This is a genomic window from Dyella sp. EPa41 (genome assembly GCF_016586165.1).
Lineage (GTDB): Bacteria > Pseudomonadota > Gammaproteobacteria > Xanthomonadales > Rhodanobacteraceae > Dyella.
In genome coordinates, this window is the sequence record NZ_BCPR01000040.1 from 1 (window position 1) to 41,632 (window position 41,632).

Here is a 41,632-nt window from a genome sequence, read left to right on the forward strand (position 1 = left end):
CGCCCAAGGGGCACAGGGGAAACTATGGATAGTGGTGTGCGCGGAATGCGTTTCCGCCAGATGTCTGTGTTGGTGTGCGCGGCGCTGGGATTGAGCGCCTGCGGTGGCGGAGGCAACGGCAACGTCAAGCCGGCCGGGCCCTATGCGCCGCCCAGCCCGGGTTACACCCCGCCGGGTCCGGGCTATACGCCGCCTTCGAGCCCGGGTGGCAATCCGGGCACTCCCTCGACGCCCACGACGCCACCGCCGACGGACCAGCCGCCACTCGATGCACAACTGTCGCTGACCCATGCCGATGCGGCGCATGGTGCTGGCTTCAACGGCGCGGGCGTCACCATCGGCGTGGTCGACAGCGGCATCATGCGCAACCATCCTGCGTTGGCCGGACGTGTCACGCAGGAGCTGATCTACATCGACTCGACCATCAACAACACGTCGATCGACGACGTGATCGGCCACGGCACATGGGTTTCGCAGATCGCCGCGGGCAAGACCTACGGGGACTTTCCCGGCGGCCTGGCGCCCGCGGCGAATCTCGTCTCGGCGCGCATCATTTCCGACAAGGCGCCCAGCGACAACGGTTCGACGCCGCCCTCCAAGGTCACCGCCGACGACGCCTATCCCTTCCGGTTCGTCAACGGCGACCTGATCAAGGCCGGCGTGAAGGTGATGAACAACTCCTGGGGCGGCATCACCTGGGATGCCACGGACACGGCGACAACGAAGGGTTTCCACGACGCGTACGACACCTACGTCAACGCATGGGGTGGACTGGTGGTGTTCGCCGCCGGCAATGCATCACAGGCCAACCCCAGCACCATCGCCGCCTTGCCGAGCCTTGCGCCGGACCTGGAGAAGGGGTGGCTGGCCGTGGTCGCGGTGGATAGCAACCATCCCACGGAACTGGCGAGCTATTCGAACCACTGCGGCATTGCCATGAACTATTGCCTGGCGGCGCCGGGCGACGTGGTGGTGAGCGGCAAGGACGACACCGGCAGCAAGCAGAGCCTGTGGATCGTCAAGGGCACCTCGTTCGCGGCGCCAGCGGTCTCCGGTGCCGCGGCGCTGGTGTGGCAGGCGTTTCCCTATTTCACCAACGACCAGGTGCGCCAGACGCTGCTGGGCACGGCGGACGACCTCGGCGCACCGGGCGTCGATCCGGTGTTTGGCTACGGCATGCTCGACGTGGGCAAGGCGGTGAAGGGCCCCGGCCGTTTCGATTGGGGCGATTTCAGCGTCACGCTCGACACGGACTCCACTTGGGGCAATCCGATCAGCGGCAGCGGTGGCCTCGTGAAGGACGGTGTCGGCACGCTCACGCTCACCAGCGATCCGAGTTACCAGGGCAACACCCGCATCGAGCACGGCACGCTGGTGGCGCCGTCGCTGGCGGGCAATCTGTACATCGACCATGTCGACGCGGTGATGCGTGGTGCGCACACCTTCGGGAAGGACGTGCAGAACTGGGGCACGCTGGTGGTAGCCGGCGGCGACGTGCAGGTGAAGGGCGGTTATTACCAGGGCTTCTACGCCACCGATGGCCAGATGGGCCGGCTGGCGGTGGAGCTGGGTTACGCCCTGCGCGTCGATGGCAAGGCCGTGCTGGTTGGCGGCAACCTGTATGTGATCGGTGCGAAGCAGGGCTATGTGGCCAATGCGCACACTGAAGTACTCACGGCCGCCGGTGGACTGACCGGCAAGTTCACGGGACTCGATGTTGCGCAGGGCGTGCTGCTTTCCGCTTCGCTCAATTACGACAGCAGCAGCGCATGGCTCAACGTGAGCCAGGTGCAGGCTTCCGCGGTCACGGGCATGAACTACACCGCAGCCTCGTTTGCCGCCGCCCAGCGTGTCGACAACGCCTTCAGCCAGATCAACGCGCAGGTGACGCAAGGCGTGGCCGGAAGCGGCGCCATCACCACCGATTTCGTCAACGGCGCGGCAAACCTGCAACAGACCGCGACCACCGCGGCGCTGCAACGCTCGCTTGAAAGCCTGTCGGGCCAGCTGCACGCGGCGAGCGCGGCGATGACCTTCGAGGCGATCGATGCGGGCACGCGTGCGCTTTCCGACCGTTTCGATGATCTGGTCGACACGCGCGGCGCCAGCGGCGGCTGGGCGCAGACGCTGGGTTACCACGGCAGCATGAGCCGCAGCGGATACGGCAGCGTCGGTTATGACCTCAGTGGCTGGATGGTGGGCCAGGATCGCCGCTTCGGCAGCAACGGCGTCTTCGGTTTCGCCGTGAGCCAGAGCCAGGGCCTGGGCCGTCTGGCGGAGTATGCGGACCAGGGCCAGAGCCGCGCGGTGGAAGGCATGCTGTACGCCGGCTTCGTGCGTGACAGCTGGTACACGATGGGGCGGCTCGGCGTGGGCAGCTATCGCGAGAACATGCGCCGCCATATCGAGCTGGGCGGCGATGTATCGAGCGTGGCAAGCGACACGAACGGTCGTTACACCGTCGCGTATGGCGAAAGCGGTTATCGCGCGTCGCTGGGCGACATGCAGCTCACGCCGTATGCCAACCTGCAATACGCGCATGTGGCGCGTGATGGCTTCAACGAATTCGGCGGCGACGGATTCGGCCTAAAGGCGGGCTCGCAGGCGGTGTCGCGGTGGCAGGCAGGCATGGGCCTGCGCGCAGGCCACACCTGGAACCTGCCCCATGGCGGCAGCCTCGGATTGCAGGGGCGCTTGCAGTGGCAACAGTCGTTCGGCACGCACGGTGACGTGTTCGATGCCAGCTTCACCGGCGTGGACCAGTGGGCGCCCGTGGGCGGCGTCGGCCTGTCGCGCTACCAGAGCCAGGCCGGCCTTACGCTCGACTGGGCAGCTTCCACCCGCTCGCACCTGCAGTTCGGCATGGACCAGTACTTCGGCCAGCACGACCAGGGTTTGATGGGAACGCTCAGCTACCGGCTGGATTTCTAGGCGACGGACCCGTCTTGATTGTAGGAGCGCACCCTGTGCGCGACTGCGGAGCCACGGCGTTACCGCGCCGTTGGCTTTTCGCGCACTGGGTGAGCTTCTGCAGGGCCATGGCGAGCCGGTGGGTTCAGGCCTTGCCGTGGAACAGTTCGCGGCCGATCAGCATGCGGCGGATTTCATTGGTGCCGGCGCCGATCTCGTAGAGCTTGGCATCGCGCAGCAGGCGGCCCGCCGGGAATTCGTTGATGTAGCCGTTGCCGCCCAGCGCCTGGATGGCTTCCAGCGCCACCTTCACCGCGTTCTGCGAGGCATTGAGCAGGCAGGCGGCGGGGTCGATGCGCGACTTCACGTTGCTGTCGAACTGCTGCGCAACCATGTAGGCAAAGCCGCGCGACGACTGCAGCGCGGTGTACATGTCGGCCACCTTGCCCTGCATCAGTCCGAAGGTGCCGATGGGCGCGTTGAACTGCTTGCGCTCGCGCACGTAGGGCAGGGTGATGTCCATGGCCGCCTGCATGATGCCGATCGGGCCGCCCGAGAGCACGAGGCGCTCGGTATCCAGGCCGCTCATCAGCACGCGCACGCCTTCATTCACCTCGCCGACGATGTTCTCGGCGGGGATCTCGCAATCCTCGAACACGAGCTCGCAGGTGTTGGAGCCGCGCATGCCGAGCTTGTCGAGCTTCTGCGCCGTACTGAAGCCCTTCATGCCCTTCTCGATGATGAAGGCGGTCATGCAGCGGCTGCCGGCGGGACGCGGTGCGGTGCGCATGTAGACCAGCAGCACGTCGGCGTCGGGGCCGTTGGTGATCCACATCTTCGAGCCGTTGGCGACCCACACGTCGCCCTTCTTCTCGGCCTTGCAGCTCATCGAGCCGACCACGTCGGAACCCGCGCCTGGCTCGCTCATCGCCAGCGCGCCCACGTATTCGCCCGTGCACAGCTTGGGGATGTACTTGCGGCGCTGCGCTTCGTTGCCGTTGTGGAAGATGTTCTGCACGCACAGGTTCGAATGCGCGCCATAGGAGAGGCCGACCGAACCGGATGCGCGCGAGATTTCCTCCATCGCCACCATGTGCGCGAGGAAGCCCATGCCGGTGCCGCCATACACCTCGGGGATGGTCATGCCGAGCAGGCCCATTTCACCGAACTTGCGCCACAGATCGGACGGGAACTGGTTCTCGCGGTCGATGTGATCGGCGCGCGGCGCGATCTCCTTTTCCGCAAACGCGTGCACGCTCTCGCGCAGCAGATCGATGTCTTCACCCAACGGGAACGGACGCATGCCAGCCAACTCCGGAATCAACCAAGGTGCAAATGGTAACGCGCCGGCCATGACGGGCCGTTGCGCGACGCACAACCCGCGGCCGGTCAGTCGGCGTGCAGCTCGTTGGCCAGTTCCACGAGACGGTCGCGCTGGCTCATCGCCTGGGCCAGCTGGCCAAGCACGAGGCGCGCGGTATCGTCCGCGTCGCAGACCGCCAGGGCTTGCGCGAGGGCTACGTCATCGGCAGCGGTCACGCCGCCCAGGCGATTGGCCAAAGCGTCGGCCAATTGCTGCAGGGCCTCCACGGTCCGTGCGCCGACGCGCTCGACGGCGTCGCGAGCGGTGGCGGAGGCGATGACCTGGCGATTCGCGCCAAGCGCGGACAACGTGCCGAGCAGCGTCTGGGCAGCGGCGAGGAAGCGAAGCAGAAGCTCGCTGCCGCGGCGATGCTGTCCCGGCTCGCGCAACATGTTCGCCAGCAGGCTGCTCAATGCCGCGTTGGCGTTGTGGGCGTCACGGCGCGCGATGCGGTACTCGAGGTCGTCATGACGCCCGCTAGCGTACTGGGCCAGGATCCGTGCCAGGTAATGAGCGTCGCAACGCACGGCATCGGCCAGCACGTCATCGAGGCGGCGGCCCTGCCAGTCGGGCAGGACGAGGCGCATGGCCAGCGCGGAAATCGCCACGCCGATCAGCGTATCGAGCAGGCGCGGCCACATCACTTCGTAGCCATTGCCGGCCTGGTTGAAGCACAGCACCACGAAAAGCGTGATGGCCGCCGTGGCGGTGGGATAGCGCCGCAATCGCGCCGCGAAGAAGACGACGCCGGACAGCACGATCAACGGCATCTGCCACGGGCCGAACGGCACCAGCTGCAGCGCTGCCCAGCCAAGCACCAGGCCCACCACCGTGCCGGCCACGCGCTGCCCCAGCCTTCGCTGCGTGGCGCCGTAGCTCGGCTGGCAAACCAGCAAGGTGGTCAGCAGAATCCAGTAGCCGTGCCGCGGGTGCACCAGGTGCAGCACGACGTAACCGGCCAGCAAGGCCAGCGACAGCCGCAAGGCATGGCGAAAGCGGAACGAGCGCGCCGTCAGGTGGACGCGCACGCGTTCCCACGCTTCCTTCAACGACTGCGGCGCGGGATTTTGCAGCAGGCCGCCGTGGCGCGTGGATGGAAGGCCGATGGCGTGCGTACCTTCCAACTGGCGATGCAGTGTCTCCAGGTTGTTGACCAGGGCCTGCACCGACCGCAGCAGATGCTCGGCCGGTGGCTGCGCTTGCCCGCGCAAGGCATGCATGGCGCCATGCAGGTCGTCGAGCGCCGCGCGCGTCGAGCCGCCATCCGAGGGTGTGTCGTCCTGCAGGCGCAGGGCGTCGGCTTTTTTCCGGCAGACGTCGGCTTCGAGCCGCAGCAGGTGTTCGCAGCGGAACAGCACATCGCTGTGGAACAGCGCATCGGCGAGCGCGTCGTAGGGGTAGTGGGACGAGCTGACGCGTTCGTGCACGTCCTGCGCGATGAAGTAGAGCCGCAACATCGCCGCACTGGCGCCGCGCGGACGGCGTGAGCCGATGCGGTCGATCAACATCAGGCGCGCATCGTTGAGGGCTTCGACCACGCGCTCGTTGCGCGTGGCAAGGGTCACCTGCAGCGCCTCGCGGTCGACGCCATGGACGGGCATGAAGAAGGCGGCCTTGCTTTCCAGCAGGTCGCCCAGCGCCTCGAACAGCCGCGCAAGCGATTGCCGCACCGCCTGCTGTGGCGCCAGCACGCTCCACAGCAACGAGAGCACGCCATACCAGGCGGAGCCGGCCAGCAGCCACAGCGGTTCGCGCCAGGGACTGGCCGGCGTGGCCAATGCCGCATCGGCGCCGATCATCGTATAGACGGCCAAGAGCAGCGTGGAGCCGGCGATCGTCGCGTACCGTTCGCTGATCGCGCCCAGCATCACGAGCACGAATGTCGACGTGAGCAGGCCGAATCCGAACCACACGGGATAAGGAAACAACCACCGCACCGAGAACGCGGACACCGCAAAGCAGGCCAGCGTGAGCAGGAGAGTGCCCGCGCGGCTGCGCCAATGGTCTTCGGTTTCGGCCAGTGCGCACGCGATGACGCCCAGCAGCAGCGGGACGACCGCATCGTTGCGGCCATTGCCGAAGCACCAGGCCACCGCGCCACCCAGCGCAAGCAACACGCGCACGCATTCGGCAAAACGATCCGAGCCGCGCAGGCGGCGCCAACGTTGGGCGAGGGCAGGTGCGGAGATCACGCGCGCAGCATAGATGATGCGCTGCATCATGCCCAGCGGCGCCACCTCGCGGCCATGAAAAAACGCCGGCGCGAGGCCGGCGTTTCTTGTGGCTTGCGACCAGAGCTTACTGGCCGCGCATGCGACCGGCGAAGCGGGGACCGTGGTTGCCCATGGTCGGCAGCTTGATCTTGCCGATGGCTTCGATGCGCTCTTCGGCCAGGCGGTCGGCCGCGCGGTAGGTCGGCACGCCTTCGGTCTTGGAGATCTCGAAGATGCGGCCCAGGTTGTAGTAGATCGTGCGCATCATGCGCATCGCGCGCTCGCGGTTGTAGCCGTCGATTTCCAGCGACACGTTCATCACGCCGCCCGCGTTCACGGCGTAGTCCGGGGCGTACAGCACGCCACGGCGCTGCAGCTCGTCGCCGATGGCGTCGGTGGCCAGCTGGTTGTTGGCCGCGCCGCAGATGATCTTCGCCTTGATGCGGTCGATGGTCTGCTCGTTGAGCGTGCCGCCCAGCGCGCACGGCGAGTACACGTCGGCGTCGACGTCGTAGATCTCGTCCAGGCCCACGGCTTCGCAACCCAGCTCGTCCACGCAGCGCTGCACGGCATCCTTGTTGATGTCGGTGACGAACACCTTGGCGCCCTGCTCGCGCAGCAGCTTGATGAACTCGCTGCCCACGTGGCCGCAGCCCTGCACGGCGTAGCTGTACTTGCCCACGTCCTCGTTGCCGTGCTTGACCTGCAGCGCGGCCATCAGGCCCTGCAGCGTGCCGAACGCGGTGAACGGCGACGGATCGCCCGAACCGCCATGCACCTGGTGCACGCCGGTCACGTACTCGGTTTCACGGAACACGTATTCCATGTCGTTGACGTCGATGCCGACGTCTTCGGCGGTGATGTAGCGGCCGTTGAGCGAGTTGACGAAGCGGCCGAACGCGCGGAACAGCGCTTCGGACTTGTCCTTGCTCGGATCGCCGATGATCACCGCCTTGCCACCACCCAGGTTCAGGCCGGCCACGGCGTTCTTGTAGGTCATGCCGCGCGACAGGCGCAGCACGTCGTTGACCGCGTCCTGCTCGCTCTTGTACGGCCACATGCGCAGGCCGCCGAGCGCCGGGCCCAGCACCGTGTTGTGGATCGCGATGATGGCCTTCAGGCCGGCGTCCTTGTTGTGGCAGAAGACGACTTCTTCGTGACCCGTCTTGGCGATGGTTTCGAAAATCATTGGAACGGTGACTCCACGTGTGGCGGTGCCGTGGGGACTGGCATCCGCAGGAATGGAGGCGGGTTGGCCCGCCAGGGGTACTAACAACAGCCTTAAAGTCAAAACCCCGACCAGTGGTCGGGGCGATGAATTTAGTCCGATAGTTTAGTACGTCCCCGGCGGAAGGGTTGCTGCGTCGCCGCAAGTCGTTGGCGTACGGGGAGAAATATCCCATGGTTGCAGGGGCCCGGCGGGCGCGGAGGGGCCGTTGTTGCCCCCGGGAGGGAGCCGTGGTCCACGATGCCGCAGGTTGCTGCGCCGGCCCGGTCACGCGCCAGCCCTCGGGCTGGCTCAGCCGTTGCTGGGCGCGCCGGCCTCCATTTGCCAGTACACGGCGTAGCGTTCGCCGTGCACCTGGTTGAGCGGGACGACGGCAAGCTTGCCGTCCCTTGTCTGCGCTTCGAAGCGCAGATCCCGCGCGGATGCCACGCGCAACCAGGACACGTCATCGGCTTGCTTGTCGGCGACGCGCGGTGCGGGCCATGGCCTGGGTTCGGGCCTGGGTGCCGCGTCGTAGCCGCAGTACTGCATGTCGTGGGTCAGGCCCTGGTCGCCCAGGCATGCCGCCAACACCAGTGGTCCATAAAGCACCGCCTGCAGGCCGTCGTCGCCGGGCAACGCCATGCGCGTCACCCGCATGGGGAGATCCAGCTCGAGGTGATCGCCGTCGTGCCACTCGCGCTTGATCGTGAGGTAGCTGCCGGGCGAGGCGAACACATCCAGCGCCTGGCCGTTGAGCCGCACGCGTGCGCCAGGCCCGATCCATGAAGGCACGCGCAGGTTCAACGCGAAGGTGGATGGCGCACTGAGTGAGAGCTGGAAACGTGTCAGCGGTTCGCGGGGAAAAGCCGTCCCCTGGCGGAAACGCAGCTTCTGTTCCGGCCAATCGAGTTCTGACGGAATGAACAGGTTGACGTAGAGGTCGTTGCCGTCGCGGAAGTAGATGCTGTCGTTGAAGCGGGCGAACTCTTCCGCACCACTGCCCGTGCAACACCAGAACGAATCGGTGGGCGTGTTGTAGAACTTCGCCGCGCCGGGCTGCAACGGGTAGTAGTACAACTTCATGCCGTCGCCGTCCTGCGTGCCCAGCCGCGCGTTGTAGAGCGTGCGCTCGTAGTAGTCGAACGCGCGCGGGTCACCGTTCCACGCGTACACGTGGCGCGTCAGCTTCATCAGGTTGTAGGCCACGCAACACTCGGCGCTGTACAGGCCGAGCTGGCCCTTGAGATCGCCGGGCGCGGTGTTCCAGAACTCGTCGTTGCTCGAACCGCCGGTGGCGTAGGTGCGATTGCGCGTGACGGTTTCCCAGAAGAACTCGGCGATGCGCCGGCAGCGCGGCTCGCCGGTGAGCTCGTAGCGCCGGGCGGCGCCGATCACCTTGGGCACCTGCGTGTTGCTGTGCAGGCCCTGCAGCTCATCGCGATGCGCCGCCAATGGATCGAACAGCGATGCCTGGTCGAAGCGGTGGGCCGCATCGAGATAGCGGCTGTTGCCGGTGATCGCATACAGCTCGACCATGGCGTCGTTCATCCCGCCGTACTCGGTCTTCAGGATGTGCGCCATCTCCGCATCGGAAAAGCCGTTGAGCCAGCGCACCGTCCAGTTGCCGATGCCGATCGCCACCTGCAACGCCTGCCTGTTGCCGGTGTGCTCGTACATGTCGAGCATGCCGGCGAGGATCTTGTGGATGGTGTAGAACGGCGCCCACACCTTCTGGCCGCTGCTCAGGCGGTCGAAGAAGCTTTCGGGGAAGGCGCTCAGATAGCCGTTGGGTTGCTGGCAGGCGGCGAGTGCCGCGACCAGCTCGTCACCGCGCTGCTTGAGGGTGTTGTCGCCCATCGTGGCATAAGCCAAGGCGGCAGCTGAGAGGTAGTGGCCGCCGCTGAAGTGGCCCCGCAGCTCGCAGTCGGGCTTCTCCCAGCCGCCCAGCGGCTGCGCACTGGAGGCGATGCCGGCCTGCACGCGGAAACCATGCGCCAGCCGATCCACCGGCAAGCTGTGCAGATAGCGCTGGTTGATCGCTGCGGCGCGCGAGAAATCGCTGTCCAGGAGACGAACCTGGCCAAGTGCAAAGGGCCGCATGCGATACACGGGTTGTTCGCGCACGGCGTTGCCGCTCGTGGCGTCGGCGGGCGATGCGGCATCGGCGACATCGGGCGCCAGGCTGAAGGCGCGGGGCACGACCGCCAGCGACGCCAGCGCCGTGGCCGCTTGCTTGAGAAATCGCCTGCGATGATCACGATCCTGTTGCATGACTCTCCCCGAGGCATGGCCTGACAGCATGGAATGTCGACGTTTTTCGAGCGACGCTTGCGCAGGATTTCATCGTGCCGTCACATGACCAGGCCGTCTTGTGCCATTTGACGGCACGACATGCGGAATCCCGCATAGTCGCAGGCGGCTCTCGTCCGCGAGAGCGACCCTGTCATGCGCGCGTTGATGCCTCAGCGCGGCGCATCCAGCCGGATCAACATCACGTCGTGGCGGGCCAGCGCAATGGCCTGCCGATCCGTAAGCGATACGGCCGCACCGCTCCACAGATCCTTGCCCTGCTGCGTGCCATGCAGGCCCAGCTTCGCCAGGTTCAGGCGGAAGGGATGGGTGTCGGCAAGGCGGGCGCTTCCCACGTTGAATATCGCAATCGCCAATGCACCGTGTTGCAGCGGACGCGTCCATACCTCCACTTCGCCCTCGGCGTAGGCACGCGTGGCCTGCTTGCCCAGCGGATCCTGGTCGATGGCGATGACGTCGCGGTTGGCCAGGATGTCCTTCACCTCGCCCGGCATGTGGGCAAGGTCGTTGCCGGCGAGCAAGGGTGCCGCCAGCATCGCCCACCAACTGAAATGCGCGCGATTCTCCTCAGCGGTCAATTTGCCGTTGCCGACCTCGAGCATGTCCGGGTCGTTCCAGTGGCCGGGGCCGGCATGGCTGGCCAGACCCTCCTGCTGCGAGGCAATGGCATAGATGCGATCCCACTCGGGCGTGATGTCGCCGGTGGTTCGCCAAAGGTTGCCGCCGACCTTGGCACCGGGTGCCCACTCCCAGACCGCGTCCCAACCGTACTGGCACAGCGAGTAAACGATGGGCCGGCCCGTCGCCGCCAGCGCGACATGCATGCGTTCGTAGGCATCGACCATCAGGCGCATCTGTTGCGCGGGATCGTCGGGCGCCTTGGCCTTCATCTGGTCCTCGATGAAGCTGCACAGGTCGTACTTCAGATAGTCCACGCCCCATGCGGCGTAGGTCTTCGCATCCTGTGCCTCGTGCCCCAGCGATCCGGTGAAGCCGGCACAGGTCTTCGGGCCGGGTGATGTATAGATGCCGAGCTTCAGGCCCTTGGAGTGGACGTAGTCGGCCAGCGCCTTCATGTCGGGAAAACGCGCATTCGGGTGGATCACGCCCTTGGCGTCACGCTGGCCCTGCCAACCGTCGTCTATGTTGACGTAGACGTAGCCGGCGTCGCGCATGCCGCTGCTGACCAGGGCATCGGCCGCCGCGCGCACGTCCGCATCGGTGACTTTCTCGGCGAAGAAATTCCAGCTGTTCCAGCCCATCGGCGGCGTGGCCGCCACGGTGTCGGCGACTGCGCTACTGCAAGCCGAGCCCAGCACCATGGTCAACGCGAACAGAACACGATGGGACAATCGCATGGTTCACCTCGTTGTCGGGAGAGCGGAATGCAAGGTCAGGCCGGATTGGCGGCCACGCGACTATGGCGCCGGCCGTAACCCAGGTACAACACGCAGCCCAGCAACAGCCAGATGGCGAAGCGCACATAGGTGATGGCGGGCAGGCCCCAGATCAGCCAGCACGAGAACCCTACGCCAATGATAGGCACCAGCGGCACCAGCGGCGTGCGGAACGGACGATGCAGCCCCGGCTGGCGCCAGCGCAGCACGGCCACGGCGGCGCAGATCACGATGAAGGCACCGAGCACGCCGATGTTCACCAGCTTGGCGAGCTCGTCCAGGGGAAACAGGCCCGACGCGACAGCGGTGACCGCGCCGAGCAGCAGGGTGGAGCGATGCGGCGTGCGCCAGCGCGGATGCACGGCGGCAAACCACGACGGCAACAGGCCGTCGCGGCCGAGGCTGAAGCCGATGCGCGCGCCCGCCATCAGGTTGGCGAAGATCACGCTGGTGATGCCGCATACCGACGCCAGCGAGATCACCACCATCGTCCACGGCATGCCGATGCGGATGAAGGCATTCGCCACCGGTGCTGCATTGTCCAGCGTGGTGTACGGCACGATGCCGGTGAGCACGAGGCAGATGGCGATATAGAGCACCATGGCGATGCCGAGCGAGAGCAGCACGGCGCGCGGCAGGTCGCGCTGTGGATCGCGCGATTCCTCAGCCGCGGTGGTGAGCATGTCGTAGCCGAACACGGCGAAGAACACCACGGCGGCGCCGGTGACGACCCCGTGCATGCCGAACGGCATGAAGGGATGCCAGCGCTCGGGCTTCACGTAGGCCGCGCCGGCGACCACGATCAGCGCCGCGCCGGCGATCTTGATCGACACGATCAGCGTATTGAAACGCGCGCCCCATTCCATGCGCACGGCAAGCAGGGCGGTGATGACCACGGAGATCACGATGGCGGGCAGGTTCACCACGCGGCCTGGCGCGCTGCCCCAGGCACCTTGCGCCCATGCCGGCAACGGTATCCCGGCGGCATCCAGCAGCGCCTGCATGTACCCGGACCAGCCCACCGCGACGACGGCGGCGATCAGCGCGTATTCCAGCAGGAGATCCCAGCCGATGATCCAGCCGGCGAACTCGCCGAGCACGGCATAGCCGTAGGTGTAGGCGCTGCCCGAGACCGGAATGAGGCCGGCGAATTCGGCGTAGCACAGCGCCGCGGCGGCGCTGGCGATGCCCGCGATGATGAAGGACACCAGCACGGCGGGACCCGCCTGCGTGGCCGCCACGGTACCGGTGAGCACGAAGATGCCGACGCCGATGATGCCGCCAAGGCCGATGGCCGTGAGTTGCCACAGGCCCAGCACGCGACGCAGGCCACTGCCGCCTCTCGCGGCCTCGCCCTGCAATGCCTCCACCGGCTTGCGCCGCAGCATGTCGTTGATCAGGCCCATCCGCTACTCCCCGTCTCGCGTGGTTTCGATGTGTTGGAACGTCCGTCCTGCTCCCGCTTCATTGCCGTCGCGGCCCATGGCCGGTTGGCGCTGCACGCGAGAGCAGGTCGGGTCTTCCCTGGCGCGTTGCTCCCTGACGTGTGCCGCGGCTACTTCGCGGCGTACGGCGACTTCCCGCCGTCCGCGATGAACTTGTCCACCTCTTGCTGCAGCACCGGCAGCGGCACCGAGCCGAGCGACAACACGGTGTCGTGGAAGGCGCGCAAGTCGAAATGCTCGCCCAGCGCCTTCTCCGCCTTCGCGCGTGCATCGACGATGGCGAGTTCGCCCAGGTAGTACGACAAGGCCTGGCCGGGCCAGGCGATGTAGCGATCCACCTCGGTCTCGATCTCGTGTTCACTCAGCGCCGTGTTGTCGCGCATGAAGGCCTGCGCCTGTTCGCGCGTCCAGCCCTTGTGGTGGATGCCCGTGTCGACCACCAGGCGGCAGGCGCGCCACATCTGGTAGCTCAGGTAGCCGAAACGGTCGTACGGCGTGTCGTACATGTCCATCTCCACGCCCAGGCGCTCCGAATACAGCGCCCAGCCTTCGCCATAGGCGGAGATGTAGGTGTAGCGGCGAAAGTCCGGCAAGCCTTCATGCTCGGCCGCCAGCGGCATCTGGAAGGCATGGCCCGGCGCGGATTCATGCAGGGTGAGCGCCGTCAGCGAATACAGCGGCCGCGAGGGCAGGTCATAGGTATTGACCAGGTAGACGCCCGGGCCGCCGCGGCCACCGGTGTAGAACGGCGCAAGATCGGCCGGCACCGGTTCGATCGCGAAGCGCTGCCGCGGCAGTCGGCCAATGTAGTTGCCCACCTTGCCGTCGACGCGCTTGGCGATCCATGCGGCGTCCTTCAGCAGTTCCTCCGGCGTCTTGGGATAGAACTTCGGGTCGGTGCGCAGGTAATGCAGGAACTCCGGGAAGCTGCCCCTGAAGCCACTGTCGCGGATGGTGTCGTCCATCTCCTTGCGGATACGCGCCACTTCCTTCAGGCCGAGCTCGTGGATCGCGTCGGGCGCCATGTCGAGCGTGGTGAACTCGCGGATCTGCGACTGGTAGAACGCCTTGCCGTCCGGCATCGATTCGGCGGCGAGCGTGGTGCGCGCCTGCTTCATGTAGGTGTTGCGCATGAAGTCGAGCAGCTTCGCGTAAGCGGGAATCACCGAGCGCTGGATCGCTTCGCGTCCATCCGCGCGCAGCTGCGCTTGCACATCGGCGGGAATCGTCGCCGGCATCTTGCGCAATGGCGTATAGAACAGGTTGGCGTCGCCTTTGGCATTCACCACGTCGGCAATCGACTGGTCGCGTCCCCCCAGCGTCACCCGCGGCACGCTGAAGCCGCGCGCGAGGCCGGCCTGCATGTTGGCCGTCTGTTCGTCGAAGTAGCGCGGTATATCTTGCAGCTGGCGGATGTAGTGGCGATAGTCCTCGGCGGTGCGCAGCGTGCGGCGCGCGGTGAAGCCGAGGTTGGTCCAGAACGCGGTGTCGCTGTTGAACGGCATCTCCCAGGCATGGAAGTGCTGGTCCGCGAGCAGGACCTGGATCTGGTTGCGATAGACCGCGTAGTTGACCGGATCGTCGCCCTTCAGCCGGGCCGGCGAAATGGCGTCGAGCTGCTTGAGCACGTCGGCCCAATAGGTCTCGCGCGTTGCCTGGGTGGCGGCGTCGACCTTGGGCAGATGGTCGGCGATCTTGCTGGCGTTGTTGTCCTCGTCATCCGCACCCTTGAACTGCGCTTGCCGCCACGCCCATTCCTTGGTGTAGATCGCATGGAAGCGGGCGGCCGCATCGTCGTCCGCGCGCGTCGGCAACGAAGCGCCGAGGCAGAGCGTGCCGGCAAGGGCGAGGATGAAAGGTTTCATGTCGCTGTCCTTCGGAAGGCTTTTTGCAGGGGCGCAGCCAGCGCGCGATCGCCGGGTTCCGGCGTTGCCGCTTCGTAGGGTTTTCGCGCACTGGGTGCGCTCCTACAGGTGGAGGTCGCCATCACGCGAACGGCTGGTCGATCGCGGGCGACGGCGGCGTAAACCAGGCCGCGCCCTCCGCCGTGACGTAGAAGTGGTCTTCCAGCCGCACGCCGAAACGGTCGGGCACCACGATCATCGGTTCGTTGCTGGCGCACATGCCGGGCTCCAGCAGCGTCTGGTTGCCACGGACGAGGTAAGGCGTCTCATGGATGTTCATGCCGCAGCCGTGACCCGTGCGATGGGGGATGCCGGGCAGGCGGTAGCCGGGGCCGAGGCCGGCTTTCTCCACGACCTTTCGCGCCGCTTCGTCCACCGCTTCACAGGTCACGCCTGGACGCACCGCATCGAATGCGGCTTGCTGCGCCGCCTGCTCCAGCTCCCAGATGCGCACGTGATCCGCGCCCGGTTGTCCGAAGATGTACGTGCGCGTGATGTCGGAGTGATAGCCCTGCACGGTGCAGCCGGTGTCGATCAGTACCAGTTCGCCCGATTGCAGGTATTGTTCGCCAGGCACGCCATGCGGATACGCCGTTGCCTGCCCGAACTGCACGATGCAAAAGGTGGAACCGTTGTCCGCGCCCATCGCACGATGGGCCTCATCGATGAAGCGCACCAGTTCGCCGCGGCTGATGCCTTCGCGCATGAGCCCGGCGGCGAGGCGATGCACCTGCAAGGTCATGGCGGTGGCCTGCTTCATCAGCGCAAGCTCGTGGGGCGACTTGCGGATACGGCAACCGTCGATGATGGGGGTCGCTTCCGCCAGCGGCTTGCCGCCCAGCGTGGCGCGTAGCCGTTCGGCGACCAGGTAGGGCGCGGCCGGGTCGAGTGCGAGGCTGCCGGCGCCGCGTTCGCGCAATGCGTCGGCCACCAGCAGTTGCGGATCTTCGTGCTCCTCCCACAGGCGCACCTCGGCTGGGATCAGCAGCACGGCTTCCAGCGACCCCACTTCGAACGCGGGGCATATCACGATGGGAGCGCCGCGCTGCGTCAGCAGCAAGCCGACCAGGCGTTCGCTCGCACCCCACGGTATGCCGCTGAAATAGCGCAGCGAGGTGCCGGCGGTGACCAGCAGCGCATCCATGCCTTGCTCACGCATCAGGCGACGCGCCTGATCGAGGCGCTGCTGGTACTCATCCGCGCCGATGGCCGCTGCCGGCGTGGGCCACGGTGCAAGCGAAGCCCGCGCCGTGGCAAGGTCGACGCCGCCGATCTGGCTGGCTGTGGTCATGCGTGGACTCCAAGGTCGTCGACGCACCACACGCCATCGATGCAACGCGCGACGCCGCCCGGGTTGTGATCGCGCAGTTCCGGCGGCAACTGGTGCTCGGGCACGTTGTCGTAGCAGTGCAGGGCGGTGAAGCGCGTGATCGCCGCGGGCATGCCCACGGCGGTGAAGCCGGGGTGGCCGGTGCTCGGATACGGGCCGCCATGGTTCATGGCCGGGCTCACCGCGACGCCGGTAGGCATGCGGTTGCCGATCAAGCGGCCAACGCGCGGACGCAGGGCATGCGCCACCTTTGCCCAGGCGTCGTCGTCGCTGCCGTCGTTGGCGGTGTAGAGCGTGCCGGTGAGGTTGCCCTCGAACGCCGATGCCACCTGGGCCATCTGCTCGACACCCTTCACGCGCACCAGCAGGCTCACGGGGCCAAAGGCCTCGGTCTGCAATGCCTTCGAATCACGCAGGAAGCGTTCCGCGTCGACGCTCAGCAGGGTGGGCGCATAGCGGTAACCGGGCGAACCAGCCTGGCCGCCGGCCAGCTCTTCCGCGCCCGCCTTGCGCAGCGTGGCGACGCTGCCCTGCAGGTGATCGAGCACGCCGCGCGAGAACAGCACGGCGGGTGCGGCGCCTGCGAAATGCCTTGCTGCTTCCGCCACGAATGCGTCGCCGGCTTTGCTCTGCGGCACGATCACGACGCCGGGGTTGGTGCAGAACTGGCCGCTGCCCATGGTGCACGACGCGAAGAATTCCTGGGCCAGCGCCGTGCCGCGTTCGGCCAGCGCGCCCGGCAGCAGGAACACGGGATTGACGCTGGAAAGCTCGACGTAGGCCGGTACGCCGGCGGCATCCGCCGCGGCTTTCAAGGCCAGGCCGCCGGCGCGGCTGCCGGTGAAGCCGATGGCGCCGAGACGTGCATCGCCCGCGACCTTCGTGCCGATGGCGTTGTCGAAGTGGTAGAGCATCTGCACGGCCGCGGGCGGCAAACCGGCCTGCTTCAGTGCCGCGAAGGCCAGTCGCGCGAGGCGTTCGCTGGTGGCCGGGTGCGAGGGATGGGCCTTGGCGATCACCGGATTGCGCGCGGCGATGGCGGAGGCGAAATCGCTGCCCGCGATCGCGTTGAACGCGAACGGGAAGTTGTTGGGGCCGAACACCAGCACCGGCTTGTTCAGCGGGGCGCGATGCGCGCGCAGGTTCGCCGCGGTATCGATTACCGGCTGCGTCCAAGCGAGGCCGCGCACCGCCTTGGCCGCGAGGCGCAGCTGGTTGGTGGTGCGTGGCAGCTCCACCGCGGAAAGGCGCGGCTGCCTCGGCAGGGCGGTTTCCGCGTTGGCCAGCTCCACCAGCATCTCGGCGTCCGCCTCGATGCCTGCGGCATAGGCCTCGAGAAACGCCGCGATGCTTTCCGGCGGCGTGGCGGCGAGTTCGTCTGCTACCGCGCAGGCGGCGGCGAGCGCCGCCTCGACGTCGGCCTCTCCGCAGATCGGATAGCTCGGACCGATCGCTTCGCCCGTGGTGGGATTCTCCGCGCGGAACTCGCCCAGCAGCTGGCGCGCCGCACGCCATTCGCCATCGATCAACAGGGGTTGTACGGCCATGTCAGATCACCGGTGCGTGGGCGATGGCATGATCGATCACGCGAAGCGCGGCTTCACGCTCGGCACCGTCCATCGCCAGACGCGGTGCGCGTACGCGTTCGCTGCCCATGCCCACCTTTTCCTGCACCAGCTTGATGAGCTGCACGAACTTGGGCACGGTATCCAGGCGCAGCAGCGGCAGGAACCAAGCGTACAACTCGGCGGCTGCATCGGCACCGCCGTCGCGTGCCAGCTCGAACAGCTTCACGGATTCCTTCGGATAGGCATTCACGAGGCCCGCGATCCAGCCACGCGCGCCCATCGCCACGCCTTCGACGATGGCGTCGTCCATGCCGACCAGCAGTTCCAGGCGATGGCCCAGCAGCGAGCGCAACGCCGCGAAGCGGCGCACATCGCCGGAAGACTCCTTCACCGCCTGCACGTTCGGGAACTCATGCGCGAGCTCGGCGATCTGCTCCGGCGAGAAGTCGGTCTTGTAGGCGATCGGGTTGTTGTAGAGCATGCACGGCAGGTCGGTCGCCGCGATCACCGCGCGCAGGTGCGCGCCCATCTCGCGCCAGTCGGTGGAGTACACGTAGGGCGGCAGCACCATCAGGCCGGAGGCGCCAAGTGCCTTTGCTTCGCGCGCCAGGCGCACGGCTTCGTCGGTGGAGAGCGCGGCGATGCCGGGAATCACCGGCGCACGGCCTTCCAGCGCCTTTACCAGCGTGCGGATGATGGCGAGCTTTTCGTCGAAGGTGAGCGTGGCCGCTTCGCCCAGCGAGCCGAGCGGGACGATGCCCTTGCAGCCGTCATCGATCAGCCTGCGCGCATGCTTGGCGAGGAAGTCGTGATCGACCTGGCCGTCGGCGGTGAACGGCGTGGTGATGGCGGGAATGACCCCGCGCCAGATGGATGCGTTGCTCATGATCAGCTACCTCGGTATGCGTCGTCAGAAGGAAGGGTGGTAAGCCCGGCCAGCGTGGCCAGACGGGCGGGGAAGATGGGAGGGCGCGCGCCATCGCGCGGGAAGCGCCCGAGTTCGGCCAGCGCCGTGCCGCAGATGCGTCCCTGGCAGGCGCCCATGCCGCAGCGCGTGGCGAGCTTGGCGGCGCGCGCGTTGGTGAAGCCGCCGAGTTCACCCAGCGTGACGTCTTCGCAGCGGCAGATCAGCGTGCTGTCTTCTGCCAGTGCGTGCAGGCGTGGATCGAGTGCGAAGTGCCGTGACAGCAACGCACCGAAGCGCCGCTCGCGATCGCGCTGCGGCAACAACGCATGCGCCGCCACGCTGTGTCCGGTGGCGACATGGCCCGCCATGGCGCCTTCGAGCCGCGCCACCGCCAGCCCGCCGATGCCACCGGCTTCGCCCGCGGCGTACACGCCGCCCACGCTGGTGCGCAGCAGCCTGTCCACGCTGACGTGGGGATGCGGGCCGAGATAGTCCATCGCGCAGCCCAGCAACTGGGCCAGCTCGGTATTGGGCACCAGGCCGTAACCCACCGCGAGCAGATCGCAGTCGAGCGCCTGCGTTCCCGTCGGTGTCTCGATATCCACGCGTTGCACGCCATCGCCGCCGTGCGCACGACGCACGAAGGAACCGAGCCGGTAAGGCACGCCGGCCAGGCGAAGACGCAGTCCGATCGCCTGCACGGCGCGCGCGGGCCAGTGGCGAAGCTGCCTGGCGAACGCGTGCACGACGGCCGCGGGCGCCTGTTCGTAGATGCCGAGCACGCGCGCACCGTGCTTGCGCAAGGTATCGGCCGCGGCGAGCAGCAAGGGGCCGCTGCCGGCGATCACCACGCGCTTGCCGGCGACGGGCCAGCCCTGCTTGGCGAGCGCCTGCAGACCTCCGGCGCCCGTGACGCCGGGCAAGGTCCAGCCGGAGAAGGGCAGCAGCAGTTCGCGTGCACCCGTGGCGAGAATCAGCGAGCCGTAGGAGATGAGCCGGCCGCCCTGAGGCGTTTCCACGCGCAGCCCGGACGACTCGACGGCCACCACGCTGTGGCTGGCCAGCACGTCCACGTCACGCAGTTTGCCGAAGGCTTCGCGTGCGGCACGCGGTGCTTCGCGGCGCACGTCGTGGCGCCACACCTGTCCGCCAGGGCGTGGCTGCGCGTCGATCAGGCCCACGCGCGCGCCGTGTGCCGCGGCGGTCTGGGCCGCCGCGAGGCCCGCGGGGCCCGCGCCTGCCACCAACACGTCGTAACGGTCAGGCATCGGTCGTCACCTGCATGCCTTCCGTCACGGCCGTCATGCACGCGCGCACGTGGGCGACACCATCCACCTGCACACGGCATTCGAAGCACACGCCCATGCCGCACAGCGGTGCGCGCCGGGTATCACTCACCGAGCGGCGGAATTGCATCGTCACCTGCGCTACGGCCGCCGCCACGCTGGCGCCTGCGGGCACTTCCACCGGCAAGCCGTTCACGCTGAGCTTGACCTGCGCGCTCATGCGGCCATCCTCCGCGGCGAATAGGGCGCCGGGTCGATGGCGGGCTGGCGCCCCTGGACCAGGTCGATCATCAGTTTCGCGCTGCCCAGCGCGGTGGTGACGCCGAGGCCTTCGTGACCGGCCGCCACCCATTGGTCCGTCGCGCCGGGCACGGCCCCGAGATATGGACGTCCATCCGGCGTGGTCGGCCGGAAGCCGGTCCAGATGCGCACCGCTTGCAGTTCGCGCAGCCTGGGCACGAAGGCAAAGCTGCGCTCGAGCATGCGTTGCACCATCGACGGCGATACGGCAGCGTCGGTCGCGCTGAATTCGCGGGAGGAGCCGATCAGGATCTGTCCGGTCGGCCGCGGTTGTACGTTGAAGGCGACGCTGCTGTCGGCATCGCCGTGGGCGCTGTCCGCATAACCGAGTTCCAGCAGCTGGTGACGCACCAGCCCGGGATAGCGATCGGTGATGACAAGATGGCCCTTGCGCCCGCGCATCGGCAGCATCGGCAACAACGCGGGCAGGGCGCATCCGGTAGCGACCAGCACGGGGCCGGCGAGGCGCGTGCCGTCGTCGAGTTGCGCGCCGCTGCGTGGCAGTGCCAGCACGCGCCGTCCGGCGTACAGTCGCGCGCCGCGCGATTGCGCGCGCTTCACAAGGTGATCCGCCACGCGCGGCGGGTACACCACCGCTTCGCGCGGCACCAGCAGGCCGCCGGCCAATCCCGGCGCCAGCGCGGGCTCGAGTTCGTACAACGCCCCGGCGTCGACCACGCGAGCCTCGACGCCTGCCGTATTCAGGCGCGCGACGCGCGTGCCCGCGGCTGCCAGTTCATCGTCGTTGCGGGCCACCCATAGCGTGCCGCAGCGGCTGAACTCCGCTACGCCCACATCGGCGAAGGCTTCCCAGTGGTGCAGCGAGTAGTTCGCCAGCGCGAGTTCGGCCGGGTCGTCGTCCATCGCCACCAGGTGGCCCATGGCGGCGGCCGTGGCGCCACCGCCGATCGGGCCGGGCTCCACGATGGCGACGCGCATGCCTCGGGCGCTGGCTTCATCGGCACAACTGGCGCCGATGATGCCGGCGCCTATGACGATCAGGTCGAAGCTGGCGACGGTGCCGCTCATTCCGCTCCGCTGCCCCAGGTGAAGACATCGGCCTCGTCGAACAACAGCGTGCTGCGCGCGACCACGAAGGCCGTGCCGGTGATCTGCGGACGCACGCCTTGGGTACCCGGTGTGTAGCGGCCCTCGAACACGCTGCCGAGGATGCTTTCCTGCTGCCAGGCCTCGCCCGGCGCGAGCTTGCCGTCCGCGGCGAGGCACGCCAGTTTGGCGCTGGTGCCGGTGCCGCACGGCGAACGGTCGTAGGCAAGACCGGGGCACAACACGAAGTTCCGGCCGTCCAGTCCAGCGACCGGAGACTTCGTGTTGACCTCGATGTGATCGATCTCGCCGCCATGGGCGCCGGTGATGTGGTTGGCTTCGAGCGCGCGGCGGATGGCTTCGGTGTAGGTGGTGAGTTCGCGCTGGTGACGGATCTCCAGCGGCAACGGCGTGTCCTTCGTGATGAAGAACCAGTTGCCGCCCCAGGCGATGTCTCCGGTGACCGTGCCGTAGCCGGGCACGTCGACGCTGACGTCCTTGGCGTGACGATAGCTTTCGACGTTGTCGATGGTGACGCGGTCGTCTTCGTGCAGCGTCGCGCCGACGATGCCGACCGGTGTTTCTATCTTGTGCGTGCCCGGGCCGATGCGACCCATGTGCTGCAGTGTGCGTACGAGCCCGATGGTGCCGTGGCCGCACATGCCGAGATACGAGACGTTGTTGAAGTAGATCACTCCCGCGCACGCGTCGGCCGTCTGCGGCGGCAACAGCAGCGCGCCGACCACCGTGCTCGATCCGCGCGGTTCGCAGGCAATGGCGCTGCGCCAGCGGTCGAAGTCACGACGGAAGCGCTCGCGTTGCTCCATCAGCGTGCCACTGCCCAGGTCGGGAAAGCCGGCGATGACCACGCGGGTGGGTTCGCCGCCGGTGTGTGAGTCGATCACGTCTATGGTATGCATGGTGCCTATCCTCGCGTCGCCTGCGCTTGGGCGTCTAGAAACGCTTGTCACCGGGGGATGCGGAAATCGGCACAATGAAAAACCTCGTGGCGGGGCTATGCTGCAATTGCAGCACGGGCTGGCGCATGGCAAGGAGTTTCGATGGGGATGAAGATTTCGGCCGATGAACTTGAAGCGCTATTCGATGCGCTGCCCGACGTGGTGTTCTTCGTGAAGGACGGCAGCGGGCGGTACACGCACGCCAACCTCACGCTGGTCCGTCGGCTCGGTCTCAAGCATCGCAGTGACGTGATCGGGCGAGACGTGACCGAGCTGTTCCCGCAATCGTTGGGCGGTTCCTACGCTACGCAGGACCAGCGCGTGCTCGAAGGCGAGGTGATCGAAAACCAGCTCGAAGTGCACATGTTCCCCAACCGCGTGCCCGGCTGGTGCCTCACCTGCAAGCGGCCCCTGCGACAGCGAGGCGAGGTGCGGGGCATCGTCGGCATCTCGCGCGACCTAGGCAAGCCGGACGGCCGGCATCCCACCTATGTGCGGCTGCGTCGCGTGCTGGCCCATCTGCAGGAGCATTACGCCGAAGGCGTGCGCGTGGCGAGGCTCGCGGAGCTGGCGGATCTTTCGGTGGCGCAGCTCGAGCGGCATTTCCGCAAGGTATTCCAGCTCACGCCGCAACAGCTGCAGACCAAGTTGAGGATCGAAGAAGCCATGCGGCGCCTGCACGGCGAGGACAGCATCGCCGCGATCGGACTGGCTTGCGGCTTTGCCGACCAGAGCGCGTTCGCGCGCCAGTTCAAGGCGACGGTGGGGATGACGCCACGCGACTATCGAGCCTTGGTATCGGCGCCGGCCAACGGCCGCCGCGCACCGATGGCGGAGCGGGTGTCCTGAATCGAATGGCCGAACCGGACGTCACCCGAGGCAACCCGGATGACGTCGGAGGCGAACCGGCCTTGCTCAGCCGGCGACCCACACGCCCACGTTGAGGTGCCAGCCATCGTTGCGGCGCTCATAGTGCGGATGCACGTAGTGGTAGCCAGGGCGCTCCGCCTCCCAGTGGCCATGCCTGGCCACGTACTGGTGGCCATCCCAGTGCCAATAGCCGCGCGCCCAGACGTAGCCAGGGCGAGGCGCCGGTTCGCGTTCCACGATCTCCACCGGTGGCGGCTGTGGCGCCACCACTTCGACGTATTCGCGCTGCACGACCGGTTCGCGTTCGACGACGACCGGGCGCGGGCGATGAGCCGGTTCCTCGACGACGCAGCCGCTGGCCAGGAGGGTGAGTGCGGTAAGGGCGATCAGGCGTATCGACATGGTTCTAGGCACCTTTGGATGAAAAAGTCGCAGGACGATGACGGCTCCAGCTGAGGCCTGCCTTTCCGTCGGCAGGCCTCCGTGCCGTTAGTTTTTGCTTTTCAGGCAACTACTTGCGATGAGCTGTGGGGCGGCTCGATCAATGGCCCCAGTGGCCATCGTGGAGGCGCCAACCGTCGCGGTCGTGCTCCCAGCGGGCCGGGCGATAGACGTAGCCCGGGCGTGAGCGCACCCAATAACCGCCGACCCATACATGACGATGGCCTTCCCAGCGCCAATAGCCCGGCGCCCACACGTACCCGACGCGCGGGGGCGGCACGACCTCATAGCGCGGCGGCGGCGGAGCCACGTTGATGCCGACCGCGACAGACACGCCAGCCGCGGCGGTCGGGGCATAGGCGGCGCCTGCGCTGGCGATGCCGAGAACAGCGAGCAGGGCGAGTTTGCGGGTGGTGTTCAACATGGAGATCTCCCTTGGCGTCGGCCGCACCACGCGGCCTCAGTCGCGGAAAACGAAGCTTCCCGGCGGTTGTTGACGGGCTTTGCACTGCTTGTTCAGGTTGGTGGAGGGCAGGGTGGCGTCGCCGTTCAGCTCTTCTTGATGGAAAAAGAACGAACGGTCGTGCTATTTTTCGACCATGACAACCGCAGCCCCCACCAGCGGCAAGCGCGCCGCAACCCGCGAACTGATCCTTGAGCACGCCTACGAGCTGGCACGCAGGGAAGGACTGGAAGGTCTTTCCATCGGCGCGCTGGCGCAGGACGTGGGCATGTCCAAGAGCGGCGTCTTCGCCCACTTCGGTTCCCGCGAGGACTTGCAGTTGGCCGTGCTGGAAGCCGGGCAGCTGCGCTTCCTGCAGCGCGTGAAATGGCCTGCGCTGAAGCTTCCCCGCGGCCTGCCCCGCGTGCGCGCCATTGTGGCGAACTGGGTCGAGTGGGCGCACGAATACCAGAGCGGTTGCGTGCTGCTTACCGCCGCCAGCGAATACGACGGGCGGGAAGGCCCGCTGCGTGACACGGTGATTCGCCAGCAGGCCGGCTGGCGTCAGGAAATGTGTCGCGCCATCGGCCACGCGGTGGAAAACGGCGAGCTGAGCACGGACACCGATCCGGGCCAGCTCGCCTTCGAGATCTACGCCCTGATGCTCGGGTTGCATCACGACGCAGGTCTGTTCGGTTTCGACGAAGCGCGCCGGCACACGCTGGTCGGCTTCGATCGCCTGATCGCCAGCTACCGCCCGGAATCGGGCCGGAGGACTGCGCCATGACCACCACGACCACCGGCAAACGCCATCACGGCCCCGGCAAATTCACGCTGGGCGCGGTCCGCGCGGGCTTCGCGCTGGGCGGCCGGCTGGCGCCTGCGCGCGCGGTCGAGCAGGCCCGGCGCCTGTTCGTGACGCCGTTCGCCAGCAGCCGCGCCCGTGCGGCGCGCGCGCAGCCGGATGCGGACATGCGCGAGCAGGTGATCGAAGTGAAGAGCCGCCGCATCACGACGTACGTGTGGGGCGACCCGTCCACGCAACCGTACGCCTTGCTCGTGCATGGCTGGTCCAGCTTCGGCCTGCGTTACCTGCCCTGGGTGGCTCCGCTGCGCGCGCTTGGCTACGCCGTGGTCGCCTTCGACCAGCCGGGGCATGGCAAGAGCGAAGGCCGCTACTGCACCATGCCGGACTTCGTCGATACCACGCGTGCCGTGGGCCAGCATCATGGCCACGCCGCGCTGGTGATCGCTCACTCCCTCGGTGGCGCCGCCGCTGCGCTGGCGCAGGGAGAGGCGTGGCACGCGGACAGGCTCATTCTGATCGCGCCGGCCGCCGATCCGGTGGCTGCCACGCAGCGATTCAGCCAGTTCGTGCACCTGGGCGAGCATCTGCACGGTCGCCTGCACGCCAGCCTGGAAGCGATGACCGGCATCAGCATCCATGACCTGCAGGTGCATCGCCACCTGCCGACATTGGGGCAGCCCGGACTCGTCGTGCATGACATGGATGATCATGACGTGCCGTGGTCCGAAGGCGAGCGCTACGCCCGCCATTGGCATGGCGCGAGGTTGCTTACCACGCAGGGCCTCGGGCATCACCGCGTGCTGGATGCGCCCGAAGTCATCGAGGCGTCGCTGGCGTTCCTGCGCGGGGAGGTCGTGGGCGAGCGCGTGGTGTCGTCGCCGAATCTGCCGTTTGGGGATGGCTGAGGCGTCGGATCGCGCACTGGGTGCGCTCCTACAAAAGCGCCGCCTTGCAGGAGCGCACCCAGTGCGCGACCGCAGGCTCGACGATACCCATCCGCACGGTCTTCGCGGAAACCCGCGAAAACCATGGCAAACCGGCCTCCCTCCGCGCCGCAACATGTTCCAAACGTAACCATCCACTAAAATGAGGGATTAGCCGTTACGCCGTTTTCGGAGTCCCCATGAGTTCCCCCGCCCAGCACGTTCCCGCCAGCGCCGCCCAGGCGGAAACCCGTCCGTTGCGTTTCGTTACCGCCGCCAGCCTGTTCGATGGCCATGATGCGGCCATCAACATCATGCGTCGCATCATCCAGTCGCAGGGTGCGGAAGTGATCCACCTGGGCCACAACCGCTCGGTGGAAGACGTGGTGCGCGCCGCGCTGCAGGAAGACGCCGACGCCATCGCTCTGTCGTCGTACCAGGGCGGCCACGTCGAGTACTTCAAGTACATGGTGGACATGCTCAAGGAGCACAACGCCTCGCATATCCGCGTGTTCGGCGGTGGTGGCGGCACCATCACGCCGGAAGAAATCCGCGAGCTGCAGGCCTACGGCGTGGAGCGCATCTATCACCCCAATGACGGCATGAAGCTCGGCCTTGCCGAGATGATCGAAGACGTCATGAAGCGCACCCGCGCCGCGGCGGTGAAGCGCGCGAAGGGTGCGCCGTCGGGCGTGGTCGATCCGCTGGTGAACATCGATGACGAAATCGCCGTCGGCCATGTGCTCTCTGCGCTGGAAGAGGGCGATATGCCCGAAGCCGAACTGGAACACCTGCGCAAGCAGTGGAAGATGGCCGGCAAGCAGACGCCGGTGCTCGGCGTGACGGGTACCGGTGGCGCGGGCAAGTCCTCGGTGGTGGACGAACTGCTGTTGCGCTTCCTGCACGCGTTTCCCGCGATGCGCATCGCCGTGCTCGCCGTCGACCCGACTCGTCGCCGCAGCGGCGGCGCGCTGCTGGGCGACCGCATCCGCATGAACTCGCTGCGTAGCCATCGCGTCTACATGCGCTCGATGGCCACGCGCCGCCAGCACGCCGCGACCAGCGCGGTGCTGCGCGACTGCATCGATTTCCTCAAGGCACAACCGTACGACCTGGTCATCGTCGAAACCGCCGGCATCGGCCAGAGCGACTCGGAGATCGTCGACCTGGTGGATTTCCCCACCTACGTGATGACCAGCGACTACGGCGCGGCCAGCCAGCTCGAGAAGATCGACATGCTCGACTTCGCCGAGCTGGTGGTGCTCAACAAGTTCGACAAGCGCGGTGCGGAAGACGCGCTGCGCGACGTGCGCAAGCAGTGGAAGCGCAACCGTACCGCGTTCACGCTCACCGACGAGCAGGTGCCGGTATTTCCGACCATCGCCAGCCAGTTCAACGACCCGGGCGTGACCTGGATGTTCACCAACCTCTGCCGCCTGCTGCGCGACAAGCTCGGCCTGCCGGCGGACAAGTGGTCGCCCGGCCTCGACACCACGTTGAAGGAACCGCGTGCCACCGTGCTCATCCCGGGCAGCCGCGTCCGCTATCTCGCGGAGATCGCGGAGCAAGGCCGCGGCATCAACAAGGAAATCGAGCGCGAGGCGGAATTCGCCAGCAAGGCGCAGCATTACTACGAGTCGCTGAAGGAACTGGGCGACGCGCACCTGCCGCGTGAGCTGGCGCGCTATGAATCCGAAGCGCTGCACGAAGAGGGCGCCGACCGCACGTTGCTGACGCTGCGCCAGCGTTACAACGCGGCGATCAAGGAGCTCAGCCACGAGGCGATCCACCTGCTGCACGACTGGCCCAAGCGCTACAAGTCGGTGACCGACGAGGTCAACGAGTACAAGGTGCGCGACAAGGTGATCCGCGTGGAGAACTACCGCGAATCGCTCAGCCACCAGAAGATCCCGAAGGTCGCGCCGCCCAAGACCAGGGACTGGGGCGACCAGCTGCGCTTCCTGATGCGCGAGAACCTGCCGGGCTACTACCCGTATACCGGCGGCGTATACCCGTACCGCCGTACCGGCGAGGACCCGACCCGCATGTTCGCCGGCGAGGGCACGCCCGAGCGCACCAATCGCCGCTTCCATTACCTGAGCCAGGGCGGTGCGGCCACGCGCCTTTCCACCGCGTTCGACTCGGTGACGCTGTACGGTGAAGATCCGGCGCCGCGCCCCGACATCTACGGCAAGATCGGCAACTCCGGCGTCAACATCGCCACGCTGGACGACATGAAGAAGCTGTACTCCGGCTTCGACCTCAGCGCACCGACCAGTTCGGTGTCGATGACCATCAACGGCCCGGCGCCGATCATCCTCGCGATGTTCATGAACACCGCGATCGACCAGAACGTCGAGAAGTACCTGAAGGAAGATGCGGCACGCTGGACAGCCGCCGAGAAGAAGATTGCCTCGCTGTTCCCCCATGGTCGTCCGCAGTACTCGGGCGACCTGCCCAGGGGCAACGAAGGCTTGGGGCTAGGCCTGCTCGGCATCACCGGCGACCAGCTGGTGGATGAGGAGACCTACGCGCGCATCAAGGAGGAAACCCTGCAGACCGTGCGCGGCACGGTGCAGGCCGACATCCTGAAGGAAGACCAGGCGCAGAACACCTGCATCTTCTCCACGGAGTTCGCGCTGCGCATGATGGGCGACATCCAGCAGTACTTCGTCGACCACAAGGTGCGCAACTTCTACTCGGTGTCGATTTCCGGCTATCACATCGCCGAGGCCGGCGCGAACCCGATCAGCCAGCTCGCCTTCACGCTCAGCAACGGCTTCACCATCGTGGAGTACTACCTGGCGCGCGGCATGAAGATCGACGACTTCGCGCCGAACCTGTCGTTCTTCTTCTCCAACGGCATGGATCCGGAATACACCGTGATCGGCCGCGTGGCCCGCCGCATCTGGGCGCGCGCGATGCGCGAGCGCTACGGTGCGAGCGCGCGCAGCCAGATGATGAAGTACCACATCCAGACCTCCGGCCGCTCGCTGCACGCGCAGGAGATCCAGTTCAACGACATCCGCACCACGCTGCAGGCGCTGTATGCGCTGTTCGACAACTGCAACAGCCTGCACACCAACGCTTACGACGAGGCGATCACCACGCCGACCGAAGAGAGCGTGCGTCGCGCGGTGGCGATCCAGATGATCATCAACAAGGAACTGGGCCTCAACTTCAACGAGAACCCCTGGCAGGGCAGCCACATCGTCGATGCGCTCACCGACATCGTCGAAGAGGCCGTGTACAAGGAGTTCGAGGCGATCAGCGAGCGCGGTGGCGTGCTCGGCGCGATGGACACCATGTACCAGCGCGGCAAGATCCAGGAAGAGTCGATGTACTACGAGCAGAAGAAGCACGACGGCAGCCTGCCGCTGATCGGCGTGAACACCTTCCTGCCCAAGGACCATGGCGGCGAGATCGCCACCGAGATCGAACTGATCCGCTCCACCGAAGGCGAGAAGGCGCAGCAGATCGACAACGTGAAGGCCTTCGGCAAGGCCCGCAACGGCCTGGCGCCGGATAGCCTGAAGACGCTGCAGGACACCGCGCGCGAACGCCGCAACGTGTTCGAGCAGTTGATGGAGGCGGTGAAGTACAACTCGCTGGGCCAGATCAGCCACGCGCTGTACGACGTGGGTGGCGAGTACCGCCGGAACATGTAAGGAGCCGGAACATGGCGGGTGACGATCTGTTTGGGTGGTCGGGCGACGAAGGGTTGGAGCCCGAGTGTGCGTACTTCTTCGCGTTGATGCCGAAGGGTCCGACGCAACAGCAGATCGGGGAAAGGCGCGAGTCGGCGATTCGCGCCCGGAGCGTCGGCCGGGCCTCGCCCGTCGATGATCACCGGCTGCACCTTTCGCTGTGCGCTCCTAAAACGCTGAAGCGACTCCGCGCGCCTTTCGAGCAGTCGCTGCAGCGCGCCGGTGCCGAGGTGAAGGCCTCGGCCTTTGGCCTGCGCCTGGATGGATTCGATACCTTCAACGGCGGATTCGGCCAACCATGCCGCGTGCTTCGCAGCGATGCGGCGAGCAGCACGCGCGTGCAGGCTCTCAAGGACAGCCTTGGCAGGGCGTTGTTCAACCAGGGGTTCGGTTGGGACGGCGGCACCCTGGCGCCCCACGTGACGCTCTTCTATGCCGATCACCTCGAATCGCCATACAGCCCGGCCGAGGCTGTCGAATGGCATGTGGATGAGTTTGTGCTGGTGCGCAGCCGCGTGGGCAAGCACCGGCACGACATCATCGGGCGCTGGCCACTGCATTAACGCATCGGGGCGTTCCTGATACCCCTCGCGGCTCCGCGACGCGGTTCCAGGGAAGCTCGCGGCCCAGGGGCGTGATATCTCCAGACAATCTGCCTCTCATCGCCCCCTTCCTCCTTGGGGAGCGGTTCGTGATGACGTGCCACCCTCGCGAGCCCAGTCGTCGCATGGGGAAGTTCATTGCCACGAGGGCCGCCGTCTCGTGACGTGCGTTGCGGCGCGAGTTTCCTGTCGCCTGCCTGTGGAGTGCGGTGTCAGTGAAGACGCCCGACGCGAGGGTGGTGATCGATCCTCCTCGCGTCGTTTCGTTCGGACGTCTATACGTCTACGTATTATCCGTATGGGTAGGCTCCCCCCGGACATTAGACAGGTTGATGAAAGCTTCGCGGCCGGTTCTTGGCGGCTGCCGCTCCTGCATTCGGCGCGATTGAACATTACGCGAAACTAAAGAATTCCATCCCGCCGAAAGCCGTTCGACAGTTTCGGCGCCATTTATTTCGAAAAGGGTGAACAAGCGGCAAATTCGGCTGAAATTTCGGGCTTTCAGCCTTGCCTTGCGAGTTTGCGTCATAACAATGTTTCACCAGAAGCCTTATCCATAGAGACGCTTGGTGAGAATCCCGATCCTCATGTACCACAACATCGCGCGCGTTCCAGAGGACGTTCGCGTATATCGAAGCCTCTACGTATCGCCTTCATCGTTCGCGCGGCAGATGGCCATGCTGAAGATGTTCGGCTATCGCGGCGTGTCGATGTCCGATGCGATGCCTTATCTTCGCGGCGAGAAAGACGGCCGCGTCGCGGTGATCACGCTCGATGACGGTTACGCGGACAATCTCGAATCCGCGATGCCCGTGCTGCAGCGCTACGGATTCACGGCGACCTGCTATGTCGTGAGCAGCCTTGTCGGCCAGTACAACGTGTGGGACGCCGATCGCCTCGGCGTGCGCAAGCCCATGATGTCGGTCGAGCAATTGCGGGCCTGGCACCAGGGCGGCATGGAAGTGGGCGCTCATACCCGCACGCATGTGCGTCTCAGCCAGTGCGGCGAGCAGCAGCAGCGTGACGAGGTGCAGGGCAGCAAGGCCGAGCTGGAAGATCGCCTCGGCATTCGCATCGGCCAGTTCTGCTATCCCTACGGCGACCATGACGATCGCGCGGTGGACGCGGTGCGCAGCGCCGGTTTCGACGCTGCGACGACGACACATCGTGGCCGCGCCGAGGCGAAGCCTTCCATCGACTTCATGCGTCTTCCGCGTATCCAGGTCGCGCGGCATCACGTGCTTCCCCAGGTGGCGGCGAAGGTGATGAGCGGCTACGAGGACAAGCGCGCATGAAGCTTCTCTTCGTAGGTACCAACCCTGAGAACACCGGCGCGGCGACGCACTTCGTCACGCTTGCCAAGGCCATGGCCGAGGCGGGCCACGAGGTCGAGGCCATCGTTTCGCGCAAGGGCCTGATCGGCCAGGGACTGGCGGCGGCAGGCGTGCCGACGTTTGTCAGTTCGTTCCGCAACGTGTACGACATGCGCGGCTATTCCACGGTGATGCGCCGCATCGCCGCGTTCTCGCCGGACTGGCTGGTAGGCAACTTCGGCAAGGAATACTGGCCCTTGATTGCCAGTGGCCGGCTGACGCACACGCCGGTCGCGCTGTTCCGGCACCGCAACCCACGCATGAGCAAACTCTCCGAATGGGGCGTGCCGCGCTTTGCCAATCGCTTCATCGCGGTATCGGAATTTGCGCGCAATGCCTATCTGCGCTGGGGCGTGCCGGCGGATCGGGTGTGGATTTCCTACAACCCGGTGGACATCAACGAATTCCAGCCCGACCCGCAGCGCCGCGCACAGGTGCGGCGCGAGTTCGGCATCGCCGACGATGACATCGTGATGGGCTTCGTCGGCCGCATGCATGGCGGAAAAGGCGTGGCCCAGTTGATGCAGGCGGCCAACGAGGCCATGCAGGTCAATCCGAGGCTGCATGCGCTTTGGGTCGGCAACGGACCGGAAGAGTCGGTGTTGCATCGCATGGCCGACCAGGGCGGTTTTTCCACGCGCCATCACTTCACGGGTTGGGTGGCGGACACCGCGCGCTACCACCGCGCGTTTTCGTTCCTGGCGTTTCCGTCCGTGGAACTGGAAACGTTTGGCCGCGTGTCCATCGAGGCACAAGCCTGCGGCGTGCCGGTACTGGGCAGCCACATCGGCGGCGTGCCGGAAACCATGCGCGATGGCGTGACGGGCTTCCTGATCGAGCCGGGCAATGTCGCGGCCTGGCGCGATCGCATCCTCACGTTGTGTGACGAATCGCTTTGCGCGGAGATGGGTGCGTCTGCACGCGCCCATGTGATGGACCACTTCAGTAATGCGGCGGTCGCACGCGACTTCGAGCTGCTGCTTCGCTATGGCGACGAAGCGCTGCATCACTATGAGCACGCCCCGACATGACGAGTCGGAGCGACGCCTAATCACGACCATGGTCGGCCAGGTCGCCGCCGCCGCACGGGTACTATCGGCGAGCGGCCTTGCCCGGGGTGAAGGCGAAACACGGGCTGCCCATCGCCGCCGGTCAGTTCCGGCAGCTACCTGCGCGCCGAGGTCGCCTGCCTGGGCGATACGCCGCACGTGGGCGGCCATGCTTCCTGGCCCTGCGGTTGCCACACGAAGAATTCGCCGGACTTCGGCTCGCCGGTGTCGCGGGCAAACATCAGCGAGTTGCCGCTGGGTGAGAACAGCGCGCCGATTTCGCTGCCATTGACGTTCACTTCCGGGCCCAGCTTTGCGCGTGGCGACCATCCGTTCGGCGTCATGCGTGATTCGTATAGCCCGCCGTCCGCCATCAGGATGAGCCGCTTGCCGTCGGGCGAGGGCAGCGGTTCGTATTCGTTGCCCGCCGTATTGATGGCGGGGCCGGCATTTTCGACGATCCACTGGCCGGGTGAGGCCTCGCGAGCGCGCCAGATGTCGTTCTTGCCGAATCCGCCCGGCCGGTTCGACCCGAAGTACAACCATCCATCCGGCGCCAGGCGCGGGAACCACTCGGCCTCATCGGAGTTCACCGGGGCCGGCAAGCGCTCCGCGGGTTTCCAGTGGCCGTCCTCGGCGCGGTCGGCGCGCCAGATGTCGAGGTCCCTGCTTTTCTGGCTGCCGGTGGCGCGGGTGGAAATGAAATAGATGCTCTTGCCGTCCGGGGTGAACCATGGGTCGGCTTCCGTGCCGTTTGCCGCGAACGGTGCCGGCGCCGGCGTGCTCCAGGCCTTGCCGTTGCAATGGGAGGTGAGGATGCGCCAACCGGAAAACGACTTGGAGCTGCGCACGAAATAGAGGTCGCCGGTGCGCGGATCGAAGGCCGCATGCGATTCGAACAGCTCGCTCGACACGCCCGCGGGCGCCCATGGGTGCACCTGGGCGGGTGCACCCGTCACGCCGTGAAAAGGGGCCAAGGCAGCAACCAGAACGAAGAATGTCCGCTTCATCTCGTCCGCTCATTCATGGATGCCCGGATGCTAATGGACGGCCCGCAGCCATCCAACCGTCCTCGGCCGGAGCCGGTACCCGCGCCGCGCTTCAGAATCCGAGGTCGCTGAGCCCGGGGTGATCGTCGGGCCGGCGGCCCAGCGGCCAGTGGTATTTGCGATCCGACTCGGCAATGGGCAGGTCGTTGATGCTCGCGTGGCGATGGACCATCAGGCCGGCCTCGTTGAACTCCCAGTTCTCGTTGCCATAGCTGCGATACCACTGGCCGGAGTCGTCGTGGCATTCATAGGCAAAGCGCACGGCGATGCGATTGCCGGTGAAGGCCCAAAGCTCCTTGATCAGGCGATAGTCGAGTTCGCGGTTCCATTTGCGCCGAAGAAAGGCTTTCACCGCCTCGCGGCCATCGAGAAATTCCGAACGATTGCGCCAATGCGTATCGACGGTATAGACCAGCGAGACCCGCTCCGGATCGCGGGTATTCCATGCATCCTCGGCCATGCGCACTTTCTGGATGGCGGTCTCACGGGTGAAGGGTGGAACAGGCGGTCTGGTTTCCATGGAACACCTCGGCAGTGAGGGGCGAAACGAATGACAAGCCGGTTTGCGCGAGCGCGCTTGCGGGCTGCGGAAGGCTGCAGTCGCACGTGCCACTGCATGTCCTCGTGGGATGGCGGGTTGCAGGCGCGAGGACGGGCCGGCGCCAGCCTGGTGATCATAGTCTTCTGCGCATGATCGCGGCCTCCTTTTCGCGATATCGCCGGTTGCGGTGCGGTGCAGCAAGGCCGGGAATCCATTCGTGACGAACGACGTGTGTCGTCGGTTGAGTCTTTCGCGGTAAGGTTCGGCGAGGGGAGATCGCATGACCGTGGCGCAAGGGCGCACCGTTCGGGCCGTCTGTCCGCAACCTCCTTTGCCCATTGCCCACGGAGATGTTCTTCCATGCGTTCATTGCCCCTGTTTGTCGCCATCGCACTGACCTTCGGGTCCACGGCCGCCCTGGCGGACGACGCTCCCGCTGCGCCCGCCAAGGTCGTGGTGCGCGCTGCCCACCTCGTCGATACGCAGGCCGGCACCGTGCGCGACAACCCGCTGGTGGTGATCGAGGGCGACAAGATCACCGAGGTCCGTTACGACGGGCAGGTCCCCGCGGGCGCCAACGTCATCGACCTGGGCGGCGCGACGCTGCTGCCGGGCCTGATCGACTGCCATGTGCACCTCACCGGCGACCCGAACGAGGTGAAGGGCGATTACTACGAGGCCATCCTCAAGCGCAGCGCGATCGATTCGGCGATCCTCGCGCCCATCTACGCCAAGCGCACGCTGGACGCCGGCTTCACCACCGTGCGCAACCTGGGGGCGAGTGACTACGTGGACGTCGCCCTGCGCAATGCGATCAACCGAGGCGATATCCAGGGCCCGCGCATGCTGGTGTCCGGTCCGCCGCTGGGCGCCACCGGCGGCCATGCCGACGACACCACGGGCTTCTCGCCCTGGATCCAGTTCCACGACATCGACGGCGTGGCCGACGGCATCGATGCCATCCGCCATCGCATCCGCGAAAACGTGAAGAACGGCGCCGACGTCATCAAGTTCATGGCCAGCGCCGGCGTGCTGAGTGCGGAAGGCTCGGTGGGCGCGCCGCAGTACTCGCAGGAAGAAATGAACGCACTGGTGGATGAAGCGCATCGCTGGGGCAGGAAGGTGGCTGCGCACGCGCACGGTGCCGAAGCCATCAAGATGGCCATTCGCGCCGGCGTCGATTCCGTCGAACACAGCAGCATGATCGATGACGAAGGCCTCAAGCTCGCCAGGCAGAAGGGCACCTATCTCGACTTCGATGTCTACAACGACGACTACATCCTCAGCGAATACGCGAAGAAGGGTTTTCCGGCCAGCACCGTCGAAAAAGAAAAACTCGTCGGCCGCCTGCAGCGCGAAAACTTCCAGCGCGCGGTAAAGGCCGGGGAGAAGATGGCCTTCGGCACCGACGCCGGCGTCTATCCGCACGGCTGGAACGGCAAGCAGTTCGCCGTCATGACCAAGTGGGGCATGACCCCGATGCAGTCCATCCAGGCGGCCACGGTGAACGCCGCCGACCTCCTCGACATGAAAGGCAAGGTGGGTGCTGTCGCACCGGGCTACTTCGCTGACCTCATCGCGGTCGGTGGCGATCCGATCAAGGACGTTTCGCAGCTCGAGCACGTGGGCTTCGTGATGAAGGGCGGGTCCGTCGACAAGAACGAGATCAGGCGCTGATCAGGCAACCTGCGCGCAGCGACCTGTGACGGCGGCCTAAGGATCGCGCGCCCTCGGCGCCGGCGTGAAGATGGCGGCCGTTGCAAGCCGTCCATCTTCACGTGGAAACACGGCGGGCATGGCTAACGTCGGATGCCGCCGGGCCCATAGCCATGCCTGGCGATCACCAGGCCGGCATGCCGGTGATGCGTCGATGCCGGGAATCATGGGGATTTTTCGCGATGACCAGGACCTTCAAGGTAGGCGATCACGTCGGCTGGAATTCCGAAGCCGGCCACGTGACGGGAACCATCATTGCCGTTCATACGAGCGACTTCGATTACAAGGGCCATACGCATCGCGCGTCGAAGGAAGATCCACAGTACGAGATCAAGAGCGACAAGACCGATCACGTCGCGGCCCACAAGGGCTCCGCGCTTCGGCACGTTCGCGGTCATTGAGCCGGACGATGGCTGCCTTCTTCACCGTCGGTCATTCCAACCGGAGCGTGGAGGAACTGGCGGGCCTGCTCGACGATGCGCAGGTCCGGCACGTGGTGGACGTGCGTGCGTTTCCACGCTCCTACACCCATCCCCAGTTCAATGACGAGGTTCTTCCCGCCAGCCTGGCGCCCTTCGGCCTTTCGTATGAACACGTGGCGGCGCTTGGCGGCCGCCGTGGCAGGGCCAGGCAGGTCCCTGCCGAAGTCAACGGGTTCTGGTCGAACCAGAGCTTTCACAACTACGCGGATTACGCGCTTTCAGAACCGTTCCGTGGCGGCCTGGACCACCTTATCGGCGAAGGACATGCGCGTTCTTGCGCGATCATGTGTTCCGAGGCGGTGTGGTGGCGCTGCCATCGGCGCATCATCACCGACTACCTGATCGCACGCGGCGAAACGGTGCTGCACATCCTCGGGCGCGGTCAGGTGGCGGAGGGACGACTCACCGCCGGCGCGCTGCCGCAGGCGGATGGAACGATCATCTATCCGGCTGTCGCTGCATCGCCTTGATACGCGGAAAGCGTCGTGACACCGCTGGCTGATGGCCAGGGCCGACCGCTGGCGCAGCTTCGCCGCCAGCCTCGGCCCGGGGCGTCGATCACGCCTCTTCGGGAGGCGGCTGCAGCGTCACCGCGAGTTCCTCGAGCTTCTCGATTTCCTCGTTCAGCGCATCGTGCAGCTCGCCCTGGCGCGTCATCAAGGCTTCGATCTGGCCGACGTGCTTGAGCTTCTTCAACTCGCCGTCGAAGAGCAGCCATTGGGCCGTAAGGGTCTCGACGTTGTTTTTTGCGTAGTGGCGCATCTCCTTGAGTTGCGCCAGCACGTCGTTGACGTGTTCGAATGGCGTTTTCGTATCCGCTGTCATGGCGGTATCCCAAGCTTCATCCGTGCTGCAGGATAGTCGCGCGAAGCTGGCTGGCTCCGAAACGGCTTCGGCTCTCGCCGGACTCGGCCGGAATCCGCGTGTTCATCGAGGCCTGCGGGTGGCACCGCCATGCGCAGAGATCAGCGGTGGGACGAAGCCTTGCGATCTCGGCCCCGAGGAGGGGCGGCCACCCTGACATGCACTCACCCCGAGCCTCACACGCCGGTCGCCCCTCCTCTCAATCGCTGGTGGATCGGCTCAGATCGGTAAGACCGTGGCGTTCGGTAAGGTCGTACAGCTGCTGCCACCACCAGTGCCGATCGGACTCGGCAATCGACGACGCGTGAACCTGCGTCCTCGCCTCGATGGCCTGCCAAAGGTCTTCTTCCGCGGAGCCGGACGCTTTCAGCTCGGTGAGCTCGCTGTCCAGCAGCCTGAATCGCTCCGCCAAGTGCTCTCTCGATAGGCGCATACCCGTGACCGCCGTTCGTCTGGCTCAATGGACGGACCATGCACCCGTGACGCTTTCGGTTGCCTTAACCTGTCATCATTCAGGGGCAGGCATTAAGCGTGCCTTTTGTTTCATCGGAATCGATGGCGCCGTGCGGGCCTTGCGGTGATGGCGGACTGCGCCATTCGACCCGGGTGCATATCACCCGATGAAGGCATGGCGGTGCAGCCCGGGTGCGCCGGGCCGGCCGACGGGGGCGCTACGCGCCGCCAGGAAAGATGCTTGAATGGACGTCCGGACAAAACCGGAGGTCAGGCGAAGACGGTTCCAACACCCATCAACGCAGTGGCGCGGGATCATGTCAAACACGGTACGCATGCTGGTCTTCTGCCTTCTCGCGCTTTCCTTCATGGCCGCAAGGGCCGCGAACGAAGAGTTGCTTGCCGTGTCGTGGCCGGCATCATTGGTGGCGGCATCTTCAAACCTGCGGATCAACGACATACGCATCATGCTGGCGTGTGGCGAGTTCAGGGCGGTCAGGCATATCCCGTCCGATTGGAGCATTGAGGTCGAGCGGCCCGTGTCGTCGCGCACCAAGCTGCATTTGTCGGCCGGCCACGGCGCGAGCGATCTGCCGAACTTGAAGGCGCTGCAGGGGGCCATCGTGGTTGCCGGCGCCGGTTCCCGTTGCTTTGACATATCGGCGACGGTCTACACGGAGACCACGGTGCGCCGACTTACACGAGCCGACCTGGGTCTGGTCAAGGCGCGTTGAGTTGCCAGGGTTCCCGAGGATGTCCGGACGACATCGGCTTGGGTGGTTTGTGGTCGTCGCTGCGTAGGCTTGTCGCGCACTGGGTGCGCTCCTACGGGGAGAGGCCGCGCCATGGGGCTTTGCATGAGCCCGTCGTGGCCGCGTGCAGTCAGAACGCGCCGAGCATCGACCCCAGCGGAATCACCACCAGCAGCGCCGCCAGTGAGGGCAGGATGCCGGCGATGACGATGGAACGATAGCTGTCGCGATGGGTGCAGCCACAAAGGCCGAGCAGGGTCACGATGGCGCCGTTGTGCGGGAGAATGTCCAGCGTGCCGGAGCCGATGGCGGCGACGCGATGCAGCAGGGCGGGGTCGATGCCCAGGGCGTCGGCAGCGATCCTGTAGGTGCTTCCCATCGCGTCGAGCGCGATGGTGAGCCCCCCGGACGCGGAGCCGGTGAGTCCGGCCAGTACGTTGGTGGTGACCGCGAGCGACACCACCGGGCCGCCGGGCACGGAAAGCATCTGCTCGCGCACGAAGTGGAATGCCGGCAACGAAGCGATGACGGCGCCGAAGCCGGCGAGGCTGGCGACGCTGAGCGAAGGCAGCACCGAGGCGTGGGCGCCGTCGTCCACGCTTTCGCGCAGGTTCGCCAGGCGTTTCCGGTGAATGAGAGCCAGCACGACGATGGCGGCAGTCAGCGCGACGATCACCGACCAGACGCCGGCGACCGCCGAAACCGTGGTGGCGCCCCAGCGCGGCTGGGCAAGGTAGGCCAGGTTCATTCGCGGCAGCACGAATAGCGACATCGCCAGGTTGACCGCCGTGACGATCCCCAGGGGCAGGAAGGCGGCGAACGCCGATGGAGGATGCCGTTGCGGGCGATCGGGCGTGACTTGGGCAATGTCGAACTCATCCGCCAGTGCCGCGCGTACGCGGTCGCGCTGCAGTTCGCCCAGCGGGACCGCCGCCTGCGGGCCGGTGAATCCTTCGCCGTTGCTGCCCGCCACGCGGCGCTCGTAGGACAGGTACAGCATGCCCAGAACCAGCATGATGGCCGCCGCGATCAGGCCCAGCCCCGGCGCCGCAAACGGCGTGGTGCCGAAGAAAGGCATGGGTATCGCGTTCTGGATGGCGGGCGTGCCCGGCAGGGCGGTCATGGTGAAGGTGCTGGTGCCGAGCACGATGGCCGCGGGCATCAGGCGTCGCGGCACGTTGGCTGCGCGAAACACTTCGCTGGCCATGGGCACCAGCACGAAAAAGGCGACGAACAGGCTTACGCCGCCGTAGGTGACCAGGGCGCCAGCCAGGACTACCGCCAGGATGGCGCGTTCTTCGCCCAGCCAGCGCACCATGCAGTCGGCGATGACCTGCACCGAACCGCTGTCGTTCATCAGCTTTCCGAAGACCCCGCCCAGCAGGAACAGCGGAAAAAAACGTGCGAAGAAATCGGCGGTGCCGCCCATGAATACCTGGGTCCAGGTGGCGAGCAACGGATAGCCGGAGAATGCCGCGGCCACCAGCGAGGTGAGCGGCGCCAGTATCAGCACGCTCCATCCACGGAACGCGAGCGCGATCAGCAGGGCAAGCCCGGCGACCATGCCCAGCAGACCGACCGCCTCAGCCGTCATAGGAGAACGCATCCATGTCGAGCGTGGAGACGTGGCCAAGCGATTCGCCGTGCTGCTCGATGAAGCGAGCGGCGGCTTCGCGTCCGGCATCGCGCAGCTTCAGCAGGAAAGGCCACTCGGCATTCAACTTCGAGGAATAGCCGAGATCGAGCATGGCTTCGCTGCTCAACCGGTGCAGGCGCATGTTGGCCCAGTGCGATGCCTCACCATCGCCGGGCGAGGCGCTCTGGCGCAACAGCGCGAGCATGCGCAGCTCCTTCAGCAGCACCGCATTGAAGGAGACTTCGTTGAGCCGGCTGAGGATGTCGCGCGCCGAGTAGGGCAGCTCGTCGCGGACGACCGGATTCACCTGGATCAGGATGGTGTCCTGCGAGGTGCATTCCCGCACCAGCGGCGTGATGGTGGGGTTGCCGGAGTACCCGCCGTCCCAGTAGGCCTCGTGGTCGATTTCGACGGCGTGGAACATGCTGGGTAGACAGGCGGACGCGAGCAGGACGTCCGGATTGAGTTCACGGTTGCGGAAGATGCGGCCCTGCCCGGTGCGCACGTTGGTTGCCGTGATGAAGAGCTTGATCGGGCCGTGCTGCACGCGCTCGAACGAGATGCAGCCGGCCAGGATGTCGCGCAGCGGATTCACGCCTCGTGGATTGAGGTCATACGGCGAGAACAGGCGCGCGACCATGTCCATCCAGACAAAGGCGGGCGATTGATCCAGCGTCCAGCGCCCCAGCAGGACGTCGAGCGGGCCGCGCCGGAACGGGCTCCATCGCGCGGCGTCGGATACCTCGCGCCAGAACTGCTCCAGCGCCTGTCGCGCTCCCTCCGCGCCCGATGCCGCGTAACCATGGGCGAGCACGGCCGCGTTCATGGCGCCGGCAGAGGTGCCCGAGATGCCATCGATCTGCAGCCAGGGTTCTTCCAGCAGCCGATCGAGCGCGCCCCAGGTGAACGCGCCATGCGAACCGCCACCCTGCAACGCGAAATCCACTCGCACCGGTTCGCGTATCACGGACCCGTGGCCCCGCGCCGGTGCAGGCCCGGGAGTGCATCGCGGCAGTGGCCAGGTGCCAGCCGGCGGTCTCGCGGAGGCATGACGATCCCTCGTTGGAATGCCGTCTCACTCTGCCTGCAGGAAAGTCAAGGCAGCGTGTTGCAGTGCAGCGCCGATGCTGCACGTGCCGTTGTCATTCATCGAGGGTGACGCCAGCGGGTTGGGCCGCTGGCGTCCTCGCCATCACGCCTGTTTGCGCTGCGGCAGCTTCCAGTCGGGGCGGATGAAGTGACAGGTGTAGCCACTGGGAAAGCGTTCCAGGTAGTCCTGGTGCTCCGGCTCCGCCTCCCAGAACGGGCCCGCCGGCGCGATCTCGGTCACCACTTTGCCCGGCCACAGGCCCGATGCGTCGACATCGGCCACGGTGTCTTCGGCCACCGCCTTCTGCTCGTCGTTGAGATAGAAGATCGCCGAGCGGTAGCTCGTGCCCACGTCGTTGCCCTGGCGGTTCTTCGTGGTCGGGTCGTGGATCTGGAAGAAGAACTCCAGGATCTGCCGATAGCTGATGCGGCTCGGGTCGAACTCGATCTCGATGCCTTCCGCATGCGTGCCATGGTTGCGATAGGTGGCGTTGGGCACGTCGCCGCCGGTGTAGCCGACGCGCGTGGACACAATGCCCGGATAGCGTCGCAGCAGATCCTGCATGCCCCAGAAGCATCCCCCTGCGAGGATGGCCGTCTCGGTCCTGTTCGTCATGGGTTGATCCTTTCGTCGATGAGGGTGATGCGCCGATCTCGCGGCATGCCATGCAAGGTGGTGCGCCTTG

35 protein-coding genes are annotated in these 41,632 nt (G+C 66.3%); 12 read left to right on the plus strand and 23 right to left on the minus strand.

The annotated features are described in order from the left end of the window. Positions 1-60: 60 nt before the first annotated feature. On the plus strand, positions 61-2,931 hold the full coding sequence (locus JMF82_RS13475) for a S8 family serine peptidase (RefSeq protein ID WP_307837977.1): 2,871 nt from the start codon (positions 61-63) through the stop codon (positions 2,929-2,931). 124 nt (positions 2,932-3,055) lie between these two features. Here the strand turns inward: JMF82_RS13475 and JMF82_RS13480 are convergent, their stop codons facing one another. The 14 genes from JMF82_RS13480 to JMF82_RS13545 form a co-directional block, all read right to left on the minus strand. Further along, positions 3,056-4,213, minus strand: a complete 1,158-nt coding sequence (locus JMF82_RS13480; protein ID WP_201315085.1) for an isovaleryl-CoA dehydrogenase — start codon at positions 4,211-4,213, stop codon at positions 3,056-3,058. Positions 4,214-4,299: 86 nt separating this feature from the next. Next, the gene (gene yccS, locus JMF82_RS13485) at positions 4,300-6,495 is read right to left on the minus strand and encodes a YccS family putative transporter (RefSeq protein WP_236585467.1); all 2,196 of its coding nucleotides are present in this window, start codon (positions 6,493-6,495) and stop codon (positions 4,300-4,302) included. Between the two features lie 76 nt (positions 6,496-6,571). Beyond that, a complete protein-coding gene (locus tag JMF82_RS13490) occupies positions 6,572-7,675 on the minus strand; it encodes a Glu/Leu/Phe/Val dehydrogenase dimerization domain-containing protein (protein ID WP_111981520.1) in 1,104 nt (367 codons plus the stop codon). 330 nt (positions 7,676-8,005) lie between these two features. Then, a complete protein-coding gene (locus JMF82_RS13495; protein WP_201315086.1) occupies positions 8,006-9,967 on the minus strand; it encodes a glycoside hydrolase family 127 protein in 1,962 nt (653 codons plus the stop codon). 191 nt (positions 9,968-10,158) lie between these two features. Continuing rightward, positions 10,159-11,364 carry a glycoside hydrolase family 27 protein gene (locus JMF82_RS13500; RefSeq protein WP_201315087.1) on the minus strand — a complete coding sequence of 402 codons (1,206 nt, stop codon included), beginning with the start codon at positions 11,362-11,364 and terminating at the stop codon, positions 10,159-10,161. Between the two features lie 35 nt (positions 11,365-11,399). Continuing rightward, positions 11,400-12,809 carry an amino acid permease gene (locus tag JMF82_RS13505; RefSeq protein ID WP_201315088.1) on the minus strand — a complete coding sequence of 470 codons (1,410 nt, stop codon included), beginning with the start codon at positions 12,807-12,809 and terminating at the stop codon, positions 11,400-11,402. 149 nt (positions 12,810-12,958) lie between these two features. Beyond that, positions 12,959-14,713 (minus strand): DUF885 family protein, encoded by a 1,755-nt coding sequence (locus JMF82_RS13510; RefSeq protein ID WP_201315089.1) that lies wholly within the window; start codon positions 14,711-14,713, stop codon positions 12,959-12,961. Between the two features lie 121 nt (positions 14,714-14,834). Further along, positions 14,835-16,043, minus strand: coding sequence for a Xaa-Pro peptidase family protein (locus JMF82_RS13515; protein WP_201315090.1), 1,209 nt, complete (start codon positions 16,041-16,043; stop codon positions 14,835-14,837). Continuing rightward, entirely contained in the window at positions 16,040-17,629 is a 1,590-nt protein-coding gene (locus tag JMF82_RS13520; protein WP_201315091.1) for an aldehyde dehydrogenase (NADP(+)), read from the minus strand. The genes JMF82_RS13515 and JMF82_RS13520 overlap by 4 nt, the downstream gene beginning before the upstream one ends. Position 17,630: 1 nt before the next feature. Continuing rightward, entirely contained in the window at positions 17,631-18,536 is a 906-nt protein-coding gene (locus JMF82_RS13525; protein ID WP_201315092.1) for a dihydrodipicolinate synthase family protein, read from the minus strand. Between the two features lie 2 nt (positions 18,537-18,538). Further along, positions 18,539-19,825, minus strand: a complete 1,287-nt coding sequence (locus tag JMF82_RS13530; RefSeq protein ID WP_201315093.1) for an FAD/NAD(P)-binding oxidoreductase — start codon at positions 19,823-19,825, stop codon at positions 18,539-18,541. Continuing rightward, positions 19,818-20,063, minus strand: a complete 246-nt coding sequence (locus JMF82_RS13535) for a 2Fe-2S iron-sulfur cluster-binding protein (RefSeq protein WP_201315094.1) — start codon at positions 20,061-20,063, stop codon at positions 19,818-19,820. The genes JMF82_RS13530 and JMF82_RS13535 overlap by 8 nt, the downstream gene beginning before the upstream one ends. Next, positions 20,060-21,172 (minus strand): FAD-dependent oxidoreductase, encoded by a 1,113-nt coding sequence (locus JMF82_RS13540; protein ID WP_201315095.1) that lies wholly within the window; start codon positions 21,170-21,172, stop codon positions 20,060-20,062. Before JMF82_RS13540 ends, JMF82_RS13535 begins: the two co-directional genes overlap by 4 nt. After that, positions 21,169-22,110 (minus strand): 4-hydroxyproline epimerase, encoded by a 942-nt coding sequence (locus tag JMF82_RS13545; protein WP_201315096.1) that lies wholly within the window; start codon positions 22,108-22,110, stop codon positions 21,169-21,171. Before JMF82_RS13545 ends, JMF82_RS13540 begins: the two co-directional genes overlap by 4 nt. 141 nt (positions 22,111-22,251) lie before the next feature. Between JMF82_RS13545 and JMF82_RS13550 the strand changes: the two genes are divergently transcribed. Continuing rightward, positions 22,252-22,998, plus strand: coding sequence for an AraC family transcriptional regulator (locus JMF82_RS13550; RefSeq protein WP_201315097.1), 747 nt, complete (start codon positions 22,252-22,254; stop codon positions 22,996-22,998). 66 nt (positions 22,999-23,064) lie between these two features. Here the strand turns inward: JMF82_RS13550 and JMF82_RS13555 are convergent, their stop codons facing one another. Together JMF82_RS13555 and JMF82_RS13560 are read right to left on the minus strand one after the other, a co-directional pair. Then, positions 23,065-23,421 carry a YXWGXW repeat-containing protein gene (locus JMF82_RS13555; RefSeq protein WP_201315098.1) on the minus strand — a complete coding sequence of 119 codons (357 nt, stop codon included), beginning with the start codon at positions 23,419-23,421 and terminating at the stop codon, positions 23,065-23,067. A 139-nt stretch (positions 23,422-23,560) separates the two neighbouring features. Next, positions 23,561-23,884 carry a YXWGXW repeat-containing protein gene (locus JMF82_RS13560; protein ID WP_201315099.1) on the minus strand — a complete coding sequence of 108 codons (324 nt, stop codon included), beginning with the start codon at positions 23,882-23,884 and terminating at the stop codon, positions 23,561-23,563. 175 nt (positions 23,885-24,059) lie between these two features. Between JMF82_RS13560 and JMF82_RS13565 the strand changes: the two genes are divergently transcribed. From JMF82_RS13565 to JMF82_RS13590, 6 genes are all read left to right on the plus strand, one after another. Then, positions 24,060-24,689, plus strand: a complete 630-nt coding sequence (locus JMF82_RS13565) for a TetR/AcrR family transcriptional regulator (RefSeq protein ID WP_201315100.1) — start codon at positions 24,060-24,062, stop codon at positions 24,687-24,689. Next, positions 24,686-25,615, plus strand: coding sequence for an alpha/beta hydrolase (locus tag JMF82_RS13570; protein WP_201315101.1), 930 nt, complete (start codon positions 24,686-24,688; stop codon positions 25,613-25,615). The genes JMF82_RS13565 and JMF82_RS13570 overlap by 4 nt, the downstream gene beginning before the upstream one ends. Positions 25,616-25,833: 218 nt before the next feature. After that, complete coding sequence (locus JMF82_RS13575) at positions 25,834-29,301, plus strand: methylmalonyl-CoA mutase family protein (RefSeq protein ID WP_201315102.1); 3,468 nt, start codon at positions 25,834-25,836, stop codon at positions 29,299-29,301. A gap of 11 nt (positions 29,302-29,312) precedes the next feature. Continuing rightward, a complete protein-coding gene (locus tag JMF82_RS13580) occupies positions 29,313-29,903 on the plus strand; it encodes a 2'-5' RNA ligase family protein (protein WP_201315103.1) in 591 nt (196 codons plus the stop codon). A gap of 626 nt (positions 29,904-30,529) precedes the next feature. Beyond that, entirely contained in the window at positions 30,530-31,237 is a 708-nt protein-coding gene (locus JMF82_RS13585) for a polysaccharide deacetylase family protein (protein WP_201315116.1), read from the plus strand. Continuing rightward, a complete protein-coding gene (locus JMF82_RS13590) occupies positions 31,234-32,346 on the plus strand; it encodes a glycosyltransferase family 4 protein (RefSeq protein WP_201315104.1) in 1,113 nt (370 codons plus the stop codon). The genes JMF82_RS13585 and JMF82_RS13590 overlap by 4 nt, the downstream gene beginning before the upstream one ends. A 134-nt stretch (positions 32,347-32,480) precedes the next feature. On the opposite strand, the gene JMF82_RS13595 is transcribed toward JMF82_RS13590, so the two are convergent. Both JMF82_RS13595 and JMF82_RS13600 read right to left on the minus strand, forming a co-directional pair. Continuing rightward, entirely contained in the window at positions 32,481-33,341 is an 861-nt protein-coding gene (locus tag JMF82_RS13595; RefSeq protein WP_236585468.1) for a hypothetical protein, read from the minus strand. 124 nt (positions 33,342-33,465) lie between these two features. Further along, positions 33,466-33,933, minus strand: a complete 468-nt coding sequence (locus JMF82_RS13600; protein WP_201315106.1) for a nuclear transport factor 2 family protein — start codon at positions 33,931-33,933, stop codon at positions 33,466-33,468. Between the two features lie 381 nt (positions 33,934-34,314). Here JMF82_RS13600 and JMF82_RS13605 point away from each other — a divergent pair, with 381 nt between their 5' ends. The 3 genes from JMF82_RS13605 (at position 34,315) to JMF82_RS13615 (ending at position 36,622) form a co-directional block, all read left to right on the plus strand. Continuing rightward, positions 34,315-35,631 (plus strand): amidohydrolase family protein, encoded by a 1,317-nt coding sequence (locus JMF82_RS13605; protein ID WP_201315107.1) that lies wholly within the window; start codon positions 34,315-34,317, stop codon positions 35,629-35,631. A gap of 221 nt (positions 35,632-35,852) precedes the next feature. Then, a complete protein-coding gene (locus tag JMF82_RS13610) occupies positions 35,853-36,071 on the plus strand; it encodes a DUF2945 domain-containing protein (protein ID WP_201315108.1) in 219 nt (72 codons plus the stop codon). Positions 36,072-36,079: 8 nt separating this feature from the next. After that, positions 36,080-36,622 carry a DUF488 domain-containing protein gene (locus JMF82_RS13615; protein ID WP_201315109.1) on the plus strand — a complete coding sequence of 181 codons (543 nt, stop codon included), beginning with the start codon at positions 36,080-36,082 and terminating at the stop codon, positions 36,620-36,622. Between the two features lie 88 nt (positions 36,623-36,710). Here the strand turns inward: JMF82_RS13615 and JMF82_RS13620 are convergent, their stop codons facing one another. Next, on the minus strand, positions 36,711-36,977 hold the full coding sequence (locus JMF82_RS13620) for a hypothetical protein (protein WP_201315110.1): 267 nt from the start codon (positions 36,975-36,977) through the stop codon (positions 36,711-36,713). Positions 36,978-37,215: 238 nt separating this feature from the next. Continuing rightward, complete coding sequence (locus JMF82_RS13625; protein WP_236585469.1) at positions 37,216-37,428, minus strand: hypothetical protein; 213 nt, start codon at positions 37,426-37,428, stop codon at positions 37,216-37,218. Between the two features lie 358 nt (positions 37,429-37,786). Between JMF82_RS13625 and JMF82_RS13630 the strand changes: the two genes are divergently transcribed. Beyond that, entirely contained in the window at positions 37,787-38,203 is a 417-nt protein-coding gene (locus JMF82_RS13630; protein WP_201315112.1) for a hypothetical protein, read from the plus strand. 148 nt (positions 38,204-38,351) lie between these two features. Here JMF82_RS13630 and JMF82_RS13635 read toward each other — a convergent pair whose 3' ends face one another. The 3 genes from JMF82_RS13635 to msrA form a co-directional block, all read right to left on the minus strand. Further along, a complete protein-coding gene (locus JMF82_RS13635; RefSeq protein WP_201315113.1) occupies positions 38,352-39,815 on the minus strand; it encodes a GntP family permease in 1,464 nt (487 codons plus the stop codon). Continuing rightward, the gene (locus JMF82_RS13640; protein ID WP_236585470.1) at positions 39,805-40,803 is read right to left on the minus strand and encodes a patatin-like phospholipase family protein; all 999 of its coding nucleotides are present in this window, start codon (positions 40,801-40,803) and stop codon (positions 39,805-39,807) included. The genes JMF82_RS13635 and JMF82_RS13640 overlap by 11 nt, the downstream gene beginning before the upstream one ends. Positions 40,804-41,049: 246 nt before the next feature. Further along, positions 41,050-41,562, minus strand: a complete 513-nt coding sequence (gene msrA / locus JMF82_RS13645) for a peptide-methionine (S)-S-oxide reductase MsrA (protein ID WP_201315114.1) — start codon at positions 41,560-41,562, stop codon at positions 41,050-41,052. Between the last annotated feature and the right edge of the window lie 70 nt (positions 41,563-41,632).

Bases quoted from the DNA above. Each gene is read 5' to 3' on its own strand.
- JMF82_RS13550 (WP_201315097.1), top strand. From the start codon at position 22,252: ATGGGGATGAAGATTTCGGCCGATGAACTTGAAGCGCTATTCGATGCG.
- msrA (WP_201315114.1), bottom strand. From the start codon at position 41,562: ATGACGAACAGGACCGAGACGGCCATCCTCGCAGGGGGATGCTTCTGG.
- JMF82_RS13560 (WP_201315099.1), bottom strand. From the start codon at position 23,884: ATGTTGAACACCACCCGCAAACTCGCCCTGCTCGCTGTTCTCGGCATC.
- JMF82_RS13535 (WP_201315094.1), bottom strand. From the start codon at position 20,063: ATGAGCGCGCAGGTCAAGCTCAGCGTGAACGGCTTGCCGGTGGAAGTG.
- JMF82_RS13600 (WP_201315106.1), bottom strand. From the start codon at position 33,933: ATGGAAACCAGACCGCCTGTTCCACCCTTCACCCGTGAGACCGCCATC.
- JMF82_RS13495 (WP_201315086.1), bottom strand. From the start codon at position 9,967: ATGCAACAGGATCGTGATCATCGCAGGCGATTTCTCAAGCAAGCGGCC.
- JMF82_RS13505 (WP_201315088.1), bottom strand. From the start codon at position 12,809: ATGGGCCTGATCAACGACATGCTGCGGCGCAAGCCGGTGGAGGCATTG.
- JMF82_RS13525 (WP_201315092.1), bottom strand. From the start codon at position 18,536: ATGAGCAACGCATCCATCTGGCGCGGGGTCATTCCCGCCATCACCACG.
- JMF82_RS13590 (WP_201315104.1), top strand. From the start codon at position 31,234: ATGAAGCTTCTCTTCGTAGGTACCAACCCTGAGAACACCGGCGCGGCG.
- JMF82_RS13610 (WP_201315108.1), top strand. From the start codon at position 35,853: ATGACCAGGACCTTCAAGGTAGGCGATCACGTCGGCTGGAATTCCGAA.
- JMF82_RS13520 (WP_201315091.1), bottom strand. From the start codon at position 17,629: ATGGCCGTACAACCCCTGTTGATCGATGGCGAATGGCGTGCGGCGCGC.
- JMF82_RS13555 (WP_201315098.1), bottom strand. From the start codon at position 23,421: ATGTCGATACGCCTGATCGCCCTTACCGCACTCACCCTCCTGGCCAGC.
- JMF82_RS13575 (WP_201315102.1), top strand. From the start codon at position 25,834: ATGAGTTCCCCCGCCCAGCACGTTCCCGCCAGCGCCGCCCAGGCGGAA.
- JMF82_RS13490 (WP_111981520.1), bottom strand. From the start codon at position 7,675: ATGATTTTCGAAACCATCGCCAAGACGGGTCACGAAGAAGTCGTCTTC.
- JMF82_RS13570 (WP_201315101.1), top strand. From the start codon at position 24,686: ATGACCACCACGACCACCGGCAAACGCCATCACGGCCCCGGCAAATTC.
- JMF82_RS13605 (WP_201315107.1), top strand. From the start codon at position 34,315: ATGCGTTCATTGCCCCTGTTTGTCGCCATCGCACTGACCTTCGGGTCC.
- JMF82_RS13515 (WP_201315090.1), bottom strand. From the start codon at position 16,043: ATGACCACAGCCAGCCAGATCGGCGGCGTCGACCTTGCCACGGCGCGG.
- JMF82_RS13545 (WP_201315096.1), bottom strand. From the start codon at position 22,110: ATGCATACCATAGACGTGATCGACTCACACACCGGCGGCGAACCCACC.
- JMF82_RS13635 (WP_201315113.1), bottom strand. From the start codon at position 39,815: ATGACGGCTGAGGCGGTCGGTCTGCTGGGCATGGTCGCCGGGCTTGCC.
- yccS (WP_236585467.1), bottom strand. From the start codon at position 6,495: ATGATGCAGCGCATCATCTATGCTGCGCGCGTGATCTCCGCACCTGCC.
- JMF82_RS13510 (WP_201315089.1), bottom strand. From the start codon at position 14,713: ATGAAACCTTTCATCCTCGCCCTTGCCGGCACGCTCTGCCTCGGCGCT.
- JMF82_RS13540 (WP_201315095.1), bottom strand. From the start codon at position 21,172: ATGAGCGGCACCGTCGCCAGCTTCGACCTGATCGTCATAGGCGCCGGC.
- JMF82_RS13620 (WP_201315110.1), bottom strand. From the start codon at position 36,977: ATGACAGCGGATACGAAAACGCCATTCGAACACGTCAACGACGTGCTG.
- JMF82_RS13475 (WP_307837977.1), top strand. From the start codon at position 61: ATGTCTGTGTTGGTGTGCGCGGCGCTGGGATTGAGCGCCTGCGGTGGC.
- JMF82_RS13585 (WP_201315116.1), top strand. From the start codon at position 30,530: ATGTACCACAACATCGCGCGCGTTCCAGAGGACGTTCGCGTATATCGA.
- JMF82_RS13630 (WP_201315112.1), top strand. From the start codon at position 37,787: ATGTCAAACACGGTACGCATGCTGGTCTTCTGCCTTCTCGCGCTTTCC.
- JMF82_RS13480 (WP_201315085.1), bottom strand. From the start codon at position 4,213: ATGCGTCCGTTCCCGTTGGGTGAAGACATCGATCTGCTGCGCGAGAGC.
- JMF82_RS13530 (WP_201315093.1), bottom strand. From the start codon at position 19,825: ATGCCTGACCGTTACGACGTGTTGGTGGCAGGCGCGGGCCCCGCGGGC.
- JMF82_RS13580 (WP_201315103.1), top strand. From the start codon at position 29,313: ATGGCGGGTGACGATCTGTTTGGGTGGTCGGGCGACGAAGGGTTGGAG.
- JMF82_RS13500 (WP_201315087.1), bottom strand. From the start codon at position 11,364: ATGCGATTGTCCCATCGTGTTCTGTTCGCGTTGACCATGGTGCTGGGC.
- JMF82_RS13565 (WP_201315100.1), top strand. From the start codon at position 24,060: ATGACAACCGCAGCCCCCACCAGCGGCAAGCGCGCCGCAACCCGCGAA.
- JMF82_RS13615 (WP_201315109.1), top strand. From the start codon at position 36,080: ATGGCTGCCTTCTTCACCGTCGGTCATTCCAACCGGAGCGTGGAGGAA.